This window comes from Planococcus sp. APC 3906, assembly GCF_030407685.1.
In the GTDB taxonomy this organism is placed as follows: domain Bacteria; phylum Bacillota; class Bacilli; order Bacillales_A; family Planococcaceae; genus Planococcus; species Planococcus koreensis.
The window spans coordinates 1-57,671 of the sequence record NZ_JASDCW010000006.1 but is presented as its reverse complement, the minus strand read 5'-3'; the positions used below and the strand labels follow the sequence as shown (position 1 = coordinate 57,671).

Sequence of the window (57,671 nt, the reverse complement as noted above, 5' to 3'; positions counted from 1 at the left end):
ACGACATCAAGCAATGGGATATGCTCAGTGCGACTGAACAGGACGTCTTCCTGCGCATCAACACGCAACTGGCGTCGCTCGACAGCCTGCAGACGCCGACGATGAGCCAGGTCATGGACTATGTCACCGATTCCAGCTTCAAAGCGATTTTTGCGGTCATTTCCCAGCAGGAAGCAGTCCACAACGAATCGTATTCGTACATTTTGAGTTCGCTCGTGCCGATCAGCGAACAAAATGCGCGCTTCGACCAGGCGAAAAGCGATCCGATTGTCCGCAAACGCAACGAATTGATCCTTGATGCTTATGAAGCGTTCCGTGAAGACCCGACGCCGCAGAATTTATTCCGCCTCAGCGTCAATTCCATCAATTTGGAAGGCATCTATTTCTACGCCGGCTTTGCGTTCTTTTACCATTTGGCGCGCCAGCAGAAAATGCTCAAGACCAGCACGATGATCAGCTATATCCAGCGCGACGAGATGCAGCACGCTTATTTCATCGCGCAATTTATCCGGATCTTGTTGACGGAAAACCCGGAGCTGAATTCGGACGACAACATCGCCTACGTCTACGAAGCGGTCGGAGCGGCGGTCGAGCTCGAAAAGGAATGGGCGCGCTACATCCTGGCTGACATCGAAGGGCTCGACCTTATCGAATTTGAAGGCTATGTCGAATACCTGGCCAATAAACGCCTGCGCCAGCTAGGGCTCGATAACCTTTACGCCGAGCGCGACAACCCGATGCCGTGGATCCAAGTTTTCGGCGACGGCATGATGAATGACACGAAATCCGATTTCTTCGAACAGAAATCCCGGACCTACTCGAAAGTGTCGCAGTCGAATGGCTTCGACGAATTATAAACCACGGGTCGCCATCGTTTATGCGTCGGCCACCGGCAACACAAAAGCCGCAGCGGAAATCCTGCAGCACATCTTCCGTGAAACGCAGGTGCCTGTAAGCATTTTTGCAATAAACGACTTTCCGCTTGCCGAACTCTCCCGTTACGACGTGGTTGTCGTCGGCACCTACACATGGGGCAGCGGCGAGATTCCGAAAGAGCTGGGCGGCTTGTTCACGGCTTTTGAAGAACTCGGCCACAAAAAACTGGTGACAGCGGTGTTCGGTACGGGCGACAGCTGCTACGCCGAATTCTGCGGCGCCGTCGACCGCTTCCGGGACATGCTTTTTGTCCATACGGAACTCGCGGCCACGCTAAAAGTGGAGCTGATGCCGCAAGATCTGGATTATCCACGCTTCGAGAAATTGGCAGCAAGCATTGAAGTTGCTTGGCAAAAAGTGATGCTTACCGCAACGAATTAAATAATCATGTCAAAAAAAGTGCTTTTCAATCGGAAAGCACTTTTTTGATGTAGATTTTTTCGGCTTCGGAGAATTAATTAAAATAAAAGATCGATTGATAAAACTAAAAATTCAGAAAAATACTGTTAGAATAGGTGATATAGAAGAACATAAACGAAGGAGGGATTGAAATGGACATAGCAGGAAAGGTGGCCGTCGTCACCGGCGCGGCGTCCGGGATTGGTTTGGCGACTGCAAAAGCGCTCGTGGCAAAAGGCGCTAAAGTTGTTGTCGCTGATATTCATGCAGAAGGCGGGCGGTCTGCTGCAAAGGAACTTCAGGATACCGGAGCAGAAGTGGAATTTATTGAATTCGATGCCGCGCAGGAAGATTCCGTCGCAAACCTCATATCGAGAACAATCGAAGCTTTTGGGCGGATTGATATTATGGTCAATAATGCCGGAGTTCGCGCGCTCAGTGAAACGCATCTGCTTTCGTATGAGGATTACCGGAAAGTCATTGCGGTTAACCAGGACGGCGTGTTCTTCGGTTCGAAACACGCCATCCGCGAAATGCTGAAAACGGGAGGCGGTGCCATCGTCAACACAGCATCGATCTTGGGCACTGTAGGAGAAGCGCGTGCTTTTGCGGTCAGCGCTTCGAAAGGGGCGGTGAATTTGATGACAAAATCGTTGGCTCTTCAATACGCGGACAAAAACATTCGAGTAAACGCGGTTAGCCCGGGCTATATTGAAACAGCGATGTCGAATCGCAGTACCTTAAGTCCGGAGGCTTATGAAAAAGCTGTAGCGAAGCACCCGATCGGCCGCTTAGGGCAGCCGGAAGAAGTCGCTCATGCCATCGTCTTCCTGTGTGAAAACGAGTTTGTCACAGGGGCGACAATCATGGTTGATGGCGGATACACAGCGCAGTAAATGGGTAAAGAACTAGTAGCAACGAAATTTCTGAAGGGAGGACGAGTTTATGGCAATCGACAAATGGTGGAAAGTCGGTGCAGCGGCATTGCTGTCCGTCAGTATGCTAGCAGCTTGCGGCAACGGCGGTGATTCAGATGAAGAAAACAACGACTCGGAGCAAATGGATGGCAATGAAGAAGAGGAAGACGATGACGACGATTGAAGTTTCGCGATGACAAGCAGGCAGCCCTTAGAGAGCTGACTGCTCTTTTTCTTGGCGGAGCGGCTTTACTTGCAGCAAGCATCGGTCCAGAAGAATCGGGAAAAAGGGTGAGAATGAAAACAAGAAAGATCCAAAAATCCAGCGTCAGGAAAGGAGAACGTATGGGTATCGAGACGATCGACGAGTACATCCGGCAAGCACCAGCAGACGTACAGGAAATTTTGCAGACGCTGCGGCGCGTCATCCAGGAAGAAGCGCCGGAAGCCAAAGAGACCATCAGCTATCAACTGCCGACATTTATGCTGAACGGCAATCTGGTGCATTTTGCAGCATTCAAGAACCACATCGGGTTTTATCCTGTGCCAAGCGGCATTACAGCCTTTCAGCAAGAGCTCGCCCCGTACAAACAAGGGAAAGGATCGGTCCAGTTTCCACTCGACCAGCCGATGCCGTATGACTTGATCCGACGGATTATCCGGTTTCGAGTGGCTGAAAACCTTGAAAAAGGGAAGAAATGACGGTACGAAGTGAAGCAGGCCAGCTGTAAATACAGCTGGCCTTTTTGTTTGCAGAATACGAGATTTGTTTGCAGAATACAGAATTTGCTTGCGGCAAAACGTGAATACTTGCAGCAAACAGGATTTACTTGCAGCAAATCAAAAATACTTGCGGCAATGGGTAGCTTACTTGCACCAAGCCGTATCCCGCATTCCCAGCAGTTCGACAATAATAATTCTCTTACTATTTCGAAGCAGGTATAATAAAAGCACGTGAACTATAGAAAAATGAGGTGCGCCATGATTGTCGTCATCGATAACCACGATTCATTCACATATAATCTTGTCCATTATTTCCGCCAGTTCGATCAGGATGTGCGGGTTTTCCAAAATGGCCAAACGGACGCGGCGCAGCTGAAAGAGATGGCGCCGGATCTTTTGGTGCTGTCGCCGGGGCCGGGGCGCCCGGTTCAGCAAGGTGCCACGCGCGAAGCGTTGGAATCGCTGAGCGGAATCATCCCCATTCTTGGAGTATGCCTGGGGCACCAGACACTTGTCGAACATTTCGGCGGACGCATCATCAAAGGGCAGCAGCCGATGCACGGCAAAGTGTCGCTCATCACGCATGACGGAAGCGGCTTGTTTGCCGGCATCCCTTCGCCGGCGAAAGTGACGCGCTACCATTCGCTGATTGCAGACAAAGAGTCGATGCCGTCCTGCCTGAACATCACAGCGCTCAGTGAAGACGGTGTCGTGATGGCGGTGCAGCATCGGAACTTGCCGGTCGCCGGCATCCAGTTCCATCCGGAATCGATTTTGACGGCGGATGGTTTTGCGATGCTGAAAAACTGCTATGACGAAGCGCTTGCCTGGAAATCGGCAAAACAAGGAGGTGCGGAAAATGTACAACCCTCACCTAGTGTATGAGTTTCGCAATACTGAAGGGAACATAGAGCCAATCGTCTTTACGGAGCCTGTAAAGGTGCTGCAAACCCACGAGTTGCAAGACATTCCGGGCATCATGGAGGAAATCGAAAAAGCGCTGGCGCAAGGTTTTTACGCAGCGGGTTATGTGTCCTACGAAGCGGCGCCGGCATTTCAAGCGGAAATGCAAGTAAAGGCGGGTGCAGAAATGCCGCTCATTTGGTTCGGTATTTTCCGGCAGCCGAAAGCGCCAGAACCGGAGCCGCCAGCGGAGCCTTACCGGGTTTCCTCTTGGCGGATGGCGAGTTCAGAAGACCAATACAAAAAAGGCATTGCCGATATTAAAACTGCTATTGAAGAAGGGCACACATACCAAGTCAACTACACGGAGAGGCTCCATGCGTCGTTCAGCGGCAGCGACCGGTCATTTTATCGCCAGCTTGCCCGCAATCAGCAGGCAGGATACGGCGCTTATTTGAATTTGGGCCGCTACCGCATTTTGTCGGCTTCCCCGGAGCTGTTCTTCCGTGTGCAGGATGGCCGGTTGACGACAAAACCGATGAAAGGAACGGCGGCGAGAGGGCGCAATTTGGCTGAAGACCGAGCGAAGGCACAGCAATTGCTCGCTTCAGAAAAAGAGCGGGCGGAGAATCTGATGATTGTCGATCTGCTGCGCAATGACATGAGCCGGCTTGCCGAAAGCGGTACGGTCCAGGCTTCCAAGCTGTTTGAAGTGGAGGATTATCCGACGGTTCTTCAGCTGACGTCGACCATTGAAGCGGACCTCGTTCCGGGACTTACAGTGTTTGACTGGTTCCGTGCGCTGTTTCCGTGCGGTTCGATAACCGGAGCGCCAAAAATCAGCACGATGCAATTTATCGCCGCGCTTGAACAATCGCCGCGCGAAGTGTATTGCGGGGCAATCGGTTTTATTACCCCTGAAAAAAATGCGGTGTTCAGTGTACCGATCCGCACAGTCGTCGTGGATGCGGAAAAAGGGACTGCGCAATACGGTGTCGGGGGCGGCATCACGTGGGATTCGACTTCCGAAGGGGAATTCGAAGAATTATACGCCAAAGCAAAAGTGCTGACAGCTGAGAGGCCGGAGTTCAGCCTGCTGGAGTCGCTGAAACTTGAAGATGGCGTTTTCCCGCTCTTGCCCTACCATCTCAACCGGTTGGAGGCATCCGCCAAATACTTTGATTTCCCAGCAGATCTGTCCATAGTGGAGCAGAGGCTGGCGGCGTGTGCCGCGGCTCATCCGCAAGGCCTTTATAAAGTCCGGCTGCTTGTGGACAGAGCGGGCGATGCCGTTGCCGAAGCCCAGCCGGTGCAGCCGGCTGCAGGCCGTCTGAAAGCAGTGCTTGCCAAGGAGCCGGTTGATTCGTCCAATCCGTTCCTTTTCCATAAGACGACGCACCGCAAAGTTTACGACGAGGCCCAGCAGGATGCCGGCACGGAGTTCACCGCCCTCTTATGGAATGAAACCGGCGAGCTCACGGAGTTCACCATTGGTAATCTGGTTGTCGAAAAGGACCACCGTTTTTTCACGCCGCCGGTTGAAAGCGGGCTGCTTGCCGGCACGTTCCGGCAGCAGCTGCTCGACAACGACGACATTGAAGAGCGCATTATCCGCAAAGACAGCCTCGCAGAATGGGACGCAATCTGGTTCATCAATGGCGTTCGCGGCTGGGTGAAAATTGACCTTGAAATATCAGTGGAAACGTAATAAAGTAGTATAAAAATCAATCCAAAGTCAAATAAACGATATTTCCATGTATAGTTAATTAGGTATATTAGCTTTACTTTTTATCTGCGATTGTGTATTCTTCGGTTAGAGGGACATATCTTTATTTGCAGATGATATCAAGCGGCCTATAAAATGATTTTCATATAAAGTGGTTGAATGTTCCGGACGATAGTGCCGGGAACAGCGCCAAGAAGAATGTAAGCATTCTTTTTGGCGTTTTTTTATTTTCAAAACTGCTGCTGAAATTTTTGCACAAGACAATGAAAGGGTGGATCAATATGCAGCGCATCGAAGAGATTGCGGAAAAAGTGGGGCATTTATTGGACGCGGAGACGGAAATCGAACTGGATTGCTGCCTGGTCAGGAAAGAACGGACGCTTCAAATACAATCCAATCAGCATTGTTTTACTTGCAAATTGGATCTGAATATTTCGTTCAAGCATTTGAAGGAAGATGGTACAGCAGTCAATAAGGCGGAAATCTGCTTGCTGCCGGAAGAATTCACAAATTTTCTAAAAATCCTGCGGAGCCATCCGATTCCGATGCCGACGGACTATTCACAATGGCTGGAAGAAAACCCGAACCTGATTTGTGTACACCTGGAATCGAAAGAGCCGCCGCAGCATTTTGCAGAACGGCTTGCCACTGCGTTGCAATCCTTGAACCAAGTAGACCGGGAAGTATTTTTTATGTAAGACTCATTAAATATCAAATATTCTGAAAACAAATGTTATAATGGGAAGGTGAGAAATTTAAAATCATAAGGAGGCAGATTGGATGGATCTACAAGGCAAAGTGGCAGTGGTGACAGGCGGTGCATCAGGCATCGGGCTGGCAACCGCAAAAGCGTTTCTCGCTAAAGGGGCGAAAGTGCTGGTGGCTGATTTCAACGAAGAAGGCGGCAAAGCCGCAGTTGAACACATGAAAGAGCACAGCGGCAGCGTCTCGTTCTTAAAAGTGGATGTGTCCCAGGAAGAAGCTGTACAAAACTTGGTGGCGGAAGCGGTCAGCCAATACGGCCAGCTCGACATCATGGTCAATAACGCGGGCATCGGTTCTCTTGGCGAAACCCACGAGCTGACGTACGAAGATTACCATAAAACCATCGCGGTTAATCAGGACAGCGTCTTTTTCGGTTCCAAACATGCCGTCCGGGAAATGATGAAAACCGGCGGCGGGGTCGTCATCAACACTTCTTCGATCCTCGGCAGCGTCGGGGAAGGCGGCGCATTTGCGTATAATGCTTCCAAAGGGGCGGTCAATTTGATGACCAAATCACTTGCCCTTCAATACGCCAGCAAGAATATCCGCGTCAACGCAGTCGCTCCTGGCTATGTCGAGTCAGGCATGGTCAGCCGTGATGCGCTCGGACCGGAATTCTATGATGCGTTGGTGGCAAAACATCCGATCGGCCGTCTCGGTCAGCCGGAAGAAATCGCCCATGCCATCGTCTTCCTTTGTGAAAATGAATTTATGACAGGCACGACCATTTTGGTCGATGGCGGATATACAGCGCAATAATACGAGAATGAAGAGAGCCTGATTGGGCTCTTTTTTTTTTATTTTATAGACGACAAGAACTTAATAGTAAGTGATTTAAATATTAAATCTAAATATTCAAAATAGTATTGCAAATAAAAAACAATAAGAATATACTATAAAAAAATCAGCAAGGGAGGGATTGCAATGAATCAAAGTGTTAACAGTTTACAGTTAACTTTTGAAAATCGAGTCGCAATCGTCACTGGAGCGGCACATGGAATCGGGCGCGCCATTTGCAGGGAGCTCGCTGTCCGGGGAGCAGCCGTAGCGGCGGCCGATATTCTTGGGCATTCCCTCTTGGAAACGAAAGAAGAAGTGGAAAGAGCTATCGCCGCCTCCGCTTCAGCTGGATCGATCAATACATATATTTGCGACGTGACCGATTCCGGCGCAGTAAATAACTTTGTCGAAAAAGCCGCAGCCAGCTTTGGTAAAATCGATATTCTCATCAATGTTGCCGGCGGCGTGGCTGGGCAAGTCCACCAGGCCATTGAAGAGGTGTCAGACGAGCAATGGGAAAAGGTTATCGATATTAATCTTAAATCGGCTTTTTATATGGTGCGGGCGGTGGCGCCGCATATGAAAAAAGAAGGCTACGGCCGAATTGTCAATATTTCAAGCGGTGCAGGCCGCAGCAGCAGTTTGACCGGCATACAGGCCTACACCAGCGCGAAAGCAGGACAAATCGGCTTTTCCCGCCAAATGGCGAGGGAACTGGGGCGCTATGGCATAACCGTCAACAATGTGGCCCCGGGATTTGTCTTATCCAACCCTTCAACTGAAAGGCAATGGGGTGCAATGAACAGCACCCAGCAGGAGAATCTGATCGAATCCATTTCACTCAAAAGACTGGGCACAGCGGAAGACATAGCTCATCCGGTTCTCTTTTTCGCATCAGACTTTTCCCAGTATGTAAGCGGCCAAGTGATTTCGGCCGATGGTGGACTACAACTTTTCTAGGAGGGCACATAATGGCAATTACGATTATCGGAGCCGGAGCAATCGGGGGAGTGTTGGGCGCATACCTTTCGCGTGCGGGGGAAGAGGTCATATTCTGTGACGTCGCTGAAGAGCATGTCAACAAGATCAATTCAGATGGGCTGACGATTGAAGGGCTTGAAGAAACCTTTACAGTGAAAGCCGAAGCTTTCACGCCGGAACAGCTCATCGAAAGGCGCCAGCCGCTGAGCACGGTTTTCCTGTGCGTCAAAGCCCATCACACAGAAAAAGCGCTGACGCCTTTGCTGCCTCTTTTGACCCCTTCTTCTGAAGTGGTTTCGCTGCAGAATGGACTTTGCGAACGGCGGATTTCGAAGATGATCGGAGCCGAACGCACAATCGGCTGCTTCGTCAATTTCTCGGCAGATTATATCGAACCGGGAAAAATCCTGTACGGCGGCGTTGCTTCCCTTTACCTGGGCGAATTGGACGGGCGGATTTCACCGCGCATCTTGGCATTAAAAGACAAACTTCAAGTATGGGGTCCTGCAGAAGTGACTGACAATATTTGGGGTTTTCTTTGGGGCAAGATGTCATATGCAGGTTTGTTATATGCCACCGCACTTGTTGACGAAACAATGGCCACAGTGGTGCGGCGGCGCGATTTGCGCGGCATGCTCATGGAATTATGCGCAGAAATCCTGGAGACAGCTGACCGGGAAGGGGTGCAGCCGCTCGGTTTTGATGACTGGGAACCGTCTTTGGTCTATCCCCGTGAAACAAGGGACCCGGAAAAGCTGGATGCTCAGCTGGAGAAACTGGCCGGTCGGATGGATGCCAATAAAAAGCAGAAAAGCGGGATATGGCGTGATTTAGCTGTCCGCAAACGGAAAACAGAAGTGGATGCCCAATTGGTGCCGATTCTGGAAATCGGACAAAATCACGGAATCGAAATGCCGCTGCTGGCAGCATTGATTGAAGCCATAAAAGAGATTGAATTCGGCGTTAGGCCGATGGGATGGGAAAATTTATACGAAATGCAGGAGATCTACGAGACATTGCCGGCAAGGGCGAGCCGGCTATAGGAGTGAAAGAGATGATTATCCCAGACCAAAGAACCTTATCGGACGATGTAGCAAAAATCATCAGGAAAATGATCTTGAACGGTGAATTGCAGGCGGGCAGTTGGATCAACCAAGCGCAGCTGGCAGAAAAATTCAGTATTTCAAGAGGGCCGATCCGGGAAGCGTTAAAGCTTCTGCAAAATGAAGGGTTGATCAAACATGAGACCAATAAAGGGACGTTCGTGGCGACTTTGTCTCAGCAGGATGCCTTTGAAATTTATACATTGCGCGCCTTGCTGGAAGGGGAAGCGGCGCAATTGGCATTGCCGCATTTGACGGACAAGGATATGAGTGAACTGGAAGGCTATATTGAACAGTTTACGGAGGCGATGGAAGACCATGATATAGAACGGCAAGTCCAATGCGACATTCTGTTTCATGGCAAAATCGTAGCGGCATCCAAGCATAACCGGCTCATCAGCATCCATAAGCATCTTGATACCCAAGTCGGGGTCATGTATTTGACCGTAGCCAATCGGGTGCCGATGCGGGTGGAGCAAGTGGTGCAAAATCATCGGGTGCTGCTGGATGCGCTCCGCACACGCAATAAAAAGAAAATCCAAAAAGCATTTTCGGATCATTACACAGCGGCGCTGAAGGATTTATCAAAAATGCCATCAACCCAAGACTGAAAAGGCGGTGGAAGTATGCTGTTGGACGTAAAAAATATGTCACTGTCGCTGAAACGGGCGGGGAAATATTCACCGATTCTTGAAGACCTCTCTTTTCAGGTAAAACAAGGTGAAACTCTAGGGATTGTAGGGGAATCGGGCTGTGGAAAAAGCATGACGGCGTTGTCATTGATGCAGTTGCTGCCGGATAAAGCACGACTCACGGGCGAAGTGGATCTGCAGGGGAAATTGATTTCCGTTTATTCCAAAAGGCGGCTTGAAAAAATCAGAGGCAATCAAATGTCGATGATTTTCCAAGATCCGCTGACTTCACTGAACCCGCTGCAAACAATCGGCACACAAATCGAGGAATCGCTTATCCTCCATACGAAAAAGAGCAAGGAGGAGCGGCGGGGCAGAGTGCTGCAATTGCTGAAGGCTGTCGGTTTGCCGCGTGCAGAAGAGTTGATCGATGAATATCCGCACCAGTTATCGGGAGGCATGCGGCAACGGGTGATGATAGCGATTGCCATGGCCTGTGAGCCACAGCTATTGATTTGTGACGAGCCGACAACGGCGCTGGATGTAACCATCCAGGCCCAGATTTTGGAATTGATGAACGAAATTAAACAGCAGACGAATATGGGCATCATTATGATTACCCACGATATGGGCGTTGTCGCCGAAGTTTGTGACCGGGTGTTGGTCATGTATGCCGGAAAAATCGTCGAAGAGGCGCCGGTCATTGAATTATTCCAAAACCCGAAACATCCTTATACGCAAGGGCTCTTGGCATCGATACCGAAGCTCGGCGAGCGCAAGAAAAAACTGGGATCGATTCTGGGCACTGTCCCCACGCCAGGAAGCATGCCGGTGGGCTGTCGTTTTGCCGACCGTTGCCCGCATGTAATGGATGTCTGCCGAAATGTGACCCCTGCCATGATCCGCATCAAAGAAGATCATCAAACTGCCTGCTGGCTCTACGATGAAAAGGAGGGGACGGCGAATGGCTCTGCTGGAAGTAAGCAACTTGAAACAGCATTTCACCACTAAAAAAGGTTTTTTAGGAGAAAAGACAATCGTCAAAGCGGTAGATGGCGTGTCGATCACAATAGAGGAAGGCAAAACATTGGGTGTTGTCGGGGAATCCGGCTGCGGCAAATCCAGCCTGGGACGTTCAATCCTGCGTTTGGTGGAACCGACGGAAGGCAGCATTAAGTTCGAAGGGGAAGAAATTGTAGGCATGTCTGCTAAGCGGTTGAAGGAATTGCGCAAAGAAATGCAGATCGTCTTCCAGGACCCTTATGCTTCGCTGAACCCAAGGCGGACGGTGCGCCAAATCCTTGAAGCTCCGCTCATCATCCACGGCGTCGGCGATAAAAGGGAGCGAAAAGAGCTGATCGAGAATTTGTCGGGGAAAATCGGTTTGCGGAAAGAGCAGCTCAGCAATTATCCCCATGAATTTTCAGGCGGACAGCGCCAACGCATCGGGATTGCCCGGGCATTGGCACTCAATCCGAAATTGATCATCGCCGATGAACCGGTTTCAGCGCTCGATGTTTCTGTTCAATCGCAGGTGCTCAATTTGATGCTCGAATTGCAGCAGGAGATGAATCTCAGCTATATGTTCATTTCCCATGACTTGTCCGTTGTGCAGCATATCTCGGATAAAGTAGCGGTGATGTATCTAGGGAAAGTTGTTGAAATCGCTGATGTCGGAAAGGTTTACGATACGCCGATGCATCCTTATACGCAGGCGCTGCTTTCTGCACTGCCAGTTCCGGATCCGACCCGTATAAGAAGCCGCATTATCCTTCAAGGCGATTTGCCAAGCCCGTCCAATCCGCCGAGTGGCTGTACATTCCACACAAGATGCCCGATGGCGACGAAGGAATGCGCAGAAATTGTGCCGCCGCTGGAAGAAAAAGCACCAGGCCATTTTGCGGCATGCATCCACGTGTAAATATCTAGCTCTTTTCTGGACAAGGGATGACAGTTTCACCAATTTGCTCGAGGAAATGGTAACAGCTTGAATGGAAATGGAGGGGGACAGCTTAATGGACGCCTTGCGCTTTATCGGTAAACGCTTGCTGCTGATGATTCCGATACTGATCGGCATCAGTATCTTGACTTTCGCTATCTCAAATACCATCCCGGGAGATCCCGCTCGGTTGATCTTAGGCCCGAAAGCTACTCCGGAAGGGCTCGAAGCGCTGCGGGAAGACATGGGGCTGAACGATCCGCTTTATGTCCAGTACGGAAATTACATGGCAGGAATTTTTCAAGGAGACCTTGGGAAAAGTACTTATTCCCAGCGACCCGTCGTGGAGGATCTGCTCAGATATTCACCTGCCACATTTGAGCTGACGATGTTCGCGATGTTCATCACGCTGGTGGTTGGGATCCCATTTGGCGTCATCAGCGCCAGCAGGAAAGACAGGATCGCCGACCAGTTCACCCGGGTCTTCGCTTTGATCGGCGTCGCGATGCCTGCATTCTGGCTTGGCTTGCTGCTGCTGCTATTTTTCTATTTGAAACTGGGCGTGCTGCCGGGTTCAGGAAGGTTGGACGGCGGCATGTCGCCTCCGGAATATATAACCGGCATGTATACGATCGATGCGCTGTTGACCGGGAATTGGCCCGTGCTTTATGCAGCGGTCATGCACATGATTCTGCCGGGCATCACACTTGCGGCGGTGACGGTCGGGATGATTACACGGATGACGAGGTCGAGCATGCTTACTGTTCTCCAGAGCGATTATATCCGGACGGCTTTTGCAAAAGGGGCCCCGGAGAACCGGGTGCTTTATGGACATGCGCTTCGCAACGGCATTATGCCGGTCATTACGCTTCTTGGAATGGCATTCGGCCATGCGCTGGGCGGCAGTGTCCTCGTGGAAGCGGTATTTTCGTGGCCCGGCCTCGGCCAATACGCGGTCAACGCCATCAACTACTTGGATTTTCCCGCTGTCATGGGCGTCACTTTGCTTATAGCGGTCATGTTCATCATCGTCAATTTGATTGTTGATACCTTGTATTTTTTCATCGATCCGCGTTTGAAACATAACTAAGGAGAGTGATCGAGTTGGTGCGAAGAGTAACAAGCAGCCCGTTGACAATGCTCGGGCTCTTCATAGTATTGATCATCCTGATAGCAGCATTATTTGCGCCGGCCATTGCGACGCATAGCCCGACCGAAGTAGATCTCGTAAGCAAATTGGAGGCGCCGAGTGCAGAGCATTATTTCGGCACCGATGAAGTAGGGAGGGATATTTTCAGCCGCATCATCTACGGCACACGAATTTCGCTTCGCATCGGCCTATTGGTGGTGCTGATCGCGTTTCCGATTGGCACGATTCTCGGTGCGATTGCCGGTTATGCAGGCGGCCGCATCGACCAAGTCATCATGCGGATTACCGATGTCTTTCTATCATTTCCCGGCATTATTTTGGCGATGTCCATTGCGGCTGCGCTCGGACCATCAATTGAAAACGTCATGCTCGCACTCGCCGCCACCTGGTGGCCATGGTATACGCGGATTGTCAGGTCATCGGTGATGTCGATCAAGCATTCAGAATTCATTGAGGCTTCCCGGGCGCTCGGGGCGAACCCTTTCCGGATTCTGTTCAAGGAAGTAATCCCGAACTCGATTGCTCCGGCAACCATTCAGGCTTCCCTTGATCTGGGATTTGTCATCTTGTCTGCAGCGGGCCTCAGTTTCATCGGTCTCGGTGCACAGCCGCCTTCGCCTGAATGGGGCGCGATGCTGGCGAATAGCCGCGAAATATTGCGGGAAGCTTGGTGGGCGGCAACTTTCCCGGGCTTGGCAATCTTATTTACCGTACTCGGATTCAACCTGCTCGGCGATGGTCTGAATGACGTCATGGATCCTAAGCAGCGCTAAGCCGCACGTGAATCTATTGAAAGGGGGATAGAGGTTGTCTGCTCATTTCTGTGTCCGTAAATCAATCACACTAACTAAAGGGGGAAATACAGTGGAGTTTAAAACTCGATGGCCAAAATTTTTCTTATTCCTTATTATTGCTGTGTTAGTGCTTGCAGGCTGCCAAAATTACAATGAAGAAACAGAAGGAGAAGGTGCAGCATCGCCTGAAGGGACACCCGCCGAATCGAACGAAAACTTTGACGCCGAAGTCTTCAATTTTGCGACCAACCAGGACATACCAGGATTGGATCCGCATGGTTCAGCTGCGAACACTACGTTCCGCGTGATTTACATGACGTACGACCGTTTGGTGACGTATGACGGAACGTCGACAGAGCCTCAGCCGCAGCTCGCAGAAAGCTGGGAAGTGTCAGATGACGGCAAGGAGTATACCTTCAAATTGGTGGAAAATGCAAAATTCCATGACGGTTCGCCGGTGACGGCGGAAGCGGTCCAGTATTCATTCACCCGGGCGATCAATGTCGGAAAATCCGCAGCAGGGATTTTCAGCAAAGTAATTGATGAAAACAGCTTCGAAGTGATTGATGACTATACGATCAAGATTACGTTGAAAGAGCCTTTTGCTCCATTTGTCAGCACATTGGGAACGGCGTTCGGCAATATCATCAACCCGGCCCTGGAAGAAAACCATGGCGATGATTTGGGCGAAAGCTTCCTGTCAGAAGAAGTGATGGGTTCAGGCCCTTACATGCTGGACAGCTGGGATCGCGGCGAAACGCTGGTCTTGAAAGCGAATCCGGATTATTGGGGAGAAGCTCCGACGATGGAAACGGTGAATATCCGCTTCATCACGGAAGCATCCACTGCACGTTTGATGCTTGAAAAAGGGGAAATCGACATGATCGACAATACTGTCATTTCTCCTGAAGTTTTGGGGCAGATGGAAGGCACTGAAGGCGTGGAAATTTTGGAAGCGGATGGCTACCAAATCGATTACATGCCGATGAATACGGAAAAAGGCGCGCTTGCCGATGTCCGTGTGCGCCAGGCGATAGCCCACAGCATCAATTACGATGCATTGCTGGAAAGCGTCTATCTGGGCAAAGCGGAGCGCATCGTCGGAGCTGTTCCGAAAGGCATGTTCGGTTTTAATTCCGATGCCAAGCTTTACGATTACGATTTGGACAAAGCGAAAGAATTGCTGAAAGAGGCCGGCCATGAAAGCGGGCTGGAACTTGAAATTGCCATTTCCGAAGACAATGAAGTGCGCAGCAACACGGCATTGCTGCTGCAATCCGATTTAGAGAAAGTCGGCGTTACGCTGAACATCAAAACGTACGCTTGGCCGACATTCCTGGATCTAGTCACAACAGGAAAACATGATTTCGGCCTGGTTTCCTGGACGCCGGATTATCCGGATCCGGACTATAACCTCTGGTACTTCGCCCATTCATCCAGCAAAGGGCCAGGATTCAACTTGGCGTTCTATGAAAACAGCGAAATCGATGCGCTTCTGGAAGAAGGAAGAACTTCTACGGATGAAGCGCTGCGTGAAAACAACTACATGGAAATCCAGAATATCATGGCAGAGGAAGTTCCGTATATCTTTGTCGCCCAGCCCAAATTGCAGGCTCCTTTAAGAAGCTGGGTCAAAGGCTATGAATTGAATCCGATGAATTCCTGGTATGTACCATTCCACAAGATCACGAAAGAAGAATAGGGCATGAGGGTGGGAGCGGCTGTCGCACAACAGCTGCCTCCCTCTTTTTTAGAAAAATGGCAGGTCCAGAGGGTTCAGAAAATCACATAAGGTGGGGAGTACGGACATGGAGAAAGAATGGAAGGTATTGAATGTATCTGCTGCGAAAGGGGAAAAAGTGAAATCTTACCTTGAATTGCCCTCTATAGAAGAAAAGCTGCCGGTCTTTCTGGTCAACGGTTCTCAGGAAGGCCCGACAGTTCTGGTTATGGGTGGCATCCATGGCTGTGAATATACATCAATCGACGCGGCTCAAAAGATTGGTGCGGCGCTTGACCCTGAAGAGATGAAAGGAAAGGCAATCGTTTTGCCGATTGCAAATCCTGCTGCATTTTATGCCCGCAGCATTTATGTCCACCCAAAAGACCATAAAAACCTGAACCGCATGTTTCCTGGAAATCAACATGGAAGCGATGCGGAAAGGCTCGCTTATTGGCTCAATGAAGCGGTGATGAAGAAGGTCGATTACATCATTGACCTCCACGGGGGCGATATGATCGAAGCGCTGGTGCCGTTCACTATTTACCACGCAGCTGAAGATCGGAAAGTGCAAGAAACTTCAAAAGGCATGGCATCGTTATTTGAAATCAGCTATGTGATCGGCAGCAGCGGCCAAGTACCGGGATCCACTTATGGATGCGCCGCTGAACAGGGCATCCCAGCCATCATTGCAGAGGCCGGGCAACAAGGGATTATGAGTGGACAGGACTCGGAAATGCTGCAGCGGGGCGTCCGCAATGTTTTGGCGTCTTTGGGAATCCTGGCTGATGAAGTTCGGAAAGCTGACTCGGTTTATATCTCTGTTTTTGACTGGTACCGGTCCGATAGACGCGGGCTGTGGTATCCGCACATCAGAGTGGGGGAAGAAGTCGCCAAAGGACAGCTATTGGGAAGGCTGGCAGACGAATTCGGCGATACCCTTCAGGAAATCCGCTCGCATACGGATGGCGTCGTGTTATTTTTGGTCAGTTCCCTTGCCATAAATAACGGCGATCCTTTGCTGGCAATAGGAGCGTGAACTATGGAGAATGTGCTGAACCTTTCAATTATCGAGCTTGCCGCTTTGTATCGCCAGAAACAAGTGTCCCCGGTGGAAGTGGTGAAACTGTCCTTTGAACGCCAGGAAAAAATCGGGATGGCATTGAATGCGTTTATAACGGTGGCTGAAGACTCTGCGCTGCGGCAGGCAAAAAAAGCGGAAGAGGCATTTTTGGCGAACAAGCCAAGCCATCTGCTTGCAGGGATTCCGTATTCCGCAAAAGATTTATTTTATACGGAGGGAATCCGTACTACGTGCGCTTCCCCGATCCTGAGAGATTTTGTGCCGGATTACAGTGCGACTGCGGTCAGTAAGCTGGACGCGGCGGGTGCCGTCATGCTTGGAAAAACCAATATGCTTGAATTCGCATATGGAATCGTCCATCCGGATTTCGGCAAGACGAACAACCCGTGGGACCTTTCGAAAACGTCGGGCGGTTCGTCCGGTGGCTCGGCGGCTGCCGTTGCAAGCGGCATCGGTTATTTTTCACTTGGCTCGGACACCGGCGGATCGATCCGCATTCCCGCTTCTTATTGCGGGGTTGCCGGACTCAAGCCGACGCGCGGGCTGGTCAGCGTCCATGGGGTCTTTCCGTTAAGCGGGTCGCTCGACCACGCCGGGCCGATTGCCCGCAATGCGCTTGATGCGGCGCTGGTGCTGGAGGTGATTGCGGGCTTTGACCCGCAAGATCCCCATTCATTGACGGGTGGCTCCGGTGAAGTGGACATCAGCAATTTCAGTGCGTTGGATGCTAAACACGTCGGTGTTCTGCCGGAGCGCCTTCTCGGCGGACTCACGCCTGACGTGGCCCGTGTCTATAAGGAAACGCTGCAGCATGTCCGTTCACTTGGCTGGCACATCGATGAGGTGGAAATTGAAGGATGGGCACGCATGGAGGATATGATCATGGCGGTGCTGCTGCCGGAAGCGGCGCAGATCCATCAGCAATGGCTTGGCCGGAAAGAGGAGTATGCAACGATGACGTATCGTCAGATTGAGCAGGGCATGGAGGCGAAAGCGGTTGATTACTTGAATGGCCAGCGGGACCTGAAGCGGTTCACATCAGCCGTCTCAACCCTTTTTAACACATTCGACTTGTTATTGATGCCCACGGTGTCATTTGCCGCCCTTGCGGAAGATCCGGTGATCGGCAGCGAAGAAGATGAAATGCTGTTCACGGGACCTTTCAACATCAGCGGCCATCCGGCAGTGTCAGTGAATATGGGTTTCACGGCCGATGGTTTGCCGGTAGGCATGCAGCTGGCCGCCCCGCATTTTCAGGACATTGAATTGCTGCGCGCCGCGCATCAGCTTGAAACGATGCAGAGCGCTCGGATGCCCAGCTTTGATTGAGAAAAAGCCCGAATTGTGCAGTGAGAAAGGAAGCGGCTTATGGATATGATGACGATGAATTTGAACGATTTTAAAGAACTTCAGAAAAGCATCAATACGGTGCTGTTGCCGATCGGCATGATCGAAGCCCATGGCCCACATTGTGCGCTTGGCACGGATGTGCTGATTCCAAGGGAATTCGTCAGGCGGCTTGAAGAAGAGGCAGGCGACAGGATTCTGATGGCGCCTGAAGTGGCGTATGGCCATTCCTGGGGACTTGCGCCGTTTGTCGGGACGATTGATGTTCCGGGTGAAGTTTTCGGGAATTATGTTCTTGAAATTTGCAAAGGCTTTTACCAGAACGGATTCAGCAACATCATTTTGTTCAACGGCCACGGCGGCAACATTGCGAGCCTCGATCTTGTCACTGAAAAATTGGCGGATATCGGAATACGGACACTGACCATCAATTGGTATATCGATTACCGAGAAGACATCAAAAGGATTGCTCCGGACCCGGGCCATGCCGGCGAAGATGAAACGTCAATGGTCCTGGCAATCGATGAGCGGTACGCCTATACGCAAGGCGTCGGCAGCCACGAAATTCCCTTGGCCAAACGCTTCCGTTTTAAAAATGGCGGGGCCACGCTGTATCCGGAAGCCTTTTCTGGCAACGCTGGGGCAGCAACGGCGGACAAAGGGGAAAAGCTCTATGCAATGATGGTCAAGTTGGTGCTCGAAGACATACGCACATTATGGGATATTGAAATGCAGTACGAAAGGGGAATGGAAAGATGACCTTACGTTGGACTTCAGAACCGGTGGGAGAAGCGATAGTGGATATCGTTTTAAGCCTCAACGAACAAACCTTAAAACTGCACGATACGGAAACGGCGTCAGCCAGCTACAGCAGCGTCAAGCCTTCACTCCGGAACTTTGATGAAATTGGCCGCAAAATCGATGAGGTGGAAAAGGAAATCCAGGGGCTTGCCGGCCATCCGGGCAGGTATTTGCGCTCGATGGTCAATGCATACCGCTATTTTGGCCGCAGCCTTCAAGGCGACGATTTGCCTTATGCAGAATATATTGCCAACATCCAGGAATTGCCGGCCACACTGATACCGGAAGAAACGATGGCGGGGCACCGCGAACTTGTGGAAAAAGGCTTGGGAGAGCTCGGCTATAAAGGCAGCCTGCAAGAAAAAGCGCAAAGCTGGCTCGCTGAGACATTGATTGCGCCTGATAAAGTAATTGAAGTGGCAGAGTCGATGAAAGACAAAAGCAAAGAAGGAACATTAAAGCGGGTCATTGAATTGCCCGAAGGAGACGGATTGGATTACATCAAGTCGATTCAAGGGGTATTTTGGAGCGGATATTCCAAGTATACCGGCAATTTCCGCGGCAATCTGACATTCAATATTGACCGGCCTTGGACAGAACCGGTGCTGGCGCAGATCATGGCGCATGAAGGCTATCCGGGCCATCAGGCATTTTACTGCCGCTGGGATTATCTTTTTCAGCAAGGCAAACTGCCGATCGAAGCTTCTTATTACCTGATCAACAGTCCGACGAATGCGTTGTTCGAAGGGGGGCCTGAAAGTGCACTTCATTTTCTAGGATGGGACCGCGACGAAGAAGAAACCGAAGGCATCACCCTGCAAGCGAAGCAGCATTATAAACTGGCGCGCGATTGGATCGATATGCAGCGAATGGCCATGACCAATGCCTGTTATCTGTTCAATGAAGGGAAGATGAACAAAGAAGAGGCTATCGCTTATATGATGGACAAAGGGATGCTGGGACCCATCGAAGCGAATAATTGCTACCGGTTTTTCTCGCATCCCATTCAAAAAACCTATTATCCTTCCTATTATTACGGCCGTTGGATGGTCGGCAAAGGCTATGATTCGGTTGCGAAAGATCAGCGTGCGGAGTTTTTCAAAATCCTTTATGACACGCCGCATACCACCAATACGTTTATCGATGCCGTCAGTGATTTGAGCGGCAGCCGCTTTCAGCCATTTGAACAAGTTAAAACGGCCGCGAAGGATTTTGTCCTGTAACCAAACGAGGCATATCAACGCCGGAAAAGGAGGTTTTCGATGGTTGTCGAGTTGAATAAAACACACCTGGACTTGAGCGACAAGGTATCAGCAGAGAAATTGATGGCGTTTACGGCAGAAATTGCGAAAGAAGTTCGGCTCTCCGGTTCGCCAGAAGAGCTGCGGGCGTTCCAATACGTAAAGGGGGAGCTTGACGCTCTGGGTCTTGAAACCGCCTTGAGCTTTCATGACGGCTTTATCAGTTTGCCGCTGTCGGCAGAATTGCAGGCGGGCGGCATGGAGTTTCCATGCATCACCCATTCGATGTCCACTTCGACCGGCAATGAGGGCCTCGACGGAGAGCTGCTTTATGTGAAAGAGCTCGCCTCTGGCATGGAAGCAGCCGGAAAAGTGGTGCTGACGGACGGGATAGCGACGCCGGGCGGGGTGCAAATGCTGGAGCAGGCAGGAGCGATTGCCGGAATTTTCATCAATGGGTCCATCACACATGAAATGACTGTGTCCCGGGTCTGGGGCAATCCGACGCCGGAGACGAAAAAAGAGTTCCCGAAAATTCCGGTGCTTTCCATCACGGAAAAAGAAGGGGCCCAATTGCTCGGCCAATTGGCCCGGTCCGGCGAACCACTGAAGGTCTGGCTGAAAACGGAAGTCGATACCGGCTGGCGCAAAATCCCCACGTTAATAGCAGACATCAAAGGTGAAGTCGAACCGGAAAAATTCGTGTTGTTCAGCAGCCATATCGACTCCTGGCATTATGGCGCAATGGACAACGCCAGCGCCAATGCAGCATTGCTTGAAACGGCACGGATTCTGATGAGCCAGCCAATGCCTTTGCGCCGGACACTGCGCTTGGCGTTTTGGTCCGGCCATTCCCACGGCCGCTATTCAGGATCCGCCTATTATTGTGACAGCCATTGGGAAGAGCTGCATGAACATTGCCTGTTGCATGTCTATGCCGATTCGTTGGGCGGGAAAGGGGCGCAAATCCTGGGCGAAAGCAATTGCATGGCCGAAACGCGCGATTACGGAGGCTCGTTCGTCGAGGCGCTGACAGGCGAAGCTTTTATCGGCAAGCGCTTTGGAAGAGGCGGCGACCAATCTTTCTGGGGACCGGGAGTTCCTGCGTTGTTCATGGGTCTTTCCGAACAGCCGCAAACGGACGATGCAGCGTCACGCACCTTAGTGAAGCTGTTCGGAGGAATAAAATCCGGTGGCTTCGGCTGGTGGTGGCACACTGTGGAAGATACGCTCGACAAGCTCGACCCTGAAAACCTGCGGCGCGATTGCCAAGTTTACGTTTCACTGATCTACGATGCCTGTTCGCGCAAAGTGATGGCACTCAATCATGCTGCAGGCGCTGCTGAAATTTCTGCGGCATTGGAAGCTTATGCCCGTGCGGCGGGAGAGCAGTTGGATTTGTCGAAGGCTTTGGAGCGCGCTGGAAAGCTCCAAGCACTGGGAGCACAGCTCAATAAGCTCGCAGACCGGAAAGATTGGCAAGACGGCGAAGCGAAAAAATTCAACCAAGCGATGCTTGCAATCGCCCATGAATTGATTCCGCTCAGTTACGTCAGCGGCGATCTTTTCGAGCAGGATTTGGCAGTGAATCTGCCAACCATGCCGTTGTTAAAAGATATCTGGCAGCTGTCGGAAACAAAGCCAGGAAGCCCGGAAGCGTTTGAATGGCAGACCCTGCTGAAAAGGCGGCTCAATAAAGTCGAATTCGCTCTTTTAAAAGCGATTCGAATCGCTGAATCGCTGATCGAATAAGGCGCCCTTGGCTTCGATGCAAAGTTTCACTGGAAGGTACATAGAGAGAGAATGGCGTGCCTTTTCACACGCCATTCTCTCTTTATCTATTGTTCAGGAAAATTCTTTTCCATTCCAACAGAACCCAGCCAAGGGATGCCATTTGACAACAAGGGCTCGCGAGGGTAGATTTTAGCTATCAGAGATGATTGAAGGATAGCGCAGAAAGAGGGAATTAAAGTGAAAAAACAAGTCGTGGTAATTGGCCTTGGCCGTTTTGGCAGCAGTGTGTGCCAAGAGCTTTATAAAATGGGCCATGAAGTACTGGCGATCGATTCGAATATGGAGAGAGTGGATGCGAACCGCGATCACTCCTCCCATGCCGTCATTGCCAACGCGACGGATGAAAGCGAATTGAAAGCACTGGGCGTGCGGAATTTCGACAACGCCATTGTCGCCATCGGGGATGATCTTCAGGCAAGCGTACTTTGCACATTGATGTTGAAGGAGATTGGCGTTTCGAAGGTTTGGGTGAAGGCCCGAGACCTGCAGCACCAGAAAATCCTTGAAAAAGTCGGTGCTGATCGGGTCATCCAGCCGGAGTATGAAATGGGTGTCCGCGTCGCGCACCATATGGATTCGGAAAAAATCATCGACTATATCGATTTGTCGAAGGATTACAGCATCCAGGAATTGACGGCATCGGACAAAATCGCGAACCGCACATTGGCGAAGCTTAATTTGCGGGAGCGATACAAGATTATTATTCTCGCGATCAAACGCGGAGAAGACGTCAATATTGCGCCGGTACCGAATGATGAAGTGCGGGAAAACGACGTTCTTATTGTCATGGGGCATCGGGATGACCTGAAGCGCTTCGAAGAAAAAGGAATTTAACTGAACCACGCAACCACCGTTCCCATGAACGGTGGTTTTTTATTTGGTATACAAAATTAAGTATTTATTGCTAATAAACGGGGATAAGTCTATAATTTTCAACAATATGGTATACCAAATAAAGGGGGGCAAGAACACGCAATGATCGAAATGACTGATGTGAAGAAGAATTCCGTCTATGAATACTTGTATAACGCTATTCGGACCGGCGAGATTAAGCCGGGGCAGACGCTGACGGAACGGGGATTGGCCGAGAAAATCGGGGTCAGCCGCACACCGGTGCGGGAAGCGATACGCAAGCTTGAAGAGCAGGGGATCGTTACGCACGAGCCGCATAAAGGCGTTAAGGTCATTACGCTGTCGGTCGGCAAAGTGGCGCAGTTGTATGATGTGCGCGAATTACTGGAAGGGCTCGCGGCGCGGAAACTGGCAGAACGCCATACGCCGGAAGGAATCAGCGAACTGGCCAGACTGATCGATAAAGCGGAACAGGAAGCAGTGGCTAACCATGTGCATGAACTGGCGCGCATCAATTCAGAGTTCCACCTGACATTGGCGCGCTTGTCGGGCAATGTCTATCTCGAAGCCATCATGAATATGCTGCAGACGCAGATCGGCTTGATGATGTCCGCGTCGCTGTCGACATCCGGCCGGCCGCTTCAGAATATCAGCGAACATAAGATGCTCATAGACGCGATCCGGTCTGGAGATGGTGAGTTTGCCGAAAGCATCGCCAAGCACCACGTGCGGAATGCGCGCGAACACGCAATGCAAAAATTGACAGAAGGTGGGGAATAGAAATGGTGACAAAACAATTGGTGGAAAATATACTGAAGACGACAATGGAAGAGATCCCGGAAGAAGTCAAAATCCATGGCAAAAAAAGTTTGTACAATTGGATGGGCGTGGCAATCGGTGCAGCGCACCATCCATCGGTCGATATGGTGCTCGGCCTGAAAGAGGACATTCAGTCGGCGGAACAAGTCTCGATTTTCGGCCGCACGGAAAAAACCGATTTGCTGCTGGCCTCTTTAATCAATGGCATGTCTTCCCATATTTTCGATTACGATGATACCCATCTCGACACGATCCACCACCCGAGCGGACCCGTGGCACCTGTCGTTTTGGCGCTTGCTGAAAAAATGAATTTGTCCGGCAAGCAGGTGCTGCACGCTTTCATCTTGGGATGCGAAGCGGAATTGCGCATTGCCAATGCCGTGTACCCGAGCCATTACCACCTCGGTTACCACATCACGAGCTCGACAGGCGTCTTTGGGGCTGCAACCGCTGCGGGCATTTTGCTGGAGTTGAATGAAGAGCAAATGGCTTGGGCACTTGGCATCGCCGGCACCCAATCGTTTGGCTTGCGCGAAATGTTCGGCACAATGACCAAGCCGTTCCATCCCGGCAAGGCTGCGCAGAATGGGTTGATGGCAGCATTGCTCGCCAAGAAGAACTTTACCAGCTCAACAGAAGTGCTGGAAGCGAAGCGCGGGTTTGCCAATGTCTTGGCGCCCGAACATGATTTAGCGAAAGTGAATGTCGCATGGGGCACCGAATGGGAATTGCTGAAGAACGCGTTCAAGCCGTATGCGTGCGGCATCGTGCTCCATCCTTCGATTGATGCCTGCATCGCACTCGGCAAACAAGTGAAAGCGGAAGATGTCGAGCGCATCGAGCTGACCGTCAATCCATATGTCTTGGAACTGACCGGCAAACCGACGCCGCCGACAGGGCTTGCTGGCAAATTCAGCATTTACCACACCGCCGCTGTCGCATTCCTGGAAGGCGATGCGGGGGAAGCTCAGTATTCGGATGCCAGCGTCCACAATCCGGAAGTTGTGGCGTTCCGCAGCAAAATCCATCCGCAGGTTGATGCCGCTGTTAAAGAAGAGGAAGTGCAGGCGGTGGCTTACCTGAAGGATGGCAGCACAATCGCGCATACTGTGAAAAACGCCACCGGCAGCATCGAAAACCCGATGGACGACAATGCATTGGAGCGCAAATTCAATCGATTGGTCCACGCCATCATTGGCGGAGGAGCAGCGGTATCTTTGCGGGAACAGATGTACAAACTGGACGAGCTGGAAAATTTGGACGGCTTGATCGCATTGACGAAAGGAAATGCGGAGAGAATATTGAATTGAATCAGCAAAGCCGGTTCTCTGGATGGAGAACCGGCTTCAGACTGTATACAAAATCTAATCAACATGAATAACTGTTTATAGCCCAACCGTTCTGGCCACTTCGCTTTCCGTGGGCTCAGCTTCAGCCTCCTCGTCACTGACGTGCCTGCGGGGTCTTCAGCCTTCGCTGTCCCACAGGAGTCTTCGTGGCCAGACCGGTTGTCAGCATGTAGCTCTCATTAAAGAGAATAACCAACTCATCCACTTTTGGTAAGCAATCTCTCAAGGATTCGGAGCGCAATGCGGCGACTCCAGCGGAAGAACGGAGTGATGAGACCCCGCAGGAGCTTGCGACGAGGAGGCTCAGCGCTTCGTCCGCGGAAAGCGTCCGCATGGAGCGCAGAATCCGGTATACATAAGATGCAATGACTTTTTGTTCTTTAAATAACATAAATATATATTTGTCTACTACCTGTAGCCGGTTCTCTGGATGGAGAACCGGCTTTTTAAAGATTGTTAGAAATCGAAACTTGCATAAACAAAATATTCATTAATCACGACGCCTTCTTCATAAAGCGGCAATGTAATTTCTTCGCTCTCTCTATGGAACGTTAATGTTCCGACAGGTTCCGGGAGTTCCCGTGTATTAGTTTCTTCGCGTTTCGACCTATTAATCATATCAACAAGCTCTTTGGTTTCGCGTACGTCGTTTGTTTTATACACAAGTTCACCGTGCTTGATGATTTCCATTCCGTTGTAATCGCCCTTGAGCAACGGAGGCCCATTGCAGCCAGCTAAAAGAGGAAGAAGGAACAATAGCATTAAAGTATACAAAACCGTCTTTTTCACCCAATCGCTCCCTTATTCTTGTTATCCCCATCATATTCCAATAGAGATCCACAAACAAATGACATTTTCACTTTTACGGACAAAATAAAAAAGGGCTTCCCTTATTCGGAAAACCCTTTTGTTTAAAATGCGTATTGGAATAAGCCGTAATACAGAGGACCTAAGAAAAGAGCAGTCGACAGCGCGACGAAAAAAGTGCCTGTCGGACCCGCGACTTCTTCGCGCTCATGCTCAAACTGTTTTTTCAGTTTGAAGGCAAAAATGATATCCCAGGCGAGGCCGCCGAAAAAGACGAACTTCCAGACGATCGGTTCGAAAATCTGGTTTTGGGTGACAAAGCCGAACAAGCCGATCCAGGTGATGACAGAAACCACCAGGTCAAACTTGACTGGAAAATTCAACGGCCCGCTGTGGAGGATGAAGCCGACAGTCGCAGTGCCAAGAAAAGCTGCATAGATAAACCAAAAAATTTGTTCCATTCATTAAAACCTACTTTTTTCAGACTCTCCCCATTATAGAAGAGTAACCATGAGATGAAAAGTTTTTTGAGAAAACCATTCTTCCGAAAGTTTCCGCAAAGAGGCCGTTATGGGCTATAATCCAAGAAAAGGGGGGAGAGCCATGGGCAACAAGAGCCACGGCCTGAAACATGGCTGGACTTTGATCGCGCATAAATCTTTCACGCTGTTTACGAACGCTAATGCCTATATCGTCGTCGATAGCGATCATGACACTGTCATGCATTTCAAGGTCACAGACTCCGAGCTGGATATGATTTCAGTCAATTGGGGCTTGAATTTCAAGGTGATCCTCGGCTTTAAAACGATCAAGATCATGGAACTCCCGGATGATGAGTAACCTATTGCCTGCTGGAAAGCTTTCCGTTCATGCGGAAGGCTTTTTTTACTCATGGTATGATTTTTAGAGAGATTGATAAAAATGCGGCCCAAAGAGCCGGAACGGGGGAAACGATGGACTTAAAAACCTATTTAACATTGGATGGCACCGCAATGGCGCAATTGGTGCGCAGCAAGGAAGTGGCGCCAGCGGAATTGCTGGCACTTTCTTTTGAGCGCCTTGAGCAACTGGAACCGGAATTGAATGCTTTCACTTCGGTTCGCCAGGAACAAGCTTTTGCGGCATTGGAAAAAAACCAAGACGGCCTTTTTGGTGGCGTGCCGATGGCGCTGAAGAACATTTCGCAGTCGCTGGCAGGCGAACCGTTGACGGCAGGCTTGAAATTATTGGGAGGATCAGTAGCGCAGGGCGATTCCCATTTCGTTGCCCGATTGGGAGCAGCGGGGCTATCATTCATCGGCCACACCAATACGCCGGAATTTGGCTTGAAGAATATCAGCGAACCGGAGCTTTATGGTCCGTCGCGCAATCCGTGGAACCCGGATTATTCGCCAGGCGGTTCAAGCGGCGGTGCTGCTGCAGCTGTGGCGTCGGGCATTGTCCCAATGGCAGGTGCCAGCGATGGAGGCGGTTCGATCCGCATCCCAGCTTCGTTCACCGGGCTCTTTGGCTTGAAGCCGACACGCGGCCGGACGCCGGTCGGGCCAGGTACAGGCCGGCAATGGCAAGGCGCTTCCATCGACTTTGGATTAACACGAACGGTACGTGATAGTTGCGCGCTGCTCGATGTGCTGCAGACGGTCCAACCGGAAGCGGCATTCCAGACACCTTTATTTCCCGGGAAATACAGCGAACTTTTCAAGCAGCAGCCGGAATGCAAATTGCGCATTGCAGTTGCCGCCGACTCGCCAGTCGGTACGCCCGTTTCGCAAGACGCAAAAGATGCGCTTCAGAAAACGGTCCAATGGCTGCTGCAGGAAGGGCATGAAGTGGAAGAGGCATCCAACGGCATCGACGGCATCCGCTTGATGCAGGATTATTATTTGATGAACAGCGGCGAGATGGCGTTGCTTGCACGCAATCTTGGCCGCATGTCCGGACGCGCATTGGAGGCCGGAGATATGGAAATCGAGTCGTGGCTCCTGAGTGAAGCCGGCAAACAAGTATCGGCTGCTGATTATTCGGCAAGCCTGGCTTCTTGGGATATGGCCGCTGCTAAAATGGCGGAGCTCCATCAGTGCTACGACTTTTATTTGACGCCTGCCACCGCTTATACCGCACCGAAAATCGGTGAGCTGACGCATAACACTGCGTCGCGAACGGATCTCCTGGCACGTTTTTCGGCGGCGCAGACGATGGATGCGCAGCAGGACTTGATCTACGAAATGTTTTTGCCGAGCCTCACTTATACGCCGTATACCCAACTCGCGAACTTGACGGGGCAGCCGGCGATGTCGGTGCCGGTCCATGTTTCTGATGGCGGCTTGCCGATCGGCGTGCAGTTTATGGCTGCAAAAGGCGAGGAGCATCGACTGCTTGCTCTGGCACTGCAGATGGAACAGACAGCTTTGTGGGTCGGGCAAAAAGGGAACCCGGTGTTTTCCCGCTAGAGCTGAATGGAGGATGAGCCGGAAACATTGTTCTCTTCAATTATGGAAAAGAACAACGGAACTATTCGTATTGCAATTCATATCTTGAGCTTTGGAAAAAGTTAAAATTAATATCGATAAAAGTATTTTCATTTTCAGTTGGAGCAGCCCTAAAGGCTGCTTTTTTTTTTGCCTTAGAACCGAAAAGGTGAAACGATTAATCAGAATAATTAAACAACTGAATTGACTCCGATTGGGATGTCCGCAATAATGAACGTACACTGACGAAAAGGTGGCTTCGAAAATCTATGGAACTGTTGAAGCCCGAATGTCCACGCCGGAATACGGCCGTCCAGTGGAGCCAGTCCAAAATAACCGCCGACGAGATATTGGGATTTCTGCCAGAGCCGGCAAAAAGAGATGAGTGTAAATGAACAAAACCATTCGCGAAGATGCATTATTCGCTATCAATCCGTGGCGCATGCTAACGTGGCTGCTGATTGCCCAGATCATGGTGGCTTTTATCGGGAGAAGCCTAGCTCCTCTTGGTGTGCTGATCGGGGAGGATTTGTCGCTGACAAAAGCGCAGATTGGCATGCTTCCTGCAGCCTTGTTCTTGGGGCAATCGGCAATTGCGATTCCCGCAGGGTTCTTAGTGGACCGAATCGGTTCGAAAAAGCTGTTGTTCCTGTTGTCGCTGTGCCTGGGTGTGTCCTTTATCCTGATGACGCTGACTTCCCTCTATGCGGTGGTCCTGTTCATGGTGGTGCTGGGCGGTGTCGGCTATGGCGCTATGCATCCGACATCGAATAAAGGCATCATCCACTGGTTTTCTGAAAAGCGGGGAACCGCTATGGGCATCAAACAGATGGGCGTGACGCTGGGATCTGCCCTGGCAGCGCTTTTGCTGCTTCCGGCCGCGACTGTTTGGGGATGGCGTCCGGTGCTTTTGGGGGCCTGCCTGCTGCTGATTCTTACAGGTATCCTTGCTTATCGCTTTTATTCCGACCCGCCGGAAGACGACGCGAAAGTGGAATCTGCAGAGGAGCCGGCGCGTTTGCTGGCTTCGATTCTGCAGATGTTCAAGGAAAAGCCGCTGGTGCTGGTCAGCATCGCCGCTATGGGGCTGAGCGGAAGCCAATTGATCTTGAATACATACTTGGTGCTGTTCGCTTATGAATACATCGGCATCGGTCTCGTGTCAGCGGGCATGCTGCTGGTGATTTCAGAAGTGAGCGGCTCGTTCGGCCGCATCGCATGGGGGATGATCAGCGACCATGTCTTTCAAGGAAAGCGGATCATCGTCATGGCCATCATTGCGGCTTTGTCGATAGTCATCTCGCTCGGGATCAGCCAGCTTCCGCCGGGAACGGTGTTTTGGGTGATGGTGCCCATCACCATCGCTTTCGGTTTCTGCATTTCGGGTTTCAACGGAGTCTGGATGAACGCCGCCACCGAGCTGGTTCCAGTGAAGCAGGCTGGAATCGCCAGCGGCTTCAGCCTGATGATCGGCTCCTGGGGCGTCATCCTCGGACCGCCACTGTTCGGCTTTATTGTGGATGTGACCGGTTCGTTCACGTTCGGCTGGCTGTTTCTTGCTGCTGTCCTTGCAGTAGTCATTGTCCTGCTGCTGTGGGCGATGGCGATTGCGAAAAGAGAAGGAAAGGAATATATGAAAGGATAAGCCGGCATTAAAGAGTGGAATTCGATTTCATTAATTTAAAATGGAGGAATGTCTATGGAATACCGGACGCTTGGAAAAACGGGCATTAAAGTATCGAGCCTTTGTTTTGGAACGATGTCATTTGGCGGCAACGCCGATGAAGAAACTTCGCGGGCGATGTTCAATCGCTGCCGGGAAGCCGGCATCAATTTTTTTGACTGTGCGAATGTCTACAATAAAGGCGCAGCGGAAGAAATCTTGGGAAGGTGCATCGCAGACAGCCGGGATGACTTGGTGTTGACGACGAAAGTGAATGGACCGACTGGCCAAGGCGTCAATGACCGCGGATTGTCGCGCCGCCACATCGTCAAGGAAGTCGAGAAGAGCCTGAAGCGGCTGAATACGGACCGCATTGAATTTTATTTTGTGCATGCGTTCGATCCGGAGACGCCGATCGAGGAGACGCTGCGGGCGATGGATGATCTCCAGCGCCAAGGGAAAATTCTGTATCCGGCAGTCAGCAATTGGGCGGCCTGGCAAATCGCCACGGCACTCGGCATTTCCTATAAAGAAAGCCTGGCGCGCTTTGAATGCGTCCAGCCGATGTACAATCTGGTAAAGCGCCAGGCAGAGGTGGAAATCCTGCCGCTCGCTGCCGCTGAAAACATGGGCGTCATCACGTACAGCCCGCTTGGCGGCGGTTTGCTTACCGGCAAATACGGCAGCGGCAAAAAGCCGGAGCAGGGCAGGCTGGTTGATCAGAAAAACTACGAAAAGCGCTATGCTGAAGAGGCCTATTACCGCATTGCGGACCGTTTTACGCAGCATGCCAATGAAAAAGGCCATCATCCGGCATCATTGGCTGTAGCCTGGGCGATGGCGAATCCGGCCGTCACCGCGCCGATTATCGGCGCACGCAATTTGGAGCAGCTGGAACCATCGCTTGCGGCGCTCGACATCGGCATGACGCCGGAATGGCGCAAGGAAATTTCCGATCTTTCCATCACTCCGCCGCCGGCAACGGACCGGCTGGAAGAGGTATAAGTTTTTGGATTTCGTAAAGAGGCGCTCCTGGCTTGCGGGCTGGGAGTGTCTCTTTGCACGTCCAATCGCCCGGAGCATTCACACTTGCCGTTGTCACAAAATTTCATTGTCGTTATAATAGATGGACATTGCTTAATGCCGAGACGGCTTAAAGGTGAATCTGGAATGGTTTGGAGTGAAGCAGGGCATGAACATGGAAGAAGAACTTCAGCTATTCATTCGAAATTTAAACGGAATGGATGAATACCGCCTTCCCCAACGGGCCTATCACACGATTCGGCTCGCCATTCGGGATTTGATCCTGCCGCCGGGTACCGCCCTGCTGGAACGCGAAATCAGCGAAGCGCTGCAGATGAGCCGTACGCCTGTCCGTGAAGCGTTGGTGCGTTTGGAAATCGAAGGCGTTGTCCAGCTGGTTCCGCGGAGAGGTTTTATCGTAGCGCCGATCGAGCAGAAAGATTTGAAAGAAGTCTATGAAATCATTACGAGGCTGGACAGTTTGGCTATCGAAACCGCAACCGAAAACGCCACTGACGCTGAGCTGGACCATCTGGATGCCATCATCGAGGAACAGCAAGCGGCTTTGCTGAATGAAGATTTGAAACAATGGTCGCTGCTGGATGATTTGTTTCACACGGCGATTATTGACTATGCCCATAATAAACGCCTGAAAGCTGTCATCGACAGCTTTGCGGATCAATCTTACCGGGCAAGGCTGTTTACAATCGAAAAGCGGCCAATTCTGCTGCAATCGATTACTGAACATAAAGCGATTGTTTTCTGCATGCGGGCAAAAGACGGCAAAGCTGCAAGCATGCTGATCGAATCCCACCGAAAACGCGCACAGAAGGAAATTCTCGAAGTGCTTGATGAAATCAATAATACCGAAATCGTCAATAAATAACGGCCTGCCCTTTATAGGAGCAGGCCGTTATTTTATTTCAACAATCATTTGTGTATACGTTAATTTTAAGGAAAATATAAATAATAGATTTCCTAGCAATTTAAATGGTAAAAACACTTTATTTTCATAAAATTTAAAATATTATTGACATTAACGTATGCATTAAACTAATATACTCTGTAACACATATCAAAGGGCCAGCGATGGCGACGACAGGGGGAATTGAAAATGGGCGGAACAAAAACATTTAAGTTAGCGGTTATTCCGGGCGATGGCATTGGGAAAGAAGTGGTGCGGGAAGGCATGCGTGTACTGGAATATATGGCGGAAGAATCGGAAGGCAAATTTTCTTTCGAAAGCGATTATTTTCCGTGGGGCTGCGAATATTACCTGGAGAACGGCAAAATGATGGAGGAAGACGGCTTGGAGCAGATCCGCAATCACGATGCCATTTACTTTGGCGCTGTCGGCTTCCCGGGAGTGCCGGACCACATCAGTTTATGGGGATTGCGATTGGCCATCTGCCAAGGATTCGACCAATGGGCGAATATCCGGCCGGTTGAATTTTTGCCGGGGGTGCCGAGAAGGCTGAATCATCCGGATGTCGACAATTTGAATTGGGTGCTGGTGCGCGAGAATTCAGAAGGTGAATATTCCGGAATCGGCGGACGCAATTTCGCCGGGCGGGGCACGGGCAATGAAGTCGCTGTCCAATCGGCGTTGTTCACGGAAAAAGGCTGCGAGCGGATTATCCGTTTTGCATTCGATTTAGCGCGGACGCGCGACCGGAAAAAAGTGACGAGCGTCACGAAGAGCAATGCCCAGCAATACGGCATGGTGCTGTGGGACGAAGTGTTTGCACGCGTCAGCAAAGACTACCCGGATGTCGAAACAGATCAGCGGCTCGTTGATGCGATGGCTGCAGAGTTTGTCTTGCATCCGGAAGAACTGGAAGTGGTCGTCGCTTCGAATTTATTTGCGGACATTTTGTCGGATCTCGGCAGCGCGCTCGCCGGAAGCCTTGGCGTCGCTGCAAGCGCCAACTTGAATCCGGAACGGCGGACGCCGAGCATGTTTGAATCGGTCCACGGATCTGCTCCGGACATCGCTGGGAAAGGCGTCGCCAACCCGATCGGCACGATTGGCAGTGCGGCGCTGATGCTGGACCATCTTGGATTAACCGAAGAAGCAATTCGCTTGAACAACGCCATTGCAGAAACGACAAGGCAAGGCATCCTGACCCGCGACCTTGGCGGGACCTACGATACGGTCGAAGTGACAGACGCAATCATTCAGAACTTGGCAAAAGTGAAAGAACAAGCACACTGATTTCTATAAGGAAGAAATATTACTAGCGCAGCCGGTTGAAAGTCAGCCGGCTGCGCTATTTTTAATGGATGATGAAAGTATTTACATTTTTCTGAATAAAATATATGATGGACGAAACCTTCTGAAAACGTTTTCAGAAATCACGGCGAAAAAATAAGGGGATGGAAAAATGGAGGACAAGAAAAAACTGCCGCTCGAAGGGCTGCGCGTCATTGATGCCTCGACGGTGCTGGCGGGTCCGATGCTGGCGACTTACCTGGGCGATTTTGGCGCCGAAGTGATTAAAGTGGAACACCCGGCTGGCGATCCGCTGCGCAATGCCGGTAGCCACAAGGACGGTGAATCGCTTGAATGGAAGCTCGTGTCGCGCAATAAAAAACCGATTACGCTGAACTTCAGCACGCCGAAAGGGCAGGAACTGTTCCACCAATTGGCAGAGACGGCAGATGTCGTGATCACCAATTTCAGGCCGCAGACGCTTGCGAAATGGAACATCACCTACGAGTCGCTGGCGAAAAAAAACCCCGGCCTCATTTTAGTGAAGGTATCCGGATTTGGCGAAGACGGCCCGTATAAAGAGCGCCCGGGATTCGGCACGCTTGCGGAAGCGATGTCGGGTTTTGCGCAGGTTAACGGCTTTCCGGACCGCGGACCGGTGCTGCCAAGCTTCGCGCTCGCCGATTACGCGACAGCGATGATGGGGGCCTATGCCACGATGGTGGCGGTCTACGAACGGGATCATTCGGAAGACGGCAAAGGGCAATCGATCGACTTGCCGATCTACGAAGCGTTGATGGGCATGCTCGGCAACCAGGTGATGGAATTTGACCAATTGGGCGTCATTCCGGGAAGAAAAGGCAATCGCACCGGCTGGACGGCGCCGCGCAATTTATACGAAACACAGGACGGCAAATGGCTCGCCATTTCGGGCACATCGCCGGCGATTGTCGAACGGATTTTCAAAGCGATTGGCCGGGAAGAGCTGCTCGCCGATCCGAAGTTCGCCACGAACCAGGCGCGACTGCAGCATGCCGATGAACTTGAAGCGATCATTGCGGACTGGATGAAGCAGTTTCCGCAGGAAGAAATCCTGGAGCGCTTTATCCGTTTTGAAGCGACGATCGCGCCGGTTTACAACGTCCAGGAAATCATGGAAGATCCGCATTTCATCCACCGCAAAAACATTGTCGAAGTGCCCGATGCGCATTTCGGCAAAGTGAAAATGCTCAACGCAGCGCCGAAGCTTTCCCGGACACCGGGCGAAATCCGCCATGCGGGATTGGAACTGGGTTCGTCGAACAAAGCGGTTTATGAAGAATTGGGGTTGACGCCGGCGGAAATCGAAGAGCTGCGCAATGGCGGGATCATTTGATAAGGGGGATGGAAGATGATTTATAGAAGTTTATTGTTTACGCCGGGAACGAAAAAAGAGCGTTTGTTGAAATCGATCAATAGCGGGGCCGACGCGCTGCTATGGGATTTGGAAGACGCCGTGCATCCGGACGAAAAAGCCGGTGCGCGGAACACCATCGCCGAGGCGCTCGACGAACTGAGCGAGAAGCCGGCGACGCCGATTTTCTTGCGGGTCAATCAATTCGGCACCGAATGGTATCGTGAAGACGCCGCGCTTGCGCAGCATAAATACGTGACGGGCATTATGCTGCCGAAAACGGAAAGTGCCGAACAAGCAGCTGAAACGTGGCAGCGCATGGGCAGCGAAGGTGAGCTGATCGTACTCATTGAGACCGCGGTGGGAATCGTCCGCCTCGAGGACATCTTCAGCAGCCCGTACATCAGCGGCGTCGCTTTCGGTGCCATCGATTATGCAGTGGACCTGGATTTGACGCTGACCGAAACCGGACTAGAAGCGCTGTATGCACGCTCACGTATCGTTACCCATGCAAAAGCGGCAGGCATTCCGGGCGTTTACGACACCGTTTTTCCGGATGTCCACAACGCCGACAGCCTTGAGAAACGGGGAGCTTCGACGCGTGCGCTCGGCTTTAATGGCCAGATGGCGATCCATCCGAAGCAGCTCGAAACGATTCACGGAGTCTACAGCCCGTCCCAGGAACAAATCGACTGGGCGGTGAAGGTCTTGTGGCATGCCGACAACGAAGCGAAAGGCGCCGGCGTCTTTATGCTCGACGGCAAAATGGTCGATCGTCCGGTAATCGAGAAAGCCAAACAGATTTACGCAGCTGCCGAACGGTACGGATTGGTGGCTGGGGCATGACGGACATTCCGGCAAAGCGCAAGCTGACGATCGAAGATGTCGCCAGGCAGGCGGGGGTGTCGATTTCCACCGTTTCCCGCGTGATGAACAACACCGATTACATTGCCGATGCCACGAGGCGGAAGGTGCAGGATGCCATCGATGCGCTCGATTACCGCCCCAATGCACTGGCGCGCGGATTGAAGCAAATGAAGACCGATTCCATCGGGCTGATTTTGTCCGATCTGCAAAATCCGTTTTGGCTGATGGTGCTGGAAGGAATCGAGGATGCCTGCCAGGAAGCGGGCTATAGCTTGCTGATCTTGAATTCACGGGACGATCCGGAGAAAGAAGGCAAGAACATCAAGGAATTTTTGATGCGGCAGCTCGATGGCATCATCATCAATCCGGCATCCGAGGACAATCCGCTATTTGCTGCGCTCGCTGCAGAAGCGTTCCCGCTCGTCTTTTTGAACAGGCGGGTGAAGGGCGTCGAAGTCGACACGGTCGTTGCTGATAATTTTAAAGGGACGATGCTTGCCGTGTCCCACCTCGCGGCGCTCGGGAAAAACCGCATCGCCATTTTTCTGTATCCGGCAAACGGCATCAGCCCCCGGCAAGAGCGGCTCGAAGGCTATAAACAGGCGTTAGCGGCGCATGGGCTCCAGACAGATCCGGCACTGATCAAAGTTGTCGAAACCAAAGAAGATTGCCTGGCGGCGATGAAGCAATTGCTGTCAGGGAGCGGCAAGCCGGATGCCATCCTGTCGACCAATAATCGGCTGACGCTGGAGATCCTTGACGCCCTCGGTACATTGAACATCGCCGTGCCGCAGGATATTGCATTGCTTGGCTACGATGAAACCGAATGGTCGAAGCATTTGAATCCTCCGCTCACCACCATCCGGCAGCCGGCCTATGAAATGGGACGGGAAGCGGCGGAGCGGCTGATTCTGGCCATTGCGGCGAAACGCCGGGGCGAAACCATGCAGCCCGAAACGGTTCAGCTCGAGCCGTCGCTTGTCGTCCGTGAGTCGTGCGGCGAAATCCTTTAATAAATGGCATCAAAAAGGCCCGACCTGTGCCGGTCGGGCCTTTTCCTGTGTTCATTCGCTTTCTTTGTATTCCAAAATATCGCCGGGCTGGCAATCCAATGCCTTGCAAATGGCTTCCAGCGTGGAAAAGCGTATCGCTTTCGCTTTGCCGTTTTTCAGAATGGAAAGGTTGGCCATCGTGATTCCGACCCGCTCAGACAGCTCGGTTACACTCATTTTTTTCTTGGCCAGCATTACGTCAATATTGATAATTATCGCCATATCATTCACCTCAGACCGTCAAATCGTTTTCAGATTTTAACTCGATGGCATTTTGCAGTAGTTTCTGGAGCACCGCTGCGAAAACCGCGATGACCAATGCGCCGAATGTGATGACGAGGCCAAGCCCGCCGAGGCCCGGAGCGTCATCAACTTGTGCCACATACAGAATAATCGGCAGGCACAATACATACAAGCCAGTAATGGCCAGTGCGCAGCGTTTGATGTTCTTCAGGGCTTTGACCGACAGCTCTGAGAAAGCGATATTGCGATCGATATAGCCGAGCAGCTTCAAGGTCTGGTATAGCGCCACGAAATAAGCAACGGCCGTCGCGTAAAGCGCCGCCATGAAGAAGTATTGCACAAAAGGCACCCCATCGATCAATTCGCCGGCGAACTCCGATATCGGAGGCACGACGAATATGCAGACCGCCAGAACCGGCAGCGCCATCAAGACGAGTACCGCCTTCAAAAAAAGTGTTTCCCGTTTCATGTAAAGCACCTCGTTTCAAATCATAGTTAAGCGGGGGAACAGCTGCCAGCACATCATCTGCGCGACTGGCCGAATTTCCCCTGCCCTGTCTTTGATTAAATCATACCTCAAAATATATCGTTTATCAATAAATAAATATTGTTTATAAACAATTTTTATTTTTTCACTCAAATAAAAAGCATTTCCTCTCTTTCGGGAAATGCTTCACCTGCGTTTAGTGACGCATATTGGCGTATTCCTGTTCTTCCTGGTCTGTCATCAGCCGCGTGGCTTTGCCGATGGTTCCGCCGTGCCAACTCCAGATCGTGTTGTGGACATCGACCGCATTGGAGAAATTGCCTTCCTGCCAAGCGCTGAGCGTCTCCAGGTAGAATTTCTCGTCCTGGTAGCTGTTGGCCTGCACAATCTCGATCAGCTTCGCAACGCTGTCCGCCGTCAAAGGCCGGGAGCCGAATTTAACATCGGCGTAGACTTTATTATGCGTCATTTCGTGAAGGTATAATTGGATTTCGTAATCGCTCATATCGCCGGAAAGCTGGACAGGGCTCTTTGAACTGCCGGCGAACTCTTCCTGCGAAGCAGGGGCAGCTGCCGGCTGCGGCGTAGAATTTTCGGTGGCCCGAATCGGTGCCGGTGTTTCGTCTTCATTGGAAGAGCCGTTCTGAATCAGCAGGAACCCGCCGACAGCGAGCAATGCTAAGACGCCGAGGCTGATGAAAGCCGCTGCTGCTGTTTGTTTCATCGAATCGCTCCTTTAACTGGTGTGTATACTGTTAATTATGGCCTGTAAATTACTGGATGGCAATAACCTTCCATAAAAAGGATAAGGTTTGCGCAAATGGAAATTGACAGTCAACTCAAGTATGATGAAATGAAAAGGGAGAGCTCCGTCCGATTCTTTGCTTCCTTATAAACCTCATCTAACGCGATAAGGAGTGGCTAATCATGATACATGTCAAAGAAACGACCGATAAAACCGGCGGCGGCTCGGAACGTCCGGAAGCGTTCATCCGCAACGACCAATTCAATTTCATCAAAGACCAGGCCGCAATCCTGGTCACGGGACAGGCGACGGGCAACGACGCCGAAGTATTGAGCGTGCTGCGGCATCTGGCGCATGAGAAAGTCTTCAAGTTATTCCCTGCGCTGACCGAAGAACAGAAGGCGGTGCTGGGCCCGCTGTCAGCAGTGAAGGAATCGGCGGACGCCGAAGCGTTCCTCGAAGCGCTCGTGCCGTATATCATTCCATTTCCTGCAGCCGCCAGCGAAGCGCTTGCGAAGCTGTTCCCGAAAGCGAAAAAGCTCAAAGGACCGAAGCCCGACACTCTCGACTTCAGCAAAATGTCGTATTTGGCGTGGACCGAAAGTTCGAACTTGATGTACCTCGTGACCCAGAAAGACGGCCGGCTTGAAGGCGTCTCCGGGACGCTGTCGCGCAGCGGGAAAAAAGGCATCTGCGCCATCTGCAACCGCCACAGTGAAGTGGGCTTGTTCACCGCCCGCACGAAAAGCTCCGGGCAGGACCAATTCGTCAAACGTGGAAATTACATCTGCATGGACAGCGCGGTATGCAACCGCAACATCAGCACTCTCGAGCGCCTGTCGGATTTCACGGCGCGCCTGCAAAAATAAAGATGAAAAAAGCTTTCCGAAAAACGGAAAGCTTTTTTGCATGTCAAGACATGGATTTGCGCTCCCATTTCTGGAAAATCCACAGCGCCGCCTGCAAGATCAGCGCGTCTTTGAAATTCTTCGGATCGTAGCCGGTCTCGTCGACAATTTTTTTCAGGCGGTAGATGAGCGTATTGCGGTGCAGGAACAAATCATCCGCCGTCTTTTGGATGTTGAGGTTATTGGCGAAGAACGATTCCAGCGTTTCGGCTTTCGTTTTGTCCAAGTTTTTCAGGACGCGGTGCGCAAAGCGTTCCGAAACGGTTTCATCCACTTGGTAGAACAGCGATTTCAGCTCGATGTAGGCGAACGAGGTCAGTTCTTTGCCTGAACCGCTGATTTCGAGCGTGATTTCGCAGTCTTCGTAGGACTGGCTGAATTTGCGCAGATGGTGATAGGGCAGGCTGTACGACATCCGGAACTGGAGATCGAGTTTTTTCAGCAGCGCATGAAGCGCTTGGACTTGGCCATCGACAGCTTCTGGTTCGACGCCGCTGAGGATGACGACGAGGCGGTTGACGTTGATGAAGCTGGCGATTCCGGTGCCGATGGCTTTTTCCACTTGCTGGATCAGGATGCGGTTGGCAGTCTCGCGTTCGGTGAACTGGATGATGATGGACGTAAACGGCGGTTCTAGGCGCAGGCCCAATAGTTCCAGGTTTTCTTCGACGGTAGTGACTGACGGATCTTTTCTCAGCAATTGGTCGATGATCATTTCTTTGGTGCGCTGCTGCCATTCCATTTGGGAGTCGAGGAAAGCTTGGCGGATCATCAATTCGGTCGTCATCTTTACCAATTCGCCGATGTCCTCGAGCTCTTCGGGGGCTCCGGTGATGCCGATGACGCCGATCAGCTCCCCCATAAAGATGAGCGGCAAGTTGACGCCGGGCTGTGCGCCTTCCCATTCCTGGCCTTCGGCGATTGCCAGCGACTGCCCGGTAGCGAGCACTTGGCGTGCGCCTTCGTGGACCGCGCCGATGCGTGATTTGTCCAGAGCGGCGATGATGCGGCCTTCCGTATTCATAATGTTGACGTTGCGGTGCAGGCGCAGGGAAGTCTCTCGAACAATGTCGTTTGCCATTTTCTGGTTGAGCATTTGCATGATTTATCCACCTTTTGTTTGGTTCGTACAATTTAACGGAATGAAACCGCTTTATCTTTATATGTTATAACCATAGACGAAAGGAGTCAATATTCATATAATTTAGACTAAGTTAGTGGAAGCGCTTTCGGAAGGGGGATTTGATGAAGATCATAATAGCTCCGGATTCATTTAAAGGGAGTTTGACGGCGGTCGAAGCGGCACAGGCAATCGACAAAGGCATCAAGAAAGCCTTTGCGGGTGCCGAAACCGTGCTGCTGCCGATCGGAGACGGCGGTGAAGGGACCATGGAAACGTTGGTCGCGGCAACCGGCGGCAGGATACAGAAAGTTACAGTGACCGGACCGCTGCAAGATCAGGTCGAAGCGGCGTATGGCGTATTGGGCGACGGCAAGACCTGTGTTGTCGAAATGGCTTCGGCGTCAGGCCTTCACCTCGTGCCGGAAGGGCAATTGTCGCCGCTGACAGCGACGACATACGGCACCGGCGAATTGATCCGCAGCGCGCTTGATGCCGGCTTCACGTCATTCATCATCGGACTTGGGGGTTCGGCGACCAATGACGGCGGCGCCGGAATGCTGCAGGCACTTGGCATGCGCTTATTGGACGCTGATGGCCGGGACATCGGTTTCGGCGGGGGCGCATTGAACAAAGTTGAGGCGATCGACCTTGCTTCTTTTGACAAACGCATCTCCCGAAGCCAGTTCACCATCGCCTCGGATGTCCAGAATCCCATGATCGGACCCGAAGGCGCATCGCATGTGTTCGGGCCGCAAAAAGGCGCATCACCGGAAGTGGTCGAAACGCTTGATTGTTACATGGCGCATTGGGCTGACCAGATCTACAAAAAGACCGGCACGTCGCTTCACGGACAGCCGGGCGCAGGCGCAGCAGGCGGCATCGGAGGTGCTTTCCAAGCATTCTTTCCGAGCAAGATGAAGCGCGGCGTTGATGTAGTATTGGATTATATCGGCTTGAACGAAGAATTGGAAAATACGGACCTCGTCCTTACCGGCGAAGGCCAAGTGGATAGCCAGACGACCTTCGGCAAAACGCCGATGGGGGTTGCGGAACGTGCAAAAGACCAAGGGGTGCCAACGATCATCATCGCGGGTTCGGTCGGAAAAGGCGCAGAAGCGCTGCATGATTTTGGTGTCGTCAGCATTCACAGCATCGTCAACGGCCCGATGACGCTGAAACAGGCGATCGAAGGGGCCGCAGAATTGATTGAAAATGCAGCAGAACAGATTGTTCGGGCTTATTTTCACCAAAGCGTTACACAACAGGGGAGGTTATTGGTATGAGAATAAAAGATACGATTGAGAAAGTACCGGGCGGCTTGATGATTGTACCGTTATTGCTTGGCGCGACACTGAACACGATTGACCAGCTTCATTTGCCTTTTGTGCAAACCATTTTGAAAGCGCTTGGCGCTGCACCTACGGATGATGGCTTTTACGAGTTTCTGCGCATCGGTGGATTCTCCCAGGAATTATTCAAAGACGGCGCGCTCGTGCTGATCGCGTTGTTCCTGTTCTCGATCGGCAGCCAGATGAACATGAAAGTCGGTGCCAAGGCACTGAAAAAAGGTGCCATTTTAACGGGCTCCAAATACCTTGGCGGTGTTGTCATCGGGGTGGCATTCGGATTCTTCTTTGATCCGTGGCACGGCCTTCTCGGCCTCTCGACACTGGCCATCATTGCCGGCATGACAAACAGCAACGGCGGCTTATATGCAGCTTTGACCGGACAATACGGCAACCGTTCGGACGTCGGCGGCTTATCGATCCTGTCGCTTAATGACGGCCCGTTCTTCACCTTAGTGGCGCTTGGCCTGATGGGAACTGCTTTCCCGGTCATCTCCTTTATCGCGGTTCTTTTGCCGCTTGCAATCGGCATGATTTTAGGGAATCTGGATCCGAAAATCCGCGAATTCCTGAAGCCGGGCGAAACGCTGCCGATCCCATTCTTCGCATTCGCGCTGGGAGCGGGCATGAACTTAGCCAACTTCTTTAATCCGGAAGTACTTGCCGGCGGACTTGCACTTGCGTTCTTGACGTTTTTCGTCACTGCCGGACTTGGCATCCTGGCATTCAAGATTTTCAAAGAGAAAAGCTTTATCGCACCAATCGCGGAATCGTCGACGGCAGGGAATGCTGCGGCCACTCCTGCGGCCATCCTGGCAGCTGCGGCAGTAGCGGTAAGTTCAGGGGCGATGTCAGCGGCGGAATACGCGCAGCTTGAAAGCATCGTTCCGATTGCGACGGCCCAAATTTCCATTTCGACGATCACCACTGCATTGCTGTGCCCGCTCGGGGTTATCCTGATGGACAGATACCAGCGCAAACGGGGCATCGACGGTACGCTTGACGAAGTTGATTCTGACCGCAAGAAAACCAAAACCAAAGAAGTCACAGAACTTTAAGCATAGAATTATCCCCCTATTTTCCGATAGGGGGATAACGTGTTATCTGCACCTGCACCAAATCTGACGAAAAGTGAGGGTTTCCCATGAAAACAGAGTTGCTTTACGGAAAAGCCGGGCTGGTCCTGGATCTGCCCGACCATGCATTCATCATCGAACCGAAAAACCTGCCGAAAATGGAAGACCATAAAGAAGCGATCCGCCAGGCGCTGCGCAATCCCATCAACTCCCAGCCGCTGCGCGAGTCGGTGAAAGCGACCGATACGGTGTCGATCGTCATTTCCGACATCACGCGGCCGACGCCGAACCATATTCTGGTGCCGGCATTGATTGAAGAATTGAACCACGTGCCGCTTGAGAACTTCGTCGTCATCAACGGAACGGGCACGCATCGCGACCAGACCCGTGAAGAATTCGTCGGTATGCTCGGCGAATGGGTGGTCGATAATATCCGCATCGTCAATAACCATTGCCACGACAAAGAAACGCTTGTCAAGGTCGGCCACAGCCGCTTCGGCTGCGATGTCTACCTCAACAAGGATTATGTCGAATCGGATTTTAAAATCGTCACCGGGTTTATTGAACCCCATTTCTTTGCGGGCTTCTCCGGCGGACCGAAAGGCATGATGCCCGGCATCGCCGGCATCGAAACGATCATGACGTTCCATAACGCCCGGATGATCGGCGACCCGCTCGCGACGTGGGGCAATATGGTCAACAACCCCGTACAGGACATGACACGCGAGATCAACGGCATGTGCAAACCGGATTTCATGCTCAACGTGACATTGAACCGGGAGAAAGACATCACGGCCATTTTTGCCGGCGAGCTTTACGAAGCGCACGACCAGGGCTGTGCGTTTGCCAAAGAGCATGCCATGCTGCGCTGCGACGAGCGTTTTGACGTCGTCATCGCATCCAATTCAGGCTACCCGCTCGACCAGAACCTGTACCAGGCGGTCAAAGGCATGAGTGCGGCCCATAAAATCGTCAAAGAAGGCGGTTCGATCATCATCGCGTCCGAATGTTCGGACGGGCTGCCGGACCATGGCAATTACAAGGGAATCTTCGGCATGGCAAATTCGCCGCAAGAACTGCTTGATATGATCAATAATCCGGAATTCAAAGTGTTCGACCAGTGGCAAGTGCAGAAGCAGGCCGTCATCCAGGTATGGGCGGACGTCTTCGTCTACTCGAAGCTGACCGACGAACAAGTGGAAAGCGCGATGCTCAAGCCGACCCATAATATCGAAGCGACCATCGAAGAACTGAAGAAGAAATACGGCGAGGACATGACGATTGCAGTCCTGCCGCTCGGCCCGTTGACGATTCCATATGTAGAAGAACAAGCATTGGTACAAAAATAAACCCACAAAGGAGCAATTCCCTATGACTTTAACGACTGAAAAAAACCACAAACTCGGTGACATTCTTTCCGGCATGAACCGCGTCATCGTTGCCTTCTCAGGCGGCGTCGACAGCACATTGGTGCTGAAGCGCGCGCAGCAGGTACTTGGAACGGACAACGTCCTCGCTGTTGTCGTCGGTTCGGAACTATTCCGCAAAGAAGAATTCACAGGAGCGGTCAAATTGGCAGAAGACATGGGCGCGAACGTGCTGAAAACCGAAATCAAGGAACTCGAAGACGAAGGCGTGGCGGCGAATACGCCGGAAAGCTGGTATTTCAGCAAGAAATTACTATACGGCCACTTGAATGAGCTGGCGAATGAATTGGGCTATGACCATGTCCTCGACGGCATGATCATGGATGACCTGGACGATTTCCGCCCAGGCCTGCGCGCCCGCACAGAAGCCGGCGCCCGCAGCGTGCTGCAGGAAGCAGACCTGTACAAGCGCGAAGTGCGTGAATTGTCGAAAGAGCTTGGCCTGCCGGTTTGGGACAAGCCTGCATCGTGCAGCCTGTCTTCCCGCATTCCATACGGCGAACGCCTCGACAAAGAAAAAATCCGCCAAGTCGACGAAGCGGAGAAATTCATCGCGAAACTCGGCATCGAAATGGTGCGCGTGCGCCATCACGGCAACACGGCACGCATTGAAGTGGCGCCTGCTGACATGGCGAAATTGGTCGGATTCCGTGACCGAATCCTGTTGAAACTGACAACGCTCGGCTTCCAGTACATCTCGATCGACCTTCGCGGCTACCGCACCGGCAGCATGAACGAAGTATTGACCGAAGAAGAAATGGCCGATAAAGTAAATTGATAAACAAATAACAGGCGGACCCGGTCTTTTCAGACGGGTTCGTTTCTTTGCAAGACGGACAGCATTCTGGAATAAAGGCCAAGCGCTTTTATTGCCAAGACTAAGACAGCAGGTGAGCACATGGAGAACTTTGAAGACTTGGGATTCAGCAAAGTGGATTACGCCCGCGAAGAGCGGCAGGGCTTTCCGGAAGTCATTTACGGCGAAGGAAAAGCAGTTGAACACATCGAACCGATCATGGGCAAGCTGATCGAACGCCACGGCAAAGTTATGGTGACGCGGGTTGCCAAGGAAAAAGCGGAAATTTTGCTGGAACGCTTTCCGGAAGCGGTGTATGACAGCACATCGCGCATCTTGCTTTACGGCAAGCCGGTGCTGAATTTCGGCGGTGAAGTGATGGTGCTTGCTGCCGGCACGTCTGATCTGTTCGTAGCGGAAGAAGCGGCAATCACCGCTGAGTGGATGGGCTGCAAAGTGAGCCGGCTCTATGACGTCGGCGTTGCCGGCATCGACCGCCTGCTCGCGTACCGCGACGACATCACGAAAGCGAGCGTCCTTATCGTTGTCGCCGGCATGGAAGGCGCTTTGGCGAGCGTTGTCGGCGGGCTCGTGCAGCGCCCGGTCATTGCCGTCCCGACATCGGTCGGCTACGGCACGCATTTCGAAGGCATCACGCCGCTGCTCGCCATGATGAGCTCGTGCGCATCCGGCATGAGCGTCGTCAACATCGACAATGGCTTCGGCGCAGCTTACCAAGCCGCCATGATCATGAAACTAGTGTCTGAGGGGGTCCACCATGAAACTTCTGTATCTTGATTGCCAATCCGGCATTTCCGGCGATATGACGCTGTCGGCGTTGATCGACCTGGGCGCCGACATCCATTACATCAGCGAACACTTGAAAAAAATGCCGCTCGATCCGTTCACGCTCGACGTCAAACAAGTCGACAAGCGCGGCATTTCGGCAAAGCTATTGGATCTGCAGTTCCAGGATGCAGGCGAAGCGGCGCACAGCCATTCCCACGACCATCCGCACGAACACAGCCATTCACACAGCGAAGCGCATAGCCACTCCCATACGCACGATGACGGACATGCACATTCCCATGGCGAAACCCATAGCCACTCACATTCACATAGCCATTCCCATGATCACGATCATAGCCACGACCACGATCATGGCCATGAACATGCACATGACGACGGCCACCATTCGCATTCCCACCGCAAAGCGTCGACGATCCTCGGAATGATCGCGGACAGCGAGCTGCCGGATCGCGTCAAAAAGCGCAGCCTGGCGGTATTCGAAGTCATCGCGCAAGCCGAAGGCAAAATCCATGGCATGGACCCGGCAGAAGTGCATTTCCATGAAGTCGGCGCGATGGATTCCATCATCGACATCATCGGCGTGTGCCTGGCGCTCGAGAGCCTCGGCGTCGACCGCATCGTGTCGTCGCCTGTACCGACCGGCCACGGCAAAATCATGATCGCCCACGGCTTGTATCCGATTCCGGCACCGGCCACGGCGGAAATCCTGAAAGGCGTTCCGCTCGCTGACTTCCACGTCCGCGGCGAGCTGACCACACCGACCGGAGCGGCGTTCCTGAAAGCCCTTGCGGACGACTACGGCCATTTGCCGGCCCTCGCCATCGAGAACATCGGCTACGGCGCGGGCAAAAAGAATTTCGAACATCCGAACGTCATCCGTGCGGTGCTGTTCAATGAAGAAACGGTCGCTGTGCGCGAGAACATCACGGTACTTGAATGCCAGCTTGACGACTCGACAGGCGAAACGCTAGGCTACGTCATGGAGAAGCTGCTCGACGCCGGCGCACTCGACGTCTATTACACGCCGGTCGCCATGAAGAAAAGCCGTCCCGGCACACTCATCACCGTTCTTGCGAAGCCGCATCACGCTTTCGTACTGGAAGACATCCTGCTGCGCGAGACGAGCACATTCGGCGTCCGCAAAGCCGATTGGACGCGGCGCATCCTCGACCGCGAATTCAAGACCGTCGACACCCCTTACGGCAGCATCACCGTCAAAGTGGGAAGCCTGGACGGCGAAATCATCAAAGTGTCGCCGGAGTTCGAAGAAGTGAAAACCGCCGCAGCCGCACACAACGTGCCATTGCGCGATGTTTTCCAGGAAGTCCAGCAAGTGGCAGGCCTATTGACAAAAGTCTAAAGAAGATATGAGGTCATCATTGTGGAACAACTCAGCTTATTGTCCGTCTTAACCATCGGATTTCTGCTCGGCATCAAGCACGCGCTCGAGCCGGATCACATTATCGGCGTGTCGACGATCGCGAGCCAAAGCAAGAAACTCTGGAAGTCGTCGCTCGTCGGCGTGTTCTGGGGCATCGGCCACACCAGCACGCTTTTCGTCGTCGGCATGCTGCTGATCGTCCTGAAAATCAGCATCTCCGACAAATGGGCGATGAGCCTTGAGTTTCTCGTCGGCATCATGCTCGTCTATTTCGGCGTCACGGCGATGGCGTCGCACCGGAAAAACAGCCGTCACGATACACAAGCAGCCAGCGCGGACGGCAAATTTTCCTATCGCAAGCCGCTGGTCATGGGCTTTATCCACGGCCTTGCCGGCAGCGCAGCAATCATCTTGCTGACACTCGGCACCGTCGACAGCGTTTGGCAGGGAGCGGCCTATATCCTGGTCTTCGGGCTCGGCACCATCGTCAGCATGCTGTTCTTCAACACCGTCATCGGCATCCCATTTGTCATGAGCAAAAACAAGCGCAGCATCAACAAACCGCTCATCCAGTTTGCCGGCCTGCTCAGTGCCGCGTTCGGGCTGTATTATATGTACAATCTGGGGGTCAATGAAGGGCTGTTCAAGCTGTGGATTTGAAAACGAAGAATGGAAAAGGGCTTTCGCATTAGGCGGAAGCCCTTTTTGCATGCGCAATTTGGAAATAAAGGAATAAACTGATTACGAAAACGGTATAATAAAGGATAAGACTAAGAATGGCACAGCCATCTGTACTGGAGGAAATCCCGCATGAACAAAAAAGAACTGACACACGCCATCTCACATAAAACACGATTATCCAAAGATCAATCCGCGAAAGCGTTGAACGAAATCCTGTCAGCGCTCACGGCCGCGCTGGCAAAAGGCGAAGAAGTGAAGATCAACGACTTCGGCGCGTTCCAAGTTACGTCAAAAGGCGAGCGCAAAGGCCGCAACCCGCAAACCGGCGAAGCCATCACCATCGCTTCATCGAAAGCGCCGCAATTCAAAGCCGCAAAAGTCCTGAAAGACATCGTCAACCAGCGCGACTTTATCGAAAACTTCGTGTCTGCCGGTAAGGTAACGGAACAGGAAGCGGAGATGCTGCGGTTCGTCGTGGCCGAAAGCCGCAAAGCGAAAGAAGCGAGCGCCCATCCCGACGAGCTGGTGATTGTCGAAACGCAGAAAATCGCCGACGCCGTAGGTTTGGACTTCCGGGAAGCGGAAATCATCGCAAACCGCTTGATCAGCAAGCGAATTTTGAATACGGAAGTGTATACGAGCCAAATTGACAGTGTGTTTTTGAGAGGGAATTACCGAAAGTATTTATAGAAGCCGCAACGAAAGAATTCTATATAGAAACGTACGAATGCCGAAGGGGGAAAAGGAATGTCAGAATTGCAGGGAGTCATACCGGTCTTGCGCAATATGAAAGACTTTGAGCGCTTGCTGAAAAGTCGCCATCACTACATTATTTTTCTAGAAGTGCGTTTGTCTCAATTACAAGCACTGGTGCGCGCTGCCAAACAGGCTGATAAAAAAGTGATTCTTCATGCCGATTTGATCCAAGGGCTGAAGACTGATTCCTATGGATTTGAATTTCTAATCAGGGAAATTAAACCCGATGGAATCATTTCCACACGCAGCAATGTTATTACGCTGGCGAAGAAAAACAAGTTGCTGACCATTCAGCGGCTATTTCTGCTCGATAGCCAAGCGCTGGAAAACAACATTAAGCTGATCAACCAAGTCAAACCGGATTATATTGAAATTTTGCCCGGTATCATTCCTTCAATTATTGAAGAAGTCCATGAGAAAACCGGTATCCCGATTATTGCCGGGGGATTGATCCGCACAGCAGAAGACATTCACCTTGCTTACGGTGGTGGGGCGAAAGCGGTCTCAACATCCCAATTGGAGTTGTGGGATTTATAAGAGCTTGACAACAAACGGAGCAAATTAGCAGACAAAAACCGATTCAAGTGATAGGATAAAAGCAGTAGGAAATGAATGAAATACCCCAAAAGTTAATATTACAGGCCGGAGACTTTGAGAGACCAAGCCAGTTCTGCAGAAGAAATTCTGCAACTGTGCTGTGGTCTCTCTTTTTTTGGATAAACGGGGGACTTAGAGATGAATAACGGATTTGACTTTGCGAAAGAGGAGAGGGTTATTGATGAAGTTTTCAAGTTTGAAACGCAGTGAAATGATTGATGCAATGAAATACGCAACGCTGGATTTACTGGTTATTGGCGGCGGGATTACAGGCGCTGGAATCGCACTTGATGCAAGCAATCGAGGGATGAAGATAGGGGTTATCGAAATGCAGGATTTCGCAGCTGGCACGAGCAGCCGCTCGACAAAATTGGTGCACGGCGGCTTGCGCTACCTCAAACAGTTTGAAGTGAAAATGGTCGCAGAAGTCGGCAAGGAACGCGAAATTGTCTATGAAAATGGACCTCACGTGACGACGCCGGAATGGATGCTCTTGCCGTTTTACAAAGGGGGCACGTTCGGTCCGTTCAGCACGAGCATCGGCTTGCGTGTGTATGATTTCTTGGCAGGTGTAAAACGATCAGAACGCAGGAAAATGTTGAGCCGTGAAGAAACCTTGGAACGCGAACCTTTATTGAAAAAAGAAGGCTTAAAAGGCGGTGGCTATTACGTTGAATACAAAACGGATGATGCACGCCTGACACTCGAAGTGATGAAAAAAGCGGTCGAAAAAGGAGCACTGGCGTTAAATTACGCAAAAGTCATCGATTTTATCTACGAAGGAACGAAAGCGATCGGCGTCCGTGTGGAAGATCAGATAACTGGCGAAACGTTTGAACTCTATGCGAAAAAAATTGTTAATGCTGCGGGACCTTGGGTTGACACATTAAGAGAAAAAGACCATTCAAAAAAAGGGAAATTCCTGCAGCTGACAAAAGGGATCCATCTTGTATTCGACGGCGTCCGGTTCCCGATGAAGCAGGCTGTGTACTTTGATATGCCAGACGGCCGCATGGCATTTGCCATTCCGCGTGAAGGCAAAGTATACGTCGGGACGACGGATACGGTATACAAAGCGGATATTGCGCACCCGACGATGACCGTGGCTGACCGCGATTACGTATTACGCGCAGTCGATTTCATGTTCCCGGAAGTGGGGATCACAAAAGAAGACATCGAATCGAGCTGGGCAGGACTTCGTCCGCTCATCTCCGAAGAAGGAAAAGACCCTTCTGAAATCTCGCGCAAAGATGAAATCTTCATCTCGGATTCACAATTGATCTCAATTGCGGGAGGCAAACTGACCGGCTACCGCAAAATGGGCGAAAGCATCGTCGACCTGGTCACCGAGCAATTAAAAAGAGAAGAAGGCGCGAGCTTCCCGAAAAAATCGACAAAACATTTGCCGGTTTCTGGTGGGGAAGTTAACGGATCAAAAGGATTCACAGAATTCCGCGCTGACCGCGAACAACAAGCAATGGAGCTTGGGCTGAATAAGGCAACGGCACAAATGCTGACAGGACGTTACGGCTCGAACGTCGATCATGTGCTTGGCATGTTTATAGAGCGGCGCAACGAAGCGCAGCAAGCTGGATTGGATCCGCTCGTGTTTGCGATGCTGCACTACGCGATGGAGTCGGAGTCGGCGTACAAACCAGTTGATTTCTTTGTTCGGCGCACCGGTGCATTATTATTCGACATTGAATTTGTTCACACATTCAAAGACAGTGTCACTGCACATATGGCGGAAACGTTCAACTGGACCCAAGAACAAATGCAAACGTACACAAGTGAATTAGACCGACTTTTGCATGAAGCGACGCATCCGATGCAACAAGGGTAAAGCGCATAGCATGAAGGAAAGAAGCAGCCGAAAAAAATTCGGCTGCTTCTTTCTGTATGTCAATATTCAGACAGAAACTTGACAGCGCTTTCTTAAAAGTATATTTTTAAGGTAACAAGTTAAGAGCTGTGTCGGAGAATGCGAGATTCGCACAACAATGAGGACTTCTATTTAAGAAGGCTTTCATTCGTTGTGTGAATTTTTTTTTTTTTTTTTGCTTAAAAAGTGCAGTTCTTGGTTTTATTAAAAAAGGAGTGTTTGGCGATGTCGGAATTCTTAGCAGAAGTAGTAGGCACGATGATTCTGATTATTTTCGGAAGCGGTGTAGTAGCGGGAGTCGTCTTGAAAGATTCGAAGGCGGAAGACAGCGGATGGGTCGTCGTTACAATTGCCTGGGGTCTTGCTGTTGCGATGGGCGTTTACGCGGTCGGCGGTATTTCAGGAGCTCATCTCAATCCGGCAGTAACGTTAGGGTTTGCATCCGTCGGGGAATTCCCCTGGGCGAAAGTGCCAATGTACATACTTGCCCAAGTGCTGGGCGGCATGATCGGAGCGGTTATCGTTTTCTTGAATTACTTGCCGCATTGGAGAAGAACGGAAGACAAAGGCGCAAAACTTGCCGTTTTCTCGACGGGACCGGCAGTACACAGCCCATTCTCAAACTTGGTAAGTGAAATTATTGGGACAGCGGTTCTAGTGATGGGCTTGTTGTTCATCGGCGCGAACGAATTTACAGATGGCTTGAACCCATTAATCGTAGGTGCATTAATCATTGCCATCGGGATGTCGCTTGGTGGTACAACGGGTTACGCGATCAACCCTGCGCGTGATCTGGGTCCTCGCATTGCGCACGCATTGTTGCCGATTCCGGGCAAAGGCAGTTCCGACTGGAGCTATTCATGGGTGCCGATTGCCGGACCGATTCTCGGTGGTATTTACGGTGCGGTTTTCTACAAAGCGCTATTCACAGGGGATTATACAATCCTGTTTTGGGGAATGAGTGCTGTTGTGGTGTTGATTTTAGTTGGCGCTGCGAACGCTGAATTGAAAAAAGAATACACAATGGCAAACAAAATTAAAGATACAATGGTAGACGATAAGTAAATGAACAATACGAAAATGAGATAACCCACTTGAGGAGGAAACTGAAAATGACAAAAGATTATATTTTGGCAATCGACCAAGGAACAACAAGTTCACGTGCGGTGTTATTTAACCACAAAGGGGAAATTGTAGAAACGGCGCAGCAGGAATTCGAGCAATTTTTCCCGAAACCGGGTTGGGTAGAACATGACGCCAACGAAATCTGGACTTCTGTATTAGCTTGTATGGCAGGCGTCTTACGGAAATCGGATATCAGCCCGGGTCAAATTGCGGGAATCGGCATCACGAACCAACGCGAAACGACGGTTGTATGGGACCGCACTACCGGAAAACCGATTCACAAAGCGATTGTCTGGCAGTCGCGCCAAACCGATGATATCTGCAAAGAGTTGAAAGAAGCAGGGCACGAAGAAACGTTCCGCGACAAAACCGGTCTTTTAATCGATGCGTATTTTTCTGGAACAAAAGTCAAGTGGATCTTGGACAACGTTGAAGGGGCTCGCGAAAAAGCAGAGAATGGCGATTTGATGTTCGGCACTATCGACACATGGCTTGTCTACCGTCTAACAGGCGGTAAAAAGCACATTACCGATTACAGCAACGCTTCGCGCACACTCATGTACAATATTTACGATTTGGAATGGGACCAGGAATTATTGGATATTCTGACTGTGCCGAAAAGCATGATGCCGGAAGTTCGCCAATCGTCGGAAATCTACGGCAATACCGTCAGCTATCATTTCTTCGGCCATGAAGTGCCGATTGCCGGCATGGCCGGGGATCAGCAAGCTGCCTTATTCGGACAAGCCTGTTTCGATAAAGGGATGGCGAAAAATACATACGGCACAGGTTGCTTCATGTTGATGAACACGGGAGAAAAAGGCATTAAATCCGAGCACGGCTTGTTGACGACGCTCGCATGGGGTGTAGACGGCAAAGTGGAATACGCGCTTGAAGGCAGTATTTTCGTTGCCGGGTCCGCCATTCAATGGCTGCGGGACGGCTTGAAGCTTGTCGATAACGCATCTGACACGGAAAGCTATGCGACATCGATCGAGTCGACAGAAGGCGTTTACATGGTACCGGCCTTTGTCGGCCTCGGCACACCATATTGGGACACCGATGCACGCGGAGCGGTATTCGGGTTAACGCGTGGTACGACGAAAGCGCATTTTATCCGCGCAACGCTTGAATCACTCGCGTACCAGACAAAAGATGTCGTCGATGTCATGACCGAAGATTCCGGCATTGAACTGAAAACCTTACGCGTTGACGGCGGCGCCGTGTCCAATAACTTCCTCATGCAATTCCAAAGCGATTTGCTGAACGTTTCTGTGGAACGCCCAGTCATTTTGGAGACGACGGCATTGGGCGCAGCCTATTTGGCGGGACTGGCTGTCGGCTTCTGGGAAAGCAAAGAACAAATCGCCCAGCTCTTGCAAATCGACCAAAACTTCGATCCGAAAATGCCATCCGAGCAAAGCGAAGAGCTTTACGAGGGTTGGCAAAAAGCAGTTGAAGCAACACGCGTGTTTAAGCGTGAAGGGAAAACAGCACCGCAGGAATAAAGAGATTCTATAAAATAAACGGCCTGACCATCTGCAGAGTTGAATCTGTGGGTGGTTGGGTCTTTTTTGTATTCAACAAAAAAGCAAGGGTATGAATGAAATGAATATAGATATTTTTACCTATTAAAGACTATACAACAACAGCCGATAATACCTGTATAAAACAAATAGGAATACTTTATTTTTCTAGTATAAAAGTAATGAAATATAATGATAATTTTAATTTTTTAAAATAGTAAGTGAAGATATCGTTACCAGGAGGCTGCTTATGTTTATATTCAAAAGAAAACCATCATTAACTGAATACGATATGGTGGAACTCAAAGATATCGTTGCGAGAACGGTGGAGCTGGCACTTGAATCCAACGAGGAAACGATTCATTTTCTTAAGCAATACGATTTGATTTTAATTCTTTCTTGGGAATTCGATTACATGGAATGTTCGATCTACCAGTATTCCACTTTTGAAATTTCAAAAAATGGATCCAGCCGCTTCAAAAACCTTTCCCTTTATATGGAGAAACGGGATTTGATCAGAAAAGATGACACAGTCATATACATAGACGATGAGAACATAAAAAACCTGTCAAAACGAAATCTTCTCGCATTTTATAGTTTAAGTGAATTGATCAATATTTTTGATGTTGAAGTGCATGCAAACAATTTATATAAATGCATATGGTGACGGCTTTTTTTCTCGTTTTTATCAGCGCATTCATTAGGTGGAAATTTCAATAGAAAGGAGTGCATCGCCATGAAACAAATAGCTGACAAGGTTTTTGGGGACTTGATCGAGCTGGATGCACCTATGGATAATGAGTTTTACCAGGAGCTGTTCGAAGTAACCGTGCAAAACGCACCTGTGAGCATGTATGTATTAAAGGAGAATTCCTACTCTTTTATCAATAAGCATTTTTGCGAACTTCTCGGATATGCGGAAGCGGAGCTCCTTCATGGGGAAATCGCTTTAACAGACTTGGTCCATCCAGATGATATCGGCCTCATGAAGGAGTGTTTGAGCAGAAAAATAGAAGGTCAAAAGAGGCACGATCAACATCGCTTCCGAATCTTCAAAAAAAATCGGGAAATGATTGTAGCCGAGGTGTATGCAAAAAGCATGGTCCGAAATGGTGAAACGTTTTTAGTGGGTTCAGTCGTTGATGTAACTGCAGAAGTTCAGGCAATGGCACAAGTGAAGGAAAATCAGGAACGGTTCAAATCGTTGTTTGATAATAATCCGGACGCTGTGTACACGTTTGACCTAGACGGCAATTTTATCGATGCCAATCCGGCCTGTGAACGGTTGACAGGATGTTCTGCTTTGGAGCTGTTCGAAATGGCGTTCATGCCGCTGGTCGTGCCGGAGGATTTGCCGAAAACGCTCCATCATTTTGAGAAAGCGGTGCGCGGGGAAACCGTTACATATGAAATCTTCATCACGCGAAAAGACGGACAGCAAAGAGCTGTGGAGATTTCCAATTTCCCGATGAAGCTCAATGGGGAAATTATCGGGGTTTATGGCGTAGCGGTGGATATTACCGAACGCAATGAAAATAAAAAATTGATGCAAGACCTGATTTACTTTGACTCCTTGACCAAACTTCCCAACCGAAAGCTATTCGAAGACCGGTTAAGCCAAGTCTTTCAGATTTCACAGCTCCATGACCATAAGGTGGCTGTGCTGTTTCTCGGCTTGGACCGCTTTAAATTCATCAACGACTCATTGGGCCATAATAGGGGAGATGAGTTCCTGAAGGCCGTTGCACAGCGCTTGGAAGCAACGGTAGGGGAAGCGGATACTGTCGCGAGGGTGGCAGGAGATGAATTTGCCATCCTATTGCCGAATGCGAAAGAAGAAGAGGTTTGCCTGTTAGCAGCAAAACTCAACGAAGTGATGTCCCAGCCGTTCCATGTCTTGGACCATTCGCTATCGATTTCCTGCAGCATCGGCATCGCATTCAGCGGCGGTGCAGAAGAGACAGTGGAAAAGTTGATCAGAAAGTCCGACGCGGCGATGTACTTCACGAAAAAGTACGGCAAAAACAATTACACGGTCTACTCAGACGAACTGGATCAACAAACGTCATACAAGCTGATCCTTGAAAAGGACTTGAAGAAAGCGGTCCGGAAGCAAGAACTGGAGCTGCATTACCAGCCCATCACGAACCTGAAAACGGGGGAGCTAAGTGCCGTGGAAGCATTGATTCGCTGGAATCATCCAACGCTTGGCCAAGTGTCGCCTGATGATTTTATTCCGATTTCAGAAGAAACCGGAGAGATTATCTCAATCGGGAAATGGGTCTTGCAGACAGCTTGTGCGCAAATCAAAGAATGGCAGGAAAAGGGCTATCCGCCTTTTGAAATCTGCGTCAACACCTCCACGATCCAATTGCAGCATCCCAGCTTTGTCCAAACCGTCAAAGATGCGCTGGATGAAACGGGACTCGATGCCAAATGGCTCGAACTGGAAGTGACCGAAAGCATCTTGATGGAAGATACGAAAATCCTGAAACAAAATTTATTGGATTTAAAGAAATTGGGCGTCTCTATCTCGATTGATGATTTCGGCACTGGTTTTACATCCCTCAACTACTTGCAGCAATACTCGTTTGACCGCGTTAAAATTGACCGCAGTTTCGTGTCAGACATCACCGAAGAGTTGAAAGGCAAAGCGATCACCTCCACCATCATCTCCCTGGCCCATCAATTGAACATGAGTGTGATTGCCGAAGGCATCGAGAATGAAGAGCAGCTGGCCTATTTGATCCAGGAAAACTGCGATGAAGGCCAAGGCTATTATTTCAGCCGCCCCGTTCCGGCAGACGAATTGGGCTTGTCTTTGGTGGGGAAGAAGTTTTGCTGATGGGATAGGCGTGAAGGCGAAGCGATGAGTGTTAACCCAGTGAGCCAGTATAGTGCAAAACATCATTTATAAAAATGAAAAGGGCTTTCCAAATAGCTTGGAAAGCCCTTTTCCTATTCAATTGATTAGAAGTAACCCGTTCTCGTATCGACAAGTTAAGGTAAAGAGACAGCCTTCTTTTTAGCCTGCAATTCCTTTACCCATTTTGCGTACTTCCGATTATCCGGTTCCCAACTGAATATTGCAGGTGACCAGATGAATTAAGCCACTTGTGCCAAGTTCTGAGCCAGTTAATGCAGAAAAATGAACCATGCTTTGCGGAACAGCGAACCGCTGATAACAAGATTAATCGTAATGAAATGAAAAAGAACTACCTAGCACGTGCTTTTATTTTTAAAAATATTCCAATTATTAAAAGTTGCACCGCTACATCCCTTTGGATATGATGTTTAAAGGAATCTTTTTATGCTTATTGTTACTACATGTTATCATGTGAATATTTTCACATGAATAATGAGCGAAAATTATTATTACATACCATTTGAATTGCAGAAAATTTTTCAGTTTTTCAAGTATGATATTAGTAGAATTGAATTAGCTAAATGGATTTCAACTAGGTCAATAAAAGTTGAATTAGCAAAGAGATAGTAAAGGTGATGAATAGTGAATAATACAAACGAAAATGTAAATCAAAAAGTAAAATTAGAGGATGTTGCTAGTGAAGCTGGTGTTTCCAAGACAACTGTTTCAAGAGTGCTAAATAATCGGGGTTACATAAGCGAAAAGACAAGAAAGAAAGTTTTTGAAGCGGTAGAACTGTTACATTATCATCCAAATGAAATAGCAAGGTCACTTTTTATCAATAAGACGTTTATCATTGGCCTTATTTTCCCGACTACAAATAATCCCTTTTATGGACAATTGATTTTTCATTTAGAGAATATCTGTGAATCCTTGGGCTATAAAGTATTATTGTGCAACAGTGAAGGCCGTGAAGATAAAGAGAAGAGTTACTTGGAAATGCTGCAAAGACACCAAGTAGATGGGATTATAGCAGGATCTCATAACAGAGGGATTGTAGGATATAACAACCGACATCTTCCATTGGTAGGCATTGACCGGTATTTATCTGAAAATACTCCTGTTGTATCCAGTGATAATTATGATGGTGGGAAAAAGGCTACTCAATTGTTAATAGATAAAGGTTGTAAAAAAATTATTCATATTAACGGTTCTCCTTCTTTGGAAACTCCTGCAAATTTTAGAAGAGAGGCGTATGAAGATGTAATGAGAGAAAATCAATATGATTCTCTTAGTTATATAATGGGAGAAAATATTATAGAAACTATTTTTGATGAGAACCCAAATATGGATGGTATTTTTGCCAGTGATGATCTTATCGCAGCAAGTGTGATAAAAGAAGCAAAGAGAAGGAACATAAGTATACCTGGTGATTTGAAAGTGATCGGCTATGATGGTTCAGAAATAACCAGAATGCTGCTGCCGGAACTAAGTACGATTCAGCAGCCAGTAAAGGAAATTGCAGATTTAGCCGTTCAATTATTACTGAAACAAATTAATGGTGAAATAGTTTCGGAAATTGAATGGAAGCTGCCAGTACAGTTGATTGAAAGTGAAACAACATAAAAAAAATGATTAGTCAATATTTAAAATTTT

General features: G+C 50.5%; 56 protein-coding genes (1 of these 56 running past the window's edge). 50 read left to right on the top strand and 6 right to left on the bottom strand.

The annotated features are described in order from the left end of the window. The 25 genes from QMA09_RS05465 to QMA09_RS05345 all read left to right on the top strand — a co-directional run. Window positions 1–857, top strand: partial view of a ribonucleotide-diphosphate reductase subunit beta gene (locus QMA09_RS05465; RefSeq protein ID WP_290212339.1) — the 3' portion only. It extends 190 nt beyond the left edge of the window; only the last 857 of its 1,047 coding nucleotides appear in the window; its start codon lies off the left edge, out of view; the stop codon is at window positions 855–857. Then, a complete protein-coding gene (locus QMA09_RS05460; protein ID WP_290212338.1) occupies window positions 838–1,317 on the top strand; it encodes a flavodoxin domain-containing protein in 480 nt (159 codons plus the stop codon). Before QMA09_RS05465 ends, QMA09_RS05460 begins: the two co-directional genes overlap by 20 nt. A 170-nt stretch (window positions 1,318–1,487) precedes the next feature. Beyond that, window positions 1,488–2,231 carry an SDR family NAD(P)-dependent oxidoreductase gene (locus QMA09_RS05455; protein WP_290212337.1) on the top strand — a complete coding sequence of 248 codons (744 nt, stop codon included), beginning with the start codon at window positions 1,488–1,490 and terminating at the stop codon, window positions 2,229–2,231. A gap of 49 nt (window positions 2,232–2,280) precedes the next feature. Further along, window positions 2,281–2,436 (top strand): hypothetical protein, encoded by a 156-nt coding sequence (locus tag QMA09_RS05450; RefSeq protein ID WP_158290586.1) that lies wholly within the window; start codon window positions 2,281–2,283, stop codon window positions 2,434–2,436. Between the two features lie 161 nt (window positions 2,437–2,597). Further along, the gene (locus QMA09_RS05445; RefSeq protein WP_290212405.1) at window positions 2,598–2,954 is read left to right on the top strand and encodes an iron chaperone; all 357 of its coding nucleotides are present in this window, start codon (window positions 2,598–2,600) and stop codon (window positions 2,952–2,954) included. 279 nt (window positions 2,955–3,233) lie between these two features. Then, window positions 3,234–3,860: an anthranilate synthase component II gene (locus QMA09_RS05440; protein WP_290212336.1), complete on the top strand. Its 627-nt coding sequence runs from the start codon at window positions 3,234–3,236 to the stop codon at window positions 3,858–3,860. Then, window positions 3,835–5,586, top strand: coding sequence for an aminodeoxychorismate synthase component I (pabB, locus tag QMA09_RS05435; RefSeq protein WP_290212335.1), 1,752 nt, complete (start codon window positions 3,835–3,837; stop codon window positions 5,584–5,586). Before QMA09_RS05440 ends, pabB begins: the two co-directional genes overlap by 26 nt. 299 nt (window positions 5,587–5,885) lie before the next feature. Next, entirely contained in the window at window positions 5,886–6,302 is a 417-nt protein-coding gene (locus QMA09_RS05430; protein WP_290212334.1) for a DUF1259 domain-containing protein, read from the top strand. 82 nt (window positions 6,303–6,384) lie between these two features. After that, entirely contained in the window at window positions 6,385–7,128 is a 744-nt protein-coding gene (locus tag QMA09_RS05425) for an SDR family NAD(P)-dependent oxidoreductase (protein WP_290212333.1), read from the top strand. Window positions 7,129–7,293: 165 nt separating this feature from the next. Then, the gene (locus QMA09_RS05420; protein WP_290212332.1) at window positions 7,294–8,109 is read left to right on the top strand and encodes an SDR family NAD(P)-dependent oxidoreductase; all 816 of its coding nucleotides are present in this window, start codon (window positions 7,294–7,296) and stop codon (window positions 8,107–8,109) included. An 11-nt stretch (window positions 8,110–8,120) separates the two neighbouring features. Beyond that, window positions 8,121–9,173 (top strand): ketopantoate reductase family protein, encoded by a 1,053-nt coding sequence (locus tag QMA09_RS05415; protein ID WP_290212331.1) that lies wholly within the window; start codon window positions 8,121–8,123, stop codon window positions 9,171–9,173. An 11-nt stretch (window positions 9,174–9,184) separates the two neighbouring features. Continuing rightward, window positions 9,185–9,844 carry a GntR family transcriptional regulator gene (locus tag QMA09_RS05410; protein ID WP_158290585.1) on the top strand — a complete coding sequence of 220 codons (660 nt, stop codon included), beginning with the start codon at window positions 9,185–9,187 and terminating at the stop codon, window positions 9,842–9,844. A 15-nt stretch (window positions 9,845–9,859) separates the two neighbouring features. Continuing rightward, window positions 9,860–10,876 (top strand): ABC transporter ATP-binding protein, encoded by a 1,017-nt coding sequence (locus QMA09_RS05405; protein ID WP_290212330.1) that lies wholly within the window; start codon window positions 9,860–9,862, stop codon window positions 10,874–10,876. After that, a complete protein-coding gene (locus QMA09_RS05400) occupies window positions 10,830–11,786 on the top strand; it encodes an ABC transporter ATP-binding protein (RefSeq protein WP_135502050.1) in 957 nt (318 codons plus the stop codon). The genes QMA09_RS05405 and QMA09_RS05400 overlap by 47 nt, the downstream gene beginning before the upstream one ends. A gap of 94 nt (window positions 11,787–11,880) precedes the next feature. Beyond that, window positions 11,881–12,894 (top strand): ABC transporter permease, encoded by a 1,014-nt coding sequence (locus tag QMA09_RS05395; RefSeq protein ID WP_135502048.1) that lies wholly within the window; start codon window positions 11,881–11,883, stop codon window positions 12,892–12,894. 17 nt (window positions 12,895–12,911) lie between these two features. Further along, entirely contained in the window at window positions 12,912–13,727 is an 816-nt protein-coding gene (gene nikC / locus QMA09_RS05390; protein ID WP_290212404.1) for a nickel transporter permease, read from the top strand. A gap of 91 nt (window positions 13,728–13,818) precedes the next feature. Beyond that, window positions 13,819–15,450, top strand: a complete 1,632-nt coding sequence (locus tag QMA09_RS05385) for an ABC transporter substrate-binding protein (protein WP_290212329.1) — start codon at window positions 13,819–13,821, stop codon at window positions 15,448–15,450. A gap of 106 nt (window positions 15,451–15,556) precedes the next feature. After that, window positions 15,557–16,507 (top strand): succinylglutamate desuccinylase/aspartoacylase family protein, encoded by a 951-nt coding sequence (locus tag QMA09_RS05380; protein WP_290212328.1) that lies wholly within the window; start codon window positions 15,557–15,559, stop codon window positions 16,505–16,507. Window positions 16,508–16,510: 3 nt separating this feature from the next. Next, on the top strand, window positions 16,511–17,881 hold the full coding sequence (locus tag QMA09_RS05375) for an amidase (RefSeq protein WP_290212327.1): 1,371 nt from the start codon (window positions 16,511–16,513) through the stop codon (window positions 17,879–17,881). Between the two features lie 39 nt (window positions 17,882–17,920). After that, complete coding sequence (locus QMA09_RS05370) at window positions 17,921–18,658, top strand: creatininase family protein (protein WP_290212326.1); 738 nt, start codon at window positions 17,921–17,923, stop codon at window positions 18,656–18,658. After that, window positions 18,655–19,923 carry a hypothetical protein gene (locus QMA09_RS05365; RefSeq protein ID WP_290212325.1) on the top strand — a complete coding sequence of 423 codons (1,269 nt, stop codon included), beginning with the start codon at window positions 18,655–18,657 and terminating at the stop codon, window positions 19,921–19,923. The genes QMA09_RS05370 and QMA09_RS05365 overlap by 4 nt, the downstream gene beginning before the upstream one ends. Before the next feature lie 39 nt (window positions 19,924–19,962). Beyond that, window positions 19,963–21,693: a M28 family peptidase gene (locus QMA09_RS05360; protein ID WP_290212324.1), complete on the top strand. Its 1,731-nt coding sequence runs from the start codon at window positions 19,963–19,965 to the stop codon at window positions 21,691–21,693. A 219-nt stretch (window positions 21,694–21,912) separates the two neighbouring features. After that, window positions 21,913–22,569: a potassium channel family protein gene (locus QMA09_RS05355; RefSeq protein WP_290212323.1), complete on the top strand. Its 657-nt coding sequence runs from the start codon at window positions 21,913–21,915 to the stop codon at window positions 22,567–22,569. A 141-nt stretch (window positions 22,570–22,710) separates the two neighbouring features. Continuing rightward, a complete protein-coding gene (locus QMA09_RS05350) occupies window positions 22,711–23,367 on the top strand; it encodes a GntR family transcriptional regulator (protein ID WP_135502033.1) in 657 nt (218 codons plus the stop codon). 2 nt (window positions 23,368–23,369) lie between these two features. Continuing rightward, window positions 23,370–24,716 (top strand): MmgE/PrpD family protein, encoded by a 1,347-nt coding sequence (locus tag QMA09_RS05345; protein WP_290212322.1) that lies wholly within the window; start codon window positions 23,370–23,372, stop codon window positions 24,714–24,716. A gap of 495 nt (window positions 24,717–25,211) precedes the next feature. Here QMA09_RS05345 and QMA09_RS05340 read toward each other — a convergent pair whose 3' ends face one another. Then, window positions 25,212–25,544, bottom strand: a complete 333-nt coding sequence (locus QMA09_RS05340) for a hypothetical protein (RefSeq protein ID WP_290212321.1) — start codon at window positions 25,542–25,544, stop codon at window positions 25,212–25,214. 122 nt (window positions 25,545–25,666) lie between these two features. Beyond that, window positions 25,667–26,023 carry a hypothetical protein gene (locus QMA09_RS05335; protein WP_135502026.1) on the bottom strand — a complete coding sequence of 119 codons (357 nt, stop codon included), beginning with the start codon at window positions 26,021–26,023 and terminating at the stop codon, window positions 25,667–25,669. A 142-nt stretch (window positions 26,024–26,165) separates the two neighbouring features. Here QMA09_RS05335 and QMA09_RS05330 point away from each other — a divergent pair, with 142 nt between their 5' ends. The 9 genes from QMA09_RS05330 (at window position 26,166) to QMA09_RS05290 (ending at window position 36,201) form a co-directional block, all read left to right on the top strand. Beyond that, complete coding sequence (locus QMA09_RS05330; RefSeq protein ID WP_135502024.1) at window positions 26,166–26,402, top strand: hypothetical protein; 237 nt, start codon at window positions 26,166–26,168, stop codon at window positions 26,400–26,402. 113 nt (window positions 26,403–26,515) lie between these two features. After that, window positions 26,516–28,012 carry an amidase family protein gene (locus QMA09_RS05325; RefSeq protein ID WP_290212320.1) on the top strand — a complete coding sequence of 499 codons (1,497 nt, stop codon included), beginning with the start codon at window positions 26,516–26,518 and terminating at the stop codon, window positions 28,010–28,012. Between the two features lie 409 nt (window positions 28,013–28,421). Continuing rightward, window positions 28,422–29,675 carry an MFS transporter gene (locus QMA09_RS05320; protein WP_290212319.1) on the top strand — a complete coding sequence of 418 codons (1,254 nt, stop codon included), beginning with the start codon at window positions 28,422–28,424 and terminating at the stop codon, window positions 29,673–29,675. A gap of 54 nt (window positions 29,676–29,729) precedes the next feature. Next, window positions 29,730–30,698 carry an aldo/keto reductase gene (locus QMA09_RS05315; RefSeq protein WP_290212318.1) on the top strand — a complete coding sequence of 323 codons (969 nt, stop codon included), beginning with the start codon at window positions 29,730–29,732 and terminating at the stop codon, window positions 30,696–30,698. 154 nt (window positions 30,699–30,852) lie between these two features. Beyond that, the gene (locus QMA09_RS05310) at window positions 30,853–31,602 is read left to right on the top strand and encodes a GntR family transcriptional regulator (protein WP_290212317.1); all 750 of its coding nucleotides are present in this window, start codon (window positions 30,853–30,855) and stop codon (window positions 31,600–31,602) included. Between the two features lie 228 nt (window positions 31,603–31,830). Further along, complete coding sequence (locus QMA09_RS05305) at window positions 31,831–32,931, top strand: tartrate dehydrogenase (RefSeq protein ID WP_290212316.1); 1,101 nt, start codon at window positions 31,831–31,833, stop codon at window positions 32,929–32,931. A gap of 169 nt (window positions 32,932–33,100) precedes the next feature. Then, window positions 33,101–34,303, top strand: coding sequence for a CaiB/BaiF CoA transferase family protein (locus QMA09_RS05300; RefSeq protein WP_290212315.1), 1,203 nt, complete (start codon window positions 33,101–33,103; stop codon window positions 34,301–34,303). Between the two features lie 15 nt (window positions 34,304–34,318). Then, window positions 34,319–35,167, top strand: coding sequence for an HpcH/HpaI aldolase/citrate lyase family protein (locus tag QMA09_RS05295; protein ID WP_290212314.1), 849 nt, complete (start codon window positions 34,319–34,321; stop codon window positions 35,165–35,167). Further along, entirely contained in the window at window positions 35,164–36,201 is a 1,038-nt protein-coding gene (locus QMA09_RS05290) for a LacI family DNA-binding transcriptional regulator (protein WP_290212313.1), read from the top strand. Before QMA09_RS05295 ends, QMA09_RS05290 begins: the two co-directional genes overlap by 4 nt. 51 nt (window positions 36,202–36,252) lie before the next feature. Here QMA09_RS05290 and QMA09_RS05285 read toward each other — a convergent pair whose 3' ends face one another. The 3 genes from QMA09_RS05285 to QMA09_RS05275 form a co-directional block, all read right to left on the bottom strand. Then, window positions 36,253–36,471, bottom strand: coding sequence for a helix-turn-helix domain-containing protein (locus QMA09_RS05285; protein ID WP_290212312.1), 219 nt, complete (start codon window positions 36,469–36,471; stop codon window positions 36,253–36,255). A 1-nt stretch (window position 36,472) separates the two neighbouring features. Further along, window positions 36,473–36,952, bottom strand: a complete 480-nt coding sequence (locus QMA09_RS05280; protein ID WP_135502008.1) for a DUF2975 domain-containing protein — start codon at window positions 36,950–36,952, stop codon at window positions 36,473–36,475. Window positions 36,953–37,166: 214 nt separating this feature from the next. Continuing rightward, the gene (locus QMA09_RS05275) at window positions 37,167–37,694 is read right to left on the bottom strand and encodes a DUF6241 domain-containing protein (RefSeq protein WP_290212311.1); all 528 of its coding nucleotides are present in this window, start codon (window positions 37,692–37,694) and stop codon (window positions 37,167–37,169) included. A 203-nt stretch (window positions 37,695–37,897) separates the two neighbouring features. Between QMA09_RS05275 and QMA09_RS05270 the strand changes: the two genes are divergently transcribed. Further along, the gene (locus QMA09_RS05270; RefSeq protein ID WP_290212310.1) at window positions 37,898–38,584 is read left to right on the top strand and encodes a FusB/FusC family EF-G-binding protein; all 687 of its coding nucleotides are present in this window, start codon (window positions 37,898–37,900) and stop codon (window positions 38,582–38,584) included. Between the two features lie 43 nt (window positions 38,585–38,627). Here QMA09_RS05270 and QMA09_RS05265 read toward each other — a convergent pair whose 3' ends face one another. Next, complete coding sequence (locus QMA09_RS05265) at window positions 38,628–39,725, bottom strand: CdaR family transcriptional regulator (protein ID WP_290212309.1); 1,098 nt, start codon at window positions 39,723–39,725, stop codon at window positions 38,628–38,630. 143 nt (window positions 39,726–39,868) lie between these two features. Here QMA09_RS05265 and QMA09_RS05260 point away from each other — a divergent pair, with 143 nt between their 5' ends. The 15 genes from QMA09_RS05260 to QMA09_RS05190 all read left to right on the top strand — a co-directional run bounded on the left by QMA09_RS05260 (window position 39,869) and on the right by QMA09_RS05190 (window position 57,641). Further along, window positions 39,869–41,029, top strand: a complete 1,161-nt coding sequence (locus QMA09_RS05260) for a glycerate kinase (protein WP_290212308.1) — start codon at window positions 39,869–39,871, stop codon at window positions 41,027–41,029. After that, window positions 41,026–42,150, top strand: a complete 1,125-nt coding sequence (locus tag QMA09_RS05255; protein ID WP_290212307.1) for a 2-keto-3-deoxygluconate permease — start codon at window positions 41,026–41,028, stop codon at window positions 42,148–42,150. Before QMA09_RS05260 ends, QMA09_RS05255 begins: the two co-directional genes overlap by 4 nt. Window positions 42,151–42,236: 86 nt before the next feature. Next, entirely contained in the window at window positions 42,237–43,517 is a 1,281-nt protein-coding gene (larA, locus tag QMA09_RS05250; RefSeq protein WP_290212306.1) for a nickel-dependent lactate racemase, read from the top strand. A 22-nt stretch (window positions 43,518–43,539) separates the two neighbouring features. Continuing rightward, complete coding sequence (gene larE, locus QMA09_RS05245) at window positions 43,540–44,373, top strand: ATP-dependent sacrificial sulfur transferase LarE (protein WP_290212305.1); 834 nt, start codon at window positions 43,540–43,542, stop codon at window positions 44,371–44,373. A gap of 120 nt (window positions 44,374–44,493) precedes the next feature. Beyond that, window positions 44,494–45,189 carry a nickel pincer cofactor biosynthesis protein LarB gene (gene larB, locus QMA09_RS05240; protein WP_135501993.1) on the top strand — a complete coding sequence of 232 codons (696 nt, stop codon included), beginning with the start codon at window positions 44,494–44,496 and terminating at the stop codon, window positions 45,187–45,189. Continuing rightward, entirely contained in the window at window positions 45,170–46,561 is a 1,392-nt protein-coding gene (gene larC, locus QMA09_RS05235; RefSeq protein ID WP_290212304.1) for a nickel pincer cofactor biosynthesis protein LarC, read from the top strand. The genes larB and larC overlap by 20 nt, the downstream gene beginning before the upstream one ends. Before the next feature lie 21 nt (window positions 46,562–46,582). Continuing rightward, window positions 46,583–47,242, top strand: coding sequence for a HoxN/HupN/NixA family nickel/cobalt transporter (locus tag QMA09_RS05230; protein ID WP_290212303.1), 660 nt, complete (start codon window positions 46,583–46,585; stop codon window positions 47,240–47,242). Window positions 47,243–47,392: 150 nt separating this feature from the next. Then, on the top strand, window positions 47,393–47,953 hold the full coding sequence (locus QMA09_RS05225; protein ID WP_290212302.1) for an HU family DNA-binding protein: 561 nt from the start codon (window positions 47,393–47,395) through the stop codon (window positions 47,951–47,953). Window positions 47,954–48,010: 57 nt separating this feature from the next. Beyond that, window positions 48,011–48,556, top strand: a complete 546-nt coding sequence (locus QMA09_RS05220) for a glycerol-3-phosphate responsive antiterminator (protein WP_290212301.1) — start codon at window positions 48,011–48,013, stop codon at window positions 48,554–48,556. A 241-nt stretch (window positions 48,557–48,797) separates the two neighbouring features. Continuing rightward, on the top strand, window positions 48,798–50,459 hold the full coding sequence (locus QMA09_RS05215; RefSeq protein WP_290212300.1) for a glycerol-3-phosphate dehydrogenase/oxidase: 1,662 nt from the start codon (window positions 48,798–48,800) through the stop codon (window positions 50,457–50,459). A gap of 264 nt (window positions 50,460–50,723) precedes the next feature. Then, window positions 50,724–51,563 carry an MIP/aquaporin family protein gene (locus QMA09_RS05210; protein ID WP_290212299.1) on the top strand — a complete coding sequence of 280 codons (840 nt, stop codon included), beginning with the start codon at window positions 50,724–50,726 and terminating at the stop codon, window positions 51,561–51,563. 47 nt (window positions 51,564–51,610) lie between these two features. Then, complete coding sequence (gene glpK / locus QMA09_RS05205; protein ID WP_290212298.1) at window positions 51,611–53,131, top strand: glycerol kinase GlpK; 1,521 nt, start codon at window positions 51,611–51,613, stop codon at window positions 53,129–53,131. A 268-nt stretch (window positions 53,132–53,399) separates the two neighbouring features. Next, window positions 53,400–53,816 (top strand): hypothetical protein, encoded by a 417-nt coding sequence (locus tag QMA09_RS05200; protein WP_290212297.1) that lies wholly within the window; start codon window positions 53,400–53,402, stop codon window positions 53,814–53,816. A 69-nt stretch (window positions 53,817–53,885) separates the two neighbouring features. Beyond that, window positions 53,886–55,994, top strand: a complete 2,109-nt coding sequence (locus tag QMA09_RS05195) for a sensor domain-containing protein (RefSeq protein WP_290212296.1) — start codon at window positions 53,886–53,888, stop codon at window positions 55,992–55,994. Window positions 55,995–56,657: 663 nt separating this feature from the next. Beyond that, on the top strand, window positions 56,658–57,641 hold the full coding sequence (locus tag QMA09_RS05190) for a LacI family DNA-binding transcriptional regulator (RefSeq protein ID WP_290212295.1): 984 nt from the start codon (window positions 56,658–56,660) through the stop codon (window positions 57,639–57,641). The last annotated feature ends 30 nt before the right edge of the window (window positions 57,642–57,671 follow it).

Coding starts and splice junctions, on each gene's coding strand:
- QMA09_RS05460 (WP_290212338.1), top strand. CDS start 838: ATGGCTTCGACGAATTATAAACCACGGGTCGCCATCGTTTATGCGTCG.
- QMA09_RS05455 (WP_290212337.1), top strand. CDS start 1,488: ATGGACATAGCAGGAAAGGTGGCCGTCGTCACCGGCGCGGCGTCCGGG.
- QMA09_RS05450 (WP_158290586.1), top strand. CDS start 2,281: ATGGCAATCGACAAATGGTGGAAAGTCGGTGCAGCGGCATTGCTGTCC.
- QMA09_RS05445 (WP_290212405.1), top strand. CDS start 2,598: ATGGGTATCGAGACGATCGACGAGTACATCCGGCAAGCACCAGCAGAC.
- QMA09_RS05440 (WP_290212336.1), top strand. CDS start 3,234: ATGATTGTCGTCATCGATAACCACGATTCATTCACATATAATCTTGTC.
- pabB (WP_290212335.1), top strand. CDS start 3,835: ATGTACAACCCTCACCTAGTGTATGAGTTTCGCAATACTGAAGGGAAC.
- QMA09_RS05430 (WP_290212334.1), top strand. CDS start 5,886: ATGCAGCGCATCGAAGAGATTGCGGAAAAAGTGGGGCATTTATTGGAC.
- QMA09_RS05425 (WP_290212333.1), top strand. CDS start 6,385: ATGGATCTACAAGGCAAAGTGGCAGTGGTGACAGGCGGTGCATCAGGC.
- QMA09_RS05420 (WP_290212332.1), top strand. CDS start 7,294: ATGAATCAAAGTGTTAACAGTTTACAGTTAACTTTTGAAAATCGAGTC.
- QMA09_RS05415 (WP_290212331.1), top strand. CDS start 8,121: ATGGCAATTACGATTATCGGAGCCGGAGCAATCGGGGGAGTGTTGGGC.
- QMA09_RS05410 (WP_158290585.1), top strand. CDS start 9,185: ATGATTATCCCAGACCAAAGAACCTTATCGGACGATGTAGCAAAAATC.
- QMA09_RS05405 (WP_290212330.1), top strand. CDS start 9,860: ATGCTGTTGGACGTAAAAAATATGTCACTGTCGCTGAAACGGGCGGGG.
- QMA09_RS05400 (WP_135502050.1), top strand. CDS start 10,830: ATGGCTCTGCTGGAAGTAAGCAACTTGAAACAGCATTTCACCACTAAA.
- QMA09_RS05395 (WP_135502048.1), top strand. CDS start 11,881: ATGGACGCCTTGCGCTTTATCGGTAAACGCTTGCTGCTGATGATTCCG.
- QMA09_RS05380 (WP_290212328.1), top strand. CDS start 15,557: ATGGAGAAAGAATGGAAGGTATTGAATGTATCTGCTGCGAAAGGGGAA.
- QMA09_RS05375 (WP_290212327.1), top strand. CDS start 16,511: ATGGAGAATGTGCTGAACCTTTCAATTATCGAGCTTGCCGCTTTGTAT.
- QMA09_RS05370 (WP_290212326.1), top strand. CDS start 17,921: ATGGATATGATGACGATGAATTTGAACGATTTTAAAGAACTTCAGAAA.
- QMA09_RS05365 (WP_290212325.1), top strand. CDS start 18,655: ATGACCTTACGTTGGACTTCAGAACCGGTGGGAGAAGCGATAGTGGAT.
- QMA09_RS05360 (WP_290212324.1), top strand. CDS start 19,963: ATGGTTGTCGAGTTGAATAAAACACACCTGGACTTGAGCGACAAGGTA.
- QMA09_RS05350 (WP_135502033.1), top strand. CDS start 22,711: ATGATCGAAATGACTGATGTGAAGAAGAATTCCGTCTATGAATACTTG.
- QMA09_RS05345 (WP_290212322.1), top strand. CDS start 23,370: ATGGTGACAAAACAATTGGTGGAAAATATACTGAAGACGACAATGGAA.
- QMA09_RS05335 (WP_135502026.1), bottom strand. CDS start 26,023: ATGGAACAAATTTTTTGGTTTATCTATGCAGCTTTTCTTGGCACTGCG.
- QMA09_RS05330 (WP_135502024.1), top strand. CDS start 26,166: ATGGGCAACAAGAGCCACGGCCTGAAACATGGCTGGACTTTGATCGCG.
- QMA09_RS05325 (WP_290212320.1), top strand. CDS start 26,516: ATGGACTTAAAAACCTATTTAACATTGGATGGCACCGCAATGGCGCAA.
- QMA09_RS05320 (WP_290212319.1), top strand. CDS start 28,422: ATGAACAAAACCATTCGCGAAGATGCATTATTCGCTATCAATCCGTGG.
- QMA09_RS05315 (WP_290212318.1), top strand. CDS start 29,730: ATGGAATACCGGACGCTTGGAAAAACGGGCATTAAAGTATCGAGCCTT.
- QMA09_RS05305 (WP_290212316.1), top strand. CDS start 31,831: ATGGGCGGAACAAAAACATTTAAGTTAGCGGTTATTCCGGGCGATGGC.
- QMA09_RS05300 (WP_290212315.1), top strand. CDS start 33,101: ATGGAGGACAAGAAAAAACTGCCGCTCGAAGGGCTGCGCGTCATTGAT.
- QMA09_RS05295 (WP_290212314.1), top strand. CDS start 34,319: ATGATTTATAGAAGTTTATTGTTTACGCCGGGAACGAAAAAAGAGCGT.
- QMA09_RS05290 (WP_290212313.1), top strand. CDS start 35,164: ATGACGGACATTCCGGCAAAGCGCAAGCTGACGATCGAAGATGTCGCC.
- QMA09_RS05280 (WP_135502008.1), bottom strand. CDS start 36,952: ATGAAACGGGAAACACTTTTTTTGAAGGCGGTACTCGTCTTGATGGCG.
- QMA09_RS05275 (WP_290212311.1), bottom strand. CDS start 37,694: ATGAAACAAACAGCAGCAGCGGCTTTCATCAGCCTCGGCGTCTTAGCA.
- QMA09_RS05270 (WP_290212310.1), top strand. CDS start 37,898: ATGATACATGTCAAAGAAACGACCGATAAAACCGGCGGCGGCTCGGAA.
- QMA09_RS05265 (WP_290212309.1), bottom strand. CDS start 39,725: ATGCAAATGCTCAACCAGAAAATGGCAAACGACATTGTTCGAGAGACT.
- QMA09_RS05260 (WP_290212308.1), top strand. CDS start 39,869: ATGAAGATCATAATAGCTCCGGATTCATTTAAAGGGAGTTTGACGGCG.
- QMA09_RS05255 (WP_290212307.1), top strand. CDS start 41,026: ATGAGAATAAAAGATACGATTGAGAAAGTACCGGGCGGCTTGATGATT.
- larA (WP_290212306.1), top strand. CDS start 42,237: ATGAAAACAGAGTTGCTTTACGGAAAAGCCGGGCTGGTCCTGGATCTG.
- larE (WP_290212305.1), top strand. CDS start 43,540: ATGACTTTAACGACTGAAAAAAACCACAAACTCGGTGACATTCTTTCC.
- larB (WP_135501993.1), top strand. CDS start 44,494: ATGGAGAACTTTGAAGACTTGGGATTCAGCAAAGTGGATTACGCCCGC.
- larC (WP_290212304.1), top strand. CDS start 45,170: ATGAAACTTCTGTATCTTGATTGCCAATCCGGCATTTCCGGCGATATG.
- QMA09_RS05225 (WP_290212302.1), top strand. CDS start 47,393: ATGAACAAAAAAGAACTGACACACGCCATCTCACATAAAACACGATTA.
- QMA09_RS05220 (WP_290212301.1), top strand. CDS start 48,011: ATGTCAGAATTGCAGGGAGTCATACCGGTCTTGCGCAATATGAAAGAC.
- QMA09_RS05215 (WP_290212300.1), top strand. CDS start 48,798: ATGAAGTTTTCAAGTTTGAAACGCAGTGAAATGATTGATGCAATGAAA.
- QMA09_RS05210 (WP_290212299.1), top strand. CDS start 50,724: ATGTCGGAATTCTTAGCAGAAGTAGTAGGCACGATGATTCTGATTATT.
- glpK (WP_290212298.1), top strand. CDS start 51,611: ATGACAAAAGATTATATTTTGGCAATCGACCAAGGAACAACAAGTTCA.
- QMA09_RS05200 (WP_290212297.1), top strand. CDS start 53,400: ATGTTTATATTCAAAAGAAAACCATCATTAACTGAATACGATATGGTG.
- QMA09_RS05195 (WP_290212296.1), top strand. CDS start 53,886: ATGAAACAAATAGCTGACAAGGTTTTTGGGGACTTGATCGAGCTGGAT.